This is a genomic window from Roseovarius sp. ZX-A-9 (assembly GCF_028369135.1).
In the GTDB taxonomy this organism is placed as follows: domain Bacteria; phylum Pseudomonadota; class Alphaproteobacteria; order Rhodobacterales; family Rhodobacteraceae; genus Roseovarius.
This window is the reverse complement of record NZ_JAPWHW010000011.1, coordinates 114,498-165,086: the sequence shown is the minus strand read 5'-3', so window position 1 is coordinate 165,086 and position 50,589 is coordinate 114,498. Positions and strand designations below refer to the sequence as shown.

40 protein-coding genes and 5 pseudogenes (1 of these 45 cut by a window edge) are annotated in these 50,589 nt (G+C 58.6%); 28 read left to right on the top strand and 17 right to left on the bottom strand.

Annotated elements, in window-relative coordinates; all coding sequences use genetic code 11:
* From O3306_RS12775 to istB (O3306_RS12760), 4 genes and pseudogenes are all read left to right on the top strand, one after another.
* Positions 1 to 369: pseudogene (locus O3306_RS12775) on the top strand (IS21 family transposase); the annotation flags it as partial.
* Positions 302 to 1,030: an IS21-like element helper ATPase IstB gene (gene istB, locus O3306_RS12770; protein WP_272007889.1), complete on the top strand. Its 729-nt coding sequence runs from the start codon at positions 302 to 304 to the stop codon at positions 1,028 to 1,030. The pseudogene O3306_RS12775 and the gene istB (O3306_RS12770), both read left to right, overlap by 68 nt.
* A gap of 139 nt (positions 1,031 to 1,169) precedes the next feature.
* Positions 1,170 to 2,252 (top strand): IS21 family transposase, encoded by a 1,083-nt coding sequence (istA, locus tag O3306_RS12765; protein ID WP_272007902.1) that lies wholly within the window; start codon positions 1,170 to 1,172, stop codon positions 2,250 to 2,252.
* 39 nt (positions 2,253 to 2,291) lie between these two features.
* Positions 2,292 to 3,031: pseudogene (gene istB, locus O3306_RS12760) on the top strand (IS21-like element helper ATPase IstB).
* Between the two features lie 359 nt (positions 3,032 to 3,390).
* Here the strand turns inward: istB (O3306_RS12760) and O3306_RS12755 are convergent.
* Both O3306_RS12755 and O3306_RS12750 read right to left on the bottom strand, forming a co-directional pair.
* On the bottom strand, positions 3,391 to 3,891 hold the full coding sequence (locus O3306_RS12755; RefSeq protein WP_272007887.1) for a hypothetical protein: 501 nt from the start codon (positions 3,889 to 3,891) through the stop codon (positions 3,391 to 3,393).
* Positions 3,884 to 4,672, bottom strand: coding sequence for a helix-turn-helix transcriptional regulator (locus tag O3306_RS12750; protein ID WP_272007885.1), 789 nt, complete (start codon positions 4,670 to 4,672; stop codon positions 3,884 to 3,886). Before O3306_RS12750 ends, O3306_RS12755 begins: the two co-directional genes overlap by 8 nt.
* Before the next feature lie 792 nt (positions 4,673 to 5,464).
* Between O3306_RS12750 and O3306_RS12745 the strand changes: the two genes are divergently transcribed.
* From O3306_RS12745 to O3306_RS12730, 4 genes are all read left to right on the top strand, one after another.
* On the top strand, positions 5,465 to 8,482 hold the full coding sequence (locus O3306_RS12745; RefSeq protein ID WP_272007882.1) for a beta strand repeat-containing protein: 3,018 nt from the start codon (positions 5,465 to 5,467) through the stop codon (positions 8,480 to 8,482).
* 118 nt (positions 8,483 to 8,600) lie between these two features.
* A complete protein-coding gene (locus O3306_RS12740) occupies positions 8,601 to 10,721 on the top strand; it encodes a hypothetical protein (RefSeq protein WP_272007880.1) in 2,121 nt (706 codons plus the stop codon).
* Between the two features lie 33 nt (positions 10,722 to 10,754).
* Positions 10,755 to 12,764 carry a type I secretion system permease/ATPase gene (locus O3306_RS12735; RefSeq protein WP_272007878.1) on the top strand — a complete coding sequence of 670 codons (2,010 nt, stop codon included), beginning with the start codon at positions 10,755 to 10,757 and terminating at the stop codon, positions 12,762 to 12,764.
* Positions 12,757 to 14,100: an HlyD family type I secretion periplasmic adaptor subunit gene (locus tag O3306_RS12730; protein ID WP_272007875.1), complete on the top strand. Its 1,344-nt coding sequence runs from the start codon at positions 12,757 to 12,759 to the stop codon at positions 14,098 to 14,100. Before O3306_RS12735 ends, O3306_RS12730 begins: the two co-directional genes overlap by 8 nt.
* A 23-nt stretch (positions 14,101 to 14,123) precedes the next feature.
* Here O3306_RS12730 and O3306_RS12725 read toward each other — a convergent pair whose 3' ends face one another.
* The 11 genes and pseudogenes from O3306_RS12725 to O3306_RS12675 form a co-directional block, all read right to left on the bottom strand.
* Positions 14,124 to 15,539, bottom strand: coding sequence for an efflux transporter outer membrane subunit (locus tag O3306_RS12725; RefSeq protein ID WP_272007873.1), 1,416 nt, complete (start codon positions 15,537 to 15,539; stop codon positions 14,124 to 14,126).
* Between the two features lie 296 nt (positions 15,540 to 15,835).
* Positions 15,836 to 16,010, bottom strand: a pseudogene (locus O3306_RS12720) (IS110 family transposase); the annotation flags it as partial.
* Positions 16,011 to 16,053: 43 nt separating this feature from the next.
* Entirely contained in the window at positions 16,054 to 17,046 is a 993-nt protein-coding gene (locus tag O3306_RS12715; protein WP_272007870.1) for an NAD(P)H-quinone oxidoreductase, read from the bottom strand.
* 15 nt (positions 17,047 to 17,061) lie between these two features.
* Positions 17,062 to 17,808, bottom strand: coding sequence for an SDR family oxidoreductase (locus O3306_RS12710; RefSeq protein ID WP_272007867.1), 747 nt, complete (start codon positions 17,806 to 17,808; stop codon positions 17,062 to 17,064).
* Complete coding sequence (locus tag O3306_RS12705) at positions 17,805 to 18,866, bottom strand: zinc-dependent alcohol dehydrogenase (RefSeq protein WP_272007864.1); 1,062 nt, start codon at positions 18,864 to 18,866, stop codon at positions 17,805 to 17,807. Before O3306_RS12705 ends, O3306_RS12710 begins: the two co-directional genes overlap by 4 nt.
* A 64-nt stretch (positions 18,867 to 18,930) precedes the next feature.
* On the bottom strand, positions 18,931 to 20,208 hold the full coding sequence (locus O3306_RS12700) for an ABC transporter substrate-binding protein (RefSeq protein ID WP_272007861.1): 1,278 nt from the start codon (positions 20,206 to 20,208) through the stop codon (positions 18,931 to 18,933).
* Positions 20,208 to 20,933 carry an ABC transporter ATP-binding protein gene (locus O3306_RS12695; RefSeq protein WP_272007859.1) on the bottom strand — a complete coding sequence of 242 codons (726 nt, stop codon included), beginning with the start codon at positions 20,931 to 20,933 and terminating at the stop codon, positions 20,208 to 20,210. Before O3306_RS12695 ends, O3306_RS12700 begins: the two co-directional genes overlap by 1 nt.
* The gene (locus O3306_RS12690; RefSeq protein WP_272007856.1) at positions 20,926 to 21,672 is read right to left on the bottom strand and encodes an ABC transporter ATP-binding protein; all 747 of its coding nucleotides are present in this window, start codon (positions 21,670 to 21,672) and stop codon (positions 20,926 to 20,928) included. The genes O3306_RS12695 and O3306_RS12690 overlap by 8 nt, the downstream gene beginning before the upstream one ends.
* Positions 21,672 to 22,700, bottom strand: a complete 1,029-nt coding sequence (locus O3306_RS12685) for a branched-chain amino acid ABC transporter permease (RefSeq protein ID WP_272007853.1) — start codon at positions 22,698 to 22,700, stop codon at positions 21,672 to 21,674. Before O3306_RS12685 ends, O3306_RS12690 begins: the two co-directional genes overlap by 1 nt.
* Positions 22,697 to 23,581: a branched-chain amino acid ABC transporter permease gene (locus O3306_RS12680; protein ID WP_272007852.1), complete on the bottom strand. Its 885-nt coding sequence runs from the start codon at positions 23,579 to 23,581 to the stop codon at positions 22,697 to 22,699. Before O3306_RS12680 ends, O3306_RS12685 begins: the two co-directional genes overlap by 4 nt.
* Positions 23,582 to 23,593: 12 nt before the next feature.
* Positions 23,594 to 25,306: an acetolactate synthase catalytic subunit gene (locus O3306_RS12675; RefSeq protein WP_272007850.1), complete on the bottom strand. Its 1,713-nt coding sequence runs from the start codon at positions 25,304 to 25,306 to the stop codon at positions 23,594 to 23,596.
* 187 nt (positions 25,307 to 25,493) lie between these two features.
* Between O3306_RS12675 and O3306_RS12670 the strand changes: the two genes are divergently transcribed.
* The 10 genes and pseudogenes from O3306_RS12670 to O3306_RS12625 all read left to right on the top strand — a co-directional run.
* Complete coding sequence (locus tag O3306_RS12670; RefSeq protein WP_272007847.1) at positions 25,494 to 26,195, top strand: GntR family transcriptional regulator; 702 nt, start codon at positions 25,494 to 25,496, stop codon at positions 26,193 to 26,195.
* Positions 26,192 to 27,913, top strand: a complete 1,722-nt coding sequence (locus O3306_RS12665) for a thiamine pyrophosphate-binding protein (RefSeq protein ID WP_272007844.1) — start codon at positions 26,192 to 26,194, stop codon at positions 27,911 to 27,913. Before O3306_RS12670 ends, O3306_RS12665 begins: the two co-directional genes overlap by 4 nt.
* Positions 27,914 to 27,941: 28 nt before the next feature.
* Positions 27,942 to 28,874, top strand: coding sequence for an SMP-30/gluconolactonase/LRE family protein (locus O3306_RS12660; protein ID WP_272007842.1), 933 nt, complete (start codon positions 27,942 to 27,944; stop codon positions 28,872 to 28,874).
* 562 nt (positions 28,875 to 29,436) lie between these two features.
* Positions 29,437 to 30,630 carry a tyrosine-type recombinase/integrase gene (locus tag O3306_RS12655; RefSeq protein WP_272007839.1) on the top strand — a complete coding sequence of 398 codons (1,194 nt, stop codon included), beginning with the start codon at positions 29,437 to 29,439 and terminating at the stop codon, positions 30,628 to 30,630.
* Positions 30,627 to 31,397, top strand: a complete 771-nt coding sequence (locus O3306_RS12650) for a hypothetical protein (RefSeq protein WP_272007837.1) — start codon at positions 30,627 to 30,629, stop codon at positions 31,395 to 31,397. The genes O3306_RS12655 and O3306_RS12650 overlap by 4 nt, the downstream gene beginning before the upstream one ends.
* A gap of 72 nt (positions 31,398 to 31,469) precedes the next feature.
* Entirely contained in the window at positions 31,470 to 31,652 is a 183-nt protein-coding gene (locus tag O3306_RS12645; RefSeq protein WP_272007834.1) for a helix-turn-helix transcriptional regulator, read from the top strand.
* A 158-nt stretch (positions 31,653 to 31,810) separates the two neighbouring features.
* Positions 31,811 to 32,734 carry a DUF7146 domain-containing protein gene (locus O3306_RS12640; RefSeq protein ID WP_272007831.1) on the top strand — a complete coding sequence of 308 codons (924 nt, stop codon included), beginning with the start codon at positions 31,811 to 31,813 and terminating at the stop codon, positions 32,732 to 32,734.
* Entirely contained in the window at positions 32,721 to 34,196 is a 1,476-nt protein-coding gene (locus O3306_RS12635; protein WP_272007829.1) for a YfjI family protein, read from the top strand. Before O3306_RS12640 ends, O3306_RS12635 begins: the two co-directional genes overlap by 14 nt.
* Complete coding sequence (locus O3306_RS12630) at positions 34,193 to 34,492, top strand: hypothetical protein (protein ID WP_272007826.1); 300 nt, start codon at positions 34,193 to 34,195, stop codon at positions 34,490 to 34,492. The genes O3306_RS12635 and O3306_RS12630 overlap by 4 nt, the downstream gene beginning before the upstream one ends.
* A 670-nt stretch (positions 34,493 to 35,162) precedes the next feature.
* Positions 35,163 to 35,625: pseudogene (locus O3306_RS12625) on the top strand (transposase); the annotation flags it as partial.
* Here the strand turns inward: O3306_RS12625 and O3306_RS12620 are convergent.
* Positions 35,605 to 35,775, bottom strand: a pseudogene (locus O3306_RS12620) (transposase); the annotation flags it as partial. The pseudogenes O3306_RS12625 and O3306_RS12620 overlap by 21 nt on opposite strands.
* Positions 35,776 to 35,938: 163 nt before the next feature.
* Between O3306_RS12620 and O3306_RS12615 the strand changes: the two are divergent.
* From O3306_RS12615 to O3306_RS12595, 5 genes are all read left to right on the top strand, one after another.
* A complete protein-coding gene (locus tag O3306_RS12615; protein WP_272007823.1) occupies positions 35,939 to 36,208 on the top strand; it encodes a hypothetical protein in 270 nt (89 codons plus the stop codon).
* A 110-nt stretch (positions 36,209 to 36,318) separates the two neighbouring features.
* On the top strand, positions 36,319 to 37,020 hold the full coding sequence (locus O3306_RS12610) for a hypothetical protein (protein ID WP_272007821.1): 702 nt from the start codon (positions 36,319 to 36,321) through the stop codon (positions 37,018 to 37,020).
* On the top strand, positions 37,017 to 37,928 hold the full coding sequence (locus O3306_RS12605; RefSeq protein ID WP_272007819.1) for a hypothetical protein: 912 nt from the start codon (positions 37,017 to 37,019) through the stop codon (positions 37,926 to 37,928). The genes O3306_RS12610 and O3306_RS12605 overlap by 4 nt, the downstream gene beginning before the upstream one ends.
* Before the next feature lie 175 nt (positions 37,929 to 38,103).
* Positions 38,104 to 38,373, top strand: coding sequence for a hypothetical protein (locus tag O3306_RS12600; RefSeq protein ID WP_272007818.1), 270 nt, complete (start codon positions 38,104 to 38,106; stop codon positions 38,371 to 38,373).
* Between the two features lie 283 nt (positions 38,374 to 38,656).
* A complete protein-coding gene (locus O3306_RS12595) occupies positions 38,657 to 39,196 on the top strand; it encodes a hypothetical protein (protein ID WP_272007817.1) in 540 nt (179 codons plus the stop codon).
* A gap of 253 nt (positions 39,197 to 39,449) precedes the next feature.
* Here the strand turns inward: O3306_RS12595 and O3306_RS12590 are convergent, their stop codons facing one another.
* The 3 genes from O3306_RS12590 to O3306_RS12580 form a co-directional block, all read right to left on the bottom strand.
* Positions 39,450 to 41,378 (bottom strand): DUF7017 domain-containing protein, encoded by a 1,929-nt coding sequence (locus tag O3306_RS12590; protein ID WP_272007814.1) that lies wholly within the window; start codon positions 41,376 to 41,378, stop codon positions 39,450 to 39,452.
* Positions 41,375 to 43,615 (bottom strand): ATP-dependent DNA helicase, encoded by a 2,241-nt coding sequence (locus O3306_RS12585; protein WP_272007813.1) that lies wholly within the window; start codon positions 43,613 to 43,615, stop codon positions 41,375 to 41,377. The genes O3306_RS12590 and O3306_RS12585 overlap by 4 nt, the downstream gene beginning before the upstream one ends.
* A gap of 359 nt (positions 43,616 to 43,974) precedes the next feature.
* Positions 43,975 to 44,469 carry a hypothetical protein gene (locus O3306_RS12580; protein ID WP_272007810.1) on the bottom strand — a complete coding sequence of 165 codons (495 nt, stop codon included), beginning with the start codon at positions 44,467 to 44,469 and terminating at the stop codon, positions 43,975 to 43,977.
* 155 nt (positions 44,470 to 44,624) lie between these two features.
* On the opposite strand from O3306_RS12580, the gene O3306_RS12575 reads away from it, so the two are divergent.
* The 5 genes from O3306_RS12575 to O3306_RS12555 all read left to right on the top strand — a co-directional run.
* The gene (locus O3306_RS12575) at positions 44,625 to 44,789 is read left to right on the top strand and encodes a hypothetical protein (RefSeq protein WP_272007807.1); all 165 of its coding nucleotides are present in this window, start codon (positions 44,625 to 44,627) and stop codon (positions 44,787 to 44,789) included.
* Between the two features lie 40 nt (positions 44,790 to 44,829).
* Positions 44,830 to 46,215 carry an IS1182 family transposase gene (locus tag O3306_RS12570; protein ID WP_272007804.1) on the top strand — a complete coding sequence of 462 codons (1,386 nt, stop codon included), beginning with the start codon at positions 44,830 to 44,832 and terminating at the stop codon, positions 46,213 to 46,215.
* Between the two features lie 299 nt (positions 46,216 to 46,514).
* Positions 46,515 to 46,991, top strand: a complete 477-nt coding sequence (locus O3306_RS12565; protein WP_272007801.1) for a hypothetical protein — start codon at positions 46,515 to 46,517, stop codon at positions 46,989 to 46,991.
* Entirely contained in the window at positions 46,976 to 47,620 is a 645-nt protein-coding gene (locus tag O3306_RS12560) for a hypothetical protein (protein ID WP_272007798.1), read from the top strand. The genes O3306_RS12565 and O3306_RS12560 overlap by 16 nt, the downstream gene beginning before the upstream one ends.
* A 514-nt stretch (positions 47,621 to 48,134) precedes the next feature.
* Positions 48,135 to 50,589: the 5' portion of a TrlF family AAA-like ATPase gene (locus tag O3306_RS12555; protein WP_272007795.1), read on the top strand. The gene runs 191 nt beyond the window's last position; the window shows 2,455 of its 2,646 coding nt (coding positions 1–2,455); the start codon lies at positions 48,135 to 48,137; its stop codon lies beyond the right edge, outside the window.

Here is a 50,589-nt window from a genome sequence, read left to right as displayed (position 1 = left end):
GGATGGGACTTGCCGCTCCCGATCCGTCGCGTGTGGCGCAAACTGGAACGTCAGCCGGGCGGCGACCGGCAGATGGTCGATATCCTCGCCGCCGTGCTGACCGATGGGCTGGATGCGGTTGAAGCGGCCTGTGCCGAGGCTCTGTCGCACAACGTCCATTCGGCAGGCGTCGTGCTGAACATCCTGGCCCGTCACCGCGAGCCACCACCGCCCCTGACAATCACCACCCCGGATGCCCTGCGGCTGGCCTGTGAGCCCATTGCCGACTGCAACCGATATGACAGCCTGAGGAGAACACAGAATGGAACGCTCGGACGTGATCAACGCGATGGGGAAGCTGCGGCTCTACGGAATGAAGGCCGCCTATGACGAGGTGCTGACTACCGCCGTTAAGCGCCAGCACGAGCCCCAGCAGATCATCGGCGATCTGCTCACCGCCGAGATCCGAGAGAAGCAAGCCCGGTCAGTCAAATACCAGATGACCATCGCCAAGCTGCCGCTCGCCAAGGAACTGGAAGAGTTCGACTTCGAGGCGGCGCAAGTCAACGAGACGCTGATCCGCGACCTGGCCACGGGCGATTTCCTGGATCACCAACGCAACCTTGTCCTGATCGGAGGCACAGGCACCGGCAAGACCCATCTCGCCGTCAGCATCGCCCGCGCGTGCATCCGGGCCGGGCGCCGAGGCCGGTTCTTCAATGTCGTCGACTTGGTGAACAAGCTGGACGCAGAAGCCCGCGCAGAACGCCAAGGCCGAACCGCCGATCTCATCTCCCGCCTCGACTTCCTGATCCTCGATGAACTGGGTTATCTGCCCTTCGCCCAAACCGGCGGACAGCTCCTGTTCCACCTGATCAGCAAACTCTACGAACGCACATCCATCATCGTCACAACCAACCTGGCCTTCGGCGAATGGCCCAGCGTCTTCGGCGATGCCAAAATGACAACCGCGTTGCTCGACCGGCTTACGCACCACTGCGAGATCGTCGAAACCGGAAACGAAAGCTGGCGCTTCAAGAACCGCGCATAGCGCAATCCCGAAACCCCGCAGGCCCGCCGCCGCTGCGCTATGTGAGGGCTACGCAGCGCCGGGCCTGCTCAGCACAAGGGGGGCAATATTGGACGCCGATAAGGGGTCAAAGTTCAATGCCGATTGACAGCGCGTTGTCCTGGGCGGTGTCGAGCAGAAGGTTAAGGTTGCCCACTTCCGCCTGTGCCACAGTCGCAAGCCCTTTGTCGTCGCCTATCCCGGCGAGAGCCAGGAGATGGTGCTGGATGCTTTTGTGCGGGCGCTGTCCTGCTACGGCGGGGTTCCGCGACGGGTGATCATCGACAATCCCAAAACGATGGTGACCTATGTCTCCCGCTCGAAGGACCGGGTGTTCCATCCGCGGTTCCTGGCGTTGATGAACCACTATGTCATGGAGCCGGTGGCCTGCACCCCCGCGTCGGGTTGGGAGAAGGGGCAGGTCGAGGACCAGGTCCAGTTTTTACGAGGCCGATTGTTTGTTCCCATGCCAGCCTTCGATGATCTGGACGGGCTGAACGACTGGTTGCGCCTGCGCTGCGAGGAATTGGCAAGTCGCGCTCACCCTGAACAATCGGCTCGCACGATTGCGGAGGTTTTTGAAGATGAGCGGGCCGAGCTGCGCCCCCTGGGGCGGGCTTTTGACGGCTACGTGGAGAAGACGGTGCGTGTCCGCTCCACCTGCCTGGTTCAATATGCCAGCAATCGCTACAGCGTGCCTTCCCGTTTTGCCGGCCAGCATGTCTCCCTGCGCGCCTATGCGGGCCGGATCGTGCTGGTGTCAGGCCAGGATGTCATTGCCGAGCACAAGCGCCGCTTCACCCGCAACGTCAGCTACTTTGAACCGTGGCATTACGTTCCTCTGCTGGACCGCAAACCCGGCGCCTTGCGCAACGGGGCACCCTTCGTGGACTGGCAACTGCCCGATGCCATGCATCGGATCAGAGAACATTACATGGCCGGCAAAGGAGGGGATCGGGAGTTTGTCGACCTGCTCCTGCTGGCTCAGGATCACGGGACCGAGGTCGTCGAGATTGCGTGTGATCTGGCGGTGGAGCAAAATACCCTGCGCCTGCCGGCCATCGTCAATCTGATCAACCAGCTGGTCGAGCCGGTCATCACCCCCTTGGGCGAACCATACACCTATCCGCAGCTGACCCTGCGCCCGGAAGCCGATTGCAAGCGCTATGAGGCATTGTACTCCGCCGAGGAGGCCGCCGCATGAACGCCCTCATCCATTGCCCGGCAGGCGCATTGCACTGCGATGCTGCCGAGAGGGGACCAACTGACCGCCCTGAGACTGCATGGAATGGCAGCTTGCGCACATGATTTGCTGTCCGCGCGCAAGCCGCCAAGTCTGACCGCGCTGCGCTGGCGATAAAACACCTGATCGACGCGGAGACTGTAGAGCGCCGGGTGCGCTCCATCCAGTATCAAATGCGGATCGCGAAGTTCCCGCATCACAAGGACTTCGCTACCTTCGATTACGGCGCAGCAGCCGTCACCAAAACCCAGATCGAGCCCTTCTGCTCGGGCCAGTTCACCGAAGAGGCACATAACCTCATCCTGGTGGGCGGAACCGGGACAGGCAAAACCCATATCGCCATCGCGCTTGGAACCGCCCTGATCAACAATGGCAAGAAGGCCCGCTTCTTCAACGCGGTCGATCTGATCAATGCCCTGATCAAGGAACAGGCCGACGGCAACGCCGGGAAGATCATCCGGCAATTGTCATCCCTGGATTGCGTCATCATCGACGAGTTGGGCTATATCCCGTTCCCGAAATCCGGCGGCGCATTGCTGTTCCACCTGATCAGCAAGCTCTACGAGAAAACCAGCGTCATCATCACCACCAACCTGGAGTTCGGGGAATGGGTCGCTGTCTTCGGCGATGCCAAGATGACAACCGCGCTTTTGGATCGCGTCACGCACCACTGCGCCATAATCGAGACTGGCAACAGGTCATACCGCTTCGCGCAGAGCAAACGCCGCACAGAAAAATAACCGCGACGCAGACAAAGCCCCCAGACGGACTCGCTATATGAGGGCGGCCCGCCTAGGGGCTTTGCCATCCGATAGGCGGGTCAAAATCAAACGCTCAAACCGGGTCAGTTTTGAACGCTCATTGACATGCCAGTCAGAACCGGCATCTCCTAGGCCAGTCGCTTTTCCAGCCCTGCGTTCTCATCCAGACGTGCCCCCATCTAGTCCCTCATTCATGACGAGAGTCTGCGGGTTTGATTTTGGTAGTCGTCGGTGCCGCGCTTGCTTTGGCGTTCTGTTCCTCAGCGAAAAGGCCGGCCTGATTTTGACAATCAAATAGCTGACGTCAAACATGCGACATCCCCGGACAGAGTGACGTCTCAGGTGGGATAACCGTACTCTCGGATCGCATCCCAGAACCGGTGGTTCAAACGGCCCAAGTCAGTGATCGCAGTTTCCAATTCAGCCAGTGCACCTGCGTCTATCGCTGTGGCCTGTCCCATTTTGATTTCCTGTTTTCGGTCCGCAATCCGCATCAGGATGGTGCGTGCCATCCCGCTCTGCGGATCGAATGCGTAGATCGAGTGATTGTAGTGGTTACGCAACCGGGACAATTTGAGGATGTCCTGGGTCAGTTTCAGAATACAGTCCCTCTCGTCCTCCGAGACCCGTTCCATCTTTGCAAGCCGCTCCACCAGATCCACTCGCGCCCGCATTGTGTTGAGCGTCAGGAAGATGATGACGGCAGTTTCCTTGTCGGTGCGCGACAGTCCCGCAATCAGGTGGATCAACAGGCTTTCGGTGTTGGTCCATGAATAGTTGAGCTTGCCAATCAGCAGCAAAAGCGCGTCGAACTGGGTTGGATTTGCGTCTTCAGCCATTCAGGACCTGTGGGCCCGCGTCGTCAGAAAGGAACCGCTCGTGATACCAGGCCGAAGCCGCCGTCCTGTTGTTGACTCCAAGCTTGTGGATGACGTGATGGATATGCAGCTTGACCGTATGTACAGAGAGGCCAAGATCGCCCGCAATGATCTTGTTCTGTTTGCCCAGAGCAACCATCGACAATATCTGGGCCTCACGTTCCGTCAGCGGTTTCAATGCCGACGGGCGATCTTCTGAAACTTCGGATTTCAAACCACAAGTCTGGTCCGGAATTTCTGGCGGCGCCACGTCTTCTTCGGGAATGTCGATGGCTTCGAATACCTCCGGCGGCAGGTAGCTTTCACCTCTGAGCAGGAGGCCGGAAATTGCCAACCACGTATCAAGGTTCCGCTCCATGGGCAGGAAGCAGACAGGCTTCAGTTCCGGAGCAGCCCGCCTCGCCTTCAATACCCGCAATGCGATCCGTGGGTCACTATAGGCCAGGACCATACGGACCCTACCGCATATCCGTCCAAGACTGTCGGCACCGTCGATGAATTGCCTGAAGAAGGATTGCTCGAAAACGACCATGGCCGGATCGCCTCGCGTTTGTATCAGCAGGTGCAAATCCGCCTGAGTTGACACCCGCAGCGCCCGGATGGACGGGAAGGCATCACTGAATATGCGTATCGTCAAATCGGAAAAGCTGAACGCCCCTCCTACGAACACGACGGCGGATTCACTTTGTTCTGTTTTTTCCGGTCCGGTCTCACAAGAGACTGGTTCAATACTCTTGATCATGACTAACCCTTTTTTCCAAGAGATTTTACCAACAAGCGAAGCTGCGGCACTCGACAATAAACTGTCTGGCAGAAAATTTCTTTCGCACAGATATGGTACCCGCAATATTGGCGTGTACATAGTAATAAAATGGGTATCACGTGAGACGATGTGACTAGCTACGGCGCCAAAAGCGCTAAAAGTATTATTAATCAAAATAATGGGAAGCTAATCGTTTGAGCATAGCAATACACGCTCTGATTGCGCTCCAAGACAAAATACTCGCATTACGGCATAATGCGGGACAAGTTCAGGCAATCATTATGACCGATTCGGTCATTTTCATGTCCTGAGCATGGCGAAAACTTATGCCCGAGACGCCGAAAAAGTTTCATTAACCCCTTGAGTTTCTGGGGCGGAGCGCCTTCTACGCCCTATTACCGGCTATTCCAATTCCGCCTTGCCTGCCACGCTCCCAGCATTGGCCCGCGTTTTTACGGGCTGATCGGTGACCTTCTGTTCGGTCACCGCGTGTAACTAATATTTCTTGCAGATCAGCTGGTTTCTGAATTTTCAAACCAGACGGTGGGGTCGGCTATTTTCTGATAAAACTCCGCACGCGATCTGCAACCGGGAGGGAGGTGTAGATACGCACAGAGCTTGAGCTGATGCGTGGTCTGTTTCGGCCGAGTTTTCGCCGACACACCCACATCACTGAAAACAATCCAAACCAGTCCAAACACGCGCCCTGCGCAGTGCCCGCTTTGTAGATGAGCAGCGGGATGTGGTCGGCGCCACAACGGGGATAAAATAATGTCACAACGAAACAACAGCGGGATCATCAATAACGGGATGGTCACCCTCGGTGATAACGCGGCCTTCACCATCGGCGATGACGACGATGCTGTAGCAACAGCCGATGCAATCGCTGACGCGGCTTCGTCGTCTGACAATGCAAATGAAAACGGTAATGACAACGCCAATGCCAGCGACAATACGAATGGCAATGACAACGCCAATGCCAGCGACAATACGAATGGTAATGACAACGCCAATGCCAGTGATAACACGAATGGCAATGACAACGCGAATGGCAACGACAACGCAAATGCCAGCGACAATACGAATGGCAACGACAACGCGAATGCCAGCGATAACACGAATGGCAATGATAACGCGAATGGCAACGATAACTCGAACGTAAGCGAGAACGACAACGACAACGACAATGAGAACTCCAACACTTCGGACACGACCGTAGATGTCAGCAGCGATACCGACGTGGACGTCGACATTGATGTCGAGCTTGATCTCGATGGCTTCGATCCAACGGATGACGACTTCGCTGATTTCGATCTGGATGGGTCCACGACCGGCGATATCTTCACCGCCGATGGCAACATCAACCATGATCCGGGCAATGACATCGACCTGGGTGAAGTGCTGAACGGTTCGCTGACAGGCGCAGGTAATGATGCCGGGTTTGTCAATGTACAGACCAATCACCTCAACGATGCCGACACTCTGGAAGAAGCGCATGTCAGCAACGACGGCACGTTTGACCAGTCCGGCAACGCGTCGGGCGGACACGCACGTGCAGAGGAAGGCATCAGTACCAGTTCCGACGGTGCAAAAGGTGGCAGCGATGCCTATGCCGATGGCGGCGCGTCGCTTGGCGGGATCGCAGCTGGAGGATTCTCCGGCGCAACCGGCGGTACGAGCGGCGATTCAGGTGATACCGATGCCACTGGCGGCGACGCTGGCGACAGCGGCGACACGGATGCGACCGGTCATGATGCAGAAGGCGGCGACGTAGACGCAGCTGCGGACGGTAACGGTGGTGCAGGCGGCGAAAATGACGACGCCCAGACCAGCGGTGGCAACAGCGATGTTTCTGCCGATACCGATGCCGATGGCGAAGGTGGCGCAGGTGGTGCCGCAGATGGCGACAACATCTCTGCAGGCCTGGGCCTTGCCGGTGCAAGCTCCGACGATGACGGTGGTGACTCCGGCGATGCCGAGAGCGACGCCGAGCAAGACAGCGACTCTGATGCCGATGCCGACAGCGATGCTGATGGCGGAGATTCAGGTGACGCGCTTGCTCTTGGGCTGGGTATTGGTGCCGGTTCGACCGACAGCGACAGCGAAGGTGACGGCGGAGACTCCGGCGACATAGACAGTGACGCAGCAGGTCTGGGCGTAGCCCTGTCAGGCAGCGACGCCAACGGTGACGGCGGCGATACAGGCGAAGTCGATCAGGACGCCGATGCTGAGTCTGACGGCGACGCTGAATCCGAGAGCGAGACCGACGGTGGCGACGGCGGCAACGCCTTCGGACTGGGCCTTGGCGCCGGGATTGGTGCCGCAGGCACGGATTCAGACGCTGACGGCGGCGATGCTGGCGACGCCGGTGACGCTGGTGACGCTGGTGATGCCGGTGACGCCGGTGATACCGGTGACGCTGGTGATACCGGAAACGCTGGTGACAGCGGAAACGCTGGTGATACCGGAAATGCTGGTGATACCGGCAACGCTGGTGATACCGGCAACGCTGGTAACGGCGGCGACGGCGGCGATGGTGGTGCCGGCAGCAACGCAGGCGCTGCAGCAGCCGGTCTGGGTCTGTTGGGCGGCATTGGTGTCGCTGGTGCAGCCGCTGGCGACACTGGTGACGGCGGCAACGGCAATGCCGGTGGTGACAGCGGTGCGGCTGGCGACAGCGGTGCCGGTGGCAACAGCGGTGCTGGTGGCAACAGCGGTGCGGCTGGTGACAGCGGTGCCGGTGGCAACAGTGGTGCCGGTGGCGACAGCGGTAACGGTGGTGCCGGTGGCGACAGTGGGAATGGCGGGGCCGGCGACGGCGACGCGATGACCGATGACGACGCCACGGGAACCGGAGCCGGTACTGGCCGCAGCGATAACACTGCGGGCAACGGTGGCAACGGTACGTCCACTGCCGGAATGGCCGACAACGACATCGGCAGCGATGCTGCCAACACTGGTACATCCGGTGATGCCGGTAACGGCGATGCGATGTCCGCAAGCGACGCGATGGCAGACGGTGCCGGGTCTACCGACTCGGACTCGGGTGCTGGCGGCGCAGGCGACGCTATGTCCGATGACGATGCCAATGGCACCGGCAACGGCGACGCGATGGCCGACAGCGGTGCTGGCGGAATGGGCGACGCTGCGGCTGATGCTGCTGCGGATGCCGATGGCAGCGCCGACTCAGCTGCCGACAGCGGAGCGGGTGGCAATACCAACTCCGATACCGACGCCACTGGTGAAGGTATGGCAGACGGCTACACCGACAATGACGGTGGCTACGGCGGTCTGTCCGATATCGCGGCCGAGGCACTTGCCGAGTCGATGAACGGCAACAGCACTGATGTCGTTACCGGCGACGGTGGTGCTGCTGGCAACAGCGCCGATGCGTCCAACTCGAACGATGCGAGTGGCGACGTGATGGGAACCAGTGGTGACAGCGGTGCCGGTGGCATTGCGAACGCCGCAGGCGGCGGAACCGGCGACGCGGCGGGTGGCATGTCCACCGGTGGTGCCGCGATGGGTGGTGCCGCAGCAGGCGGTGCCGGTGGCAGCGCAACGACCGGAGACGGTGGTATGGGCGGCAATGCCGGTACCTGGGGTTCCAGCAACGGGGACGATGGTTTCGTCACCGGTGAATCCTACGCCTCGGCGGCGGCTCAGGTTGATGTAGCGGCATTCAACCAGTCCATCGTGATGGGTGCCAATGTGCTGGGCAACACCGTTGACATGAACGTCGTCGGCGGCTCGTTCAGCTCCAGCTACGTTGGTGACGACGACTCCTAAGTCACAAAAAAACAAAGCCAGGGCCGGCACAAGCCGGCCCTGGCCCCCCGGAACTACCGTTACGATTTCTTCAAGGCCGATTCTGAAACTTTAACCAGTGGAAACGGACCGATGCCAAATGGCAATTGATGCAACAACTGAAACGATCGCCCACTTCATCGGGCATTTCCATATTTCCGTCGAAGAAATCCGCCTGCGCGATCAATATCTCGAATTTCAGGCCAACCGAAAAGCGCAAGACGCGCTGGATGTCCTCAACGCCGATCCTTTCCGTGTCAATTCCGCTTACCGACTTGAGGATTACGATCCCAAGCTCGATTATCGCGCCACTTCCAGTCAGGCCACGTCGGCGGTCGCCGCTCCACCGGCCAACGCGCCATCTTTGCCCTCGAAGGTATTCAATACTCCGACAGACAGTTTCCAATCCCAGGAGAATATCGGCAGCGGGCTAAGCGGAGGTTCGGCAAATGTCTCGCTCACCCTGCCCCTCCCAAGTTCGGTCGCTTCCATCACCGTCCAGCTCAATGATCTGAATGACGACGACGTCGTCGGAACCGGTGTCGAACAAACCCCGGCGATGGCCCGGTCGGTCGATACGGCACTCACGTCACTTGAGGATACGGCCGAAAGTCTGGCAGGGTTTGTCGTACCCGACACGCCTGCGGACGAAGACGGATGGCAGGATTTCGTGGCAGAGGCGATGTCCGCGATCCGTGCCGCAGAAGAAGGCGGAGAAACTCACCCCGCTACGGCCAGTGTCCACACGACCACCGGAGCCGCGGCCAGCGGTATCTTCATCGACGGTAACAGCGCCGTCGAGGTGCCAGAGCTCGAAGATCTCCTGCCAGCCTTCCTGCGTCCCGAGGAAGCCGTTAACGAAACCGACGAGACCCAATCCGGAACTTCCGGTCAGGCGACAGCCGGACAGTCCGTAGATGAAGAAATCGACGCCGGACCCGATGATGCAGGGCCTGATACAAACGCGACAGCACCCCAACACGACTTCGCCGAGGATTTCGGTGACAGTGTGACCGACCTTTGGGCTGTCGATCCCGGCCATGAGGTCGTGGCGGGCGCAAATACTCAACTCAACGAAATGCAGCTCAAAAGCAGCTGGCTGGATGCCGATGTGATCGCCGTCCAAAACGATGCCGTGCATCTGGACGCGATCAGCCAGGTGAATGTGATGGCAACACATGATGTCGTCTCGGGGCAGGTCGCTTCGGCAACTTCCAATGCGCTCAACGTGGCCGAGATCGTAACCTCATCCTCCGTCAAGGCGAAGCCGGACGTATCCCCCCTGAATGGCCTGCCTGCCAACTCCGTCACAGTTCGGCTCGAGACGAGCGTGACGCAAGTGAACTGGACGCAACAGTACAACTTCGGCACCGACAACGATACCGCAGAGATCACCATCTCCGGGTCGAACACATACTTCGGACTGGGCGAGAACACCGAGTACAACGAAGCGTTCCTGACCGAGACCGGATTCAACTACGATCTGATCATGGTGGGCGGAAATTTCATCGACGTCACCATGCTTACCCAGACCAACGTGCTTCTCGACGCCAACTGGATCGACGGCACCACGGACGTCAATCTTGGCGACAACCTGCAATATAACCTTGCCCGGATCGCGACCACCGGCGTCGATACCAAAGCCGAGATGACCGCGAACTTCAGTGACGCCCTCGATCAGTTCGCTCAAGGGGCCGAGGACGTGACGACGGCCGTGACGCATGACGCGCTCTTCGCCGGAACGGACCTGCTACGGGTGCTCTACATCGAAGATGATTTCGTGACAGTGACTATCGCCGAACAGACCAACGTCTTGGGCGATGTCGATCAGGTGAACATCGTGCAGATGGCGGTAGCCAATGCCGCAACAACGGCAGCCGCCGCATCAGGTGGCGCAGTGTCGGTCGTCGCCGGTTCGAACGCGCAGGTCAACATCGCGACAGTTCATGACTTCGGCATCGACTCGGTGGTGATGGCGGGCGGTGAAAATTACAGTGACGCACTGATCCATCAGGCCGGGTTCCTCGACCCGGACGGGATGCCCAATGGCGTCCAGATGGCGAGCGGCATCAGCGACCTTGTCAACGAGGCGGTCGCGTTCCTGTCCGACGACATGATGGGCACGCATATCACCGAGGCCACCCACGCAGCGATCACCTCAACCCAGATTGACACCGATACGGCAGGGCAATCCGATGTCATGCAGACAGTTCTGGCATAGACCCATGCGGCCCATTTCGATCGGAAATTTCACATGAAAGATTACGTAGCCCCCAAGCCATCCACGCAATCCGCTCCGGACAAGAGCGCCGCCAATCTTTTCAAGTCGCGTCGCGACGGGCTGGGACCATTGCAGCTGGAACACAAGCACCGCGTCTACGCGGATGCGCGCGGAAAGTCTCTGGAAGAGATCGGCAAAGGCCCAGTGATCGAGGGTGATACCGGCCCTATCAAATCATCCGACCGAGAAACGGGCGGCGGTGGCGGCGGCGCAAATTTTCACAAGCGCCTCGGCCCCGAAGACTTTGGCAAGAGCCTGCGGCAGGGCGTGGCGGCGGTGCGGCGCAATATGGTCATCGTCCTGCTGCTGACCTGCGCCACCAATATCCTGATCCTCGCAATCCCGATTTACCTTTTCCAGATATCGGACAGGGTGCTTACCAGCCGATCAGTCGACACACTGATCATGTTGACCATCGTGATCGTCGGGGCCGTGGTGATGCAGGCGGTTTTCGACGCCATAAGGCGATTTATCCTGATGCGAACTGCGGTAGAAGTGGCCGTGCGACTGGGCGCACCGACTCTGAGCGCTGCGGCACATGCGTCGCTCCACGGGACAGGGCGCGAATACCAGACGCTGGGCGACCTGCAGCAACTGCGCGGGTTCCTCACAAGCGGCACGCTGATCTCGTTTCTCGATGTTCCGTTCGCCCCGCTGTTCTTTTTCGCAATCTTTCTGGTGCATCCTCATCTGGGCATGATTGTCACCATTGCTTCGCTGCTCTTGCTCGTGATCGCCATCTGCAACCAGAAAATAACGGCCAAGCCTTTCGCCAGTGCCAACCGAGCCCAGTCCAAGGCGAACATGCATCTGGACTCGATGGCGCGTAACAGCCAGATCATCAACGCTCTTGCGATGATCCCTGAGGCGGTGATGATCTGGGGCCGCGACACGGCGACCTCGCTCACCGAGCAGGTCAGAGCGCAGGATCGCAACATCATGTCAGCGGCACTGTCACGCATGGTGCGCCTGCTCACCCAGATCGGCATGTTGGGATGGGGCGCGTGGCTGGCGCTTGCCGGGGAAATCACGGGTGGGATGGTCATCGCCGCCTCCATCATTGCGGGTCGTGCGCTCGCACCCGTGGAAGGTTCCATTGAGGGCTGGAATGGCTTCTTGCTGTCGCGAGCGGCCTATGATCGCGTCGCGGCACTGCTGCGCGGGTCCAAGGTCCAGTTCGAGCGTCTGCACCTGCCCCGTCCCGAAGGGCGGCTTGATGTCGAAAGGCTGCTATATGTGCCCGGCGGCACCAAGCAGGTTGTGCTCAATGGCATCAGCTTTTCACTTAACCCCGGTGAAACATTAGGTGTGATCGGCAATTCCGGGGCGGGCAAGACGACGTTGGGGCGGATGCTGGTAGGGTCGATCCTGCCGACATCCGGCAACGTGCGACTGGACCTGATGGATCTGCGCAACTGGGACCCGCGCCAGTTCGGCGAGAATATTGGCTACGTCCCGCAGGACGTGCAGCTTTTCCCCGGCACCATCAAGCAGAACATCGGCCGGATGCGGCCCGATGCCACGGATGAACAAATCCACACCGCAGCCACCCTTGCCGACGTCCACCAGATGATCGCCTCGCTGCCGCAGGGCTACGAGACGATGGTCGCCGCGGACGGATCGCCGCTGTCAGGCGGTCAGAAACAGCGCATCGCGCTGGCGCGTGCCTTTTTCGGCAATCCGCGTTTTGTCGTGCTGGATGAACCCAACTCGAACCTCGATACCAACGGCGACAAGGCCCTCGCCCGGGCAATCCAGCACGCCAAGGAAAACAAGATCACCGTTGTGGTGATCACCCAGAAGCCGTCGCTGCTGAGCGTCGTCGACAAAATCATGCTGCTCGCCGATGGCTCCATCAGCATGTTCGGGGAACGCATCGAAGTGCTGACGCGGCTGACAGGCAAGAAACCGCAGCCGAACAAGATGCCCCCGCAACAACAGGCTGGCAACCAGATATCAAAGGGGGCCACCAACAATGGCTGAAGACATCAACATCTCGGCCACAGAATCGATTTGGTACACTGACGTGCCCCGCTCGGTCATGAAATTCGGCATATTGGGCCTTGTACTGATGATCGTAACTTTCGGCGGGTTCGGGGCCTGGGCATTTCGTGCGCCCTTGGCAGCTGCGGTCATTGCACAGGGCAGTTTTGTTGCGACCGGGCGCAACAAGATCGTGCAACACCTCGAAGGTGGCATCATCAATGAAATTACCGTGCGCGAGGGGGATTTCGTCAGAAAGGGGCAGCTGTTGCTCCGTCTGGACAAAACGGCATCCTCCGCCAACGAGCGCGAGCTTGAACTGCGTCAGGTCAGGCTGGAGGCGACGGAGCAGCGCATCCTGGCCGAATACCGCCGCGATTCCGCGCTGGTATTCTCCGACGCTCTGAATGCGCGGCGCGATGATTATGAGATCGCGTCGATCCTAGACGGACAGGCTCTTGCCTTCAGGGTGTCGCAATCGTCCCTGCAAAACAACCTGACGCTGCTGGAACGCAATATCGAGGCGCTTGGGATCAGGCGGGTCGGCTATGCCACACAGCTCAAAGCCTATGAGATGCAGCGCGAATTGCTGACGGAGGATCTCGAGTCGAAAGAAGAGCTGTTCAAGGCGGGACTGGTGCGGAAATCGGAAGTGACGGCCCTGAAACGCGCCAAGATTGAAGCTGTGGGCCAGGTTGGACGGCTGCAGGCCGAGGTCGACGAGATCGAACAGATCAAACGGAAATACCAAATCCAGGTCGAGAAGGTTCTCGGCGATCACAGCCAAGCCACGCTCGATGAATTGCAGACTGTGCAATCCGAACTTGAATCGATCCGCGAAAAAGCCCGCAAGGCCCATAACGTGAGTCAGCGCTCCGATGTGGTCGCCCCTGTCTCCGGCACTGTCGTGCGGCTCTACTATCACACTGCGGGCGGCGTGGTGGAAAGCGGCAAGGCCATCGCCGAAATACTGCCCGCTGACCAGCCCTTGATTGTCGAGGTGCAGATCGCGCGGATGGACATCGACAACGTCAAGCGCGGCCAATCCGCGACGGTCAGGTTGACCGCGCTGAACCAACGCACGACGCCAATTCTGGACGGCAAGGTCATCTACGTCTCTGCCGATGCAGTGACGGATCAGAACAACGGGACCACCCGCGATGTCTATGTGACGCGGGTTTCCCTGTCACCCGAGCAATTGAGACGTGTCGGGGACTTCACCCCGACGCCCGGCATGCCCGCTCAGATCATGATACAGACCAAAACCCGCACCTTTGCCGAGTATCTGGCCAAACCCGTGGTGGACAGCATGTCGCGCGCGTTCCGAGAGCAATAGAACGAGCTGCGCCGCTGCCCGTTCTATTGGACCGTGGGGGCCGGCGTGACGCCGTCTTTCTTGACGATCTTGGCGGGTGCCTTGGAGCCGTCATGGGCGTACCACCCCCGACCGGTCGCGACCTGCAGCCGTGCCCAGCTCAAGGCATAGTCCCGCGCACCAGCCGCCACGGCGAGCTGGTTGCTGGCGTCATCCCGCTCGGAATCCAGCACATCAGTCAGAATGATCGCGCCACCCGCATAGCTTTGTTGGGACAGGGCAAGAACGCGCGAAGACTCCCGTGCTGCCACATCCAGAGATCCCATCTGGACGCGCCACCGCTTGGTCAGGCTCAGGCCGGACTGCACATCCTCGACGGCCACCAGCACCGCGTTGCGCCATGCCATCTGCGCCTGACGCGCCTGCGAAATGGCCAGGTTGCGACTTGCCTTCAATATTCCGCGGTTGAGCAGCGGCAGCGCCAGAGCGGTGCCAAAGCGCCAAGTGTCCAGCGTCCCTTCCGTGATCGAACCGTCCAGCGTCAGTGCAGGATAAAGCTGTGCCTCGGCGACCCCTATAGCAGCAGTCGCGGCTGCAAAATTGCGCTCGGCGTACCGCACGTCGGGCCTGTTCCGCAAAAGATCGGCGGGAACCCCTGCATTGCCGATCCACTGTGGTCGCGGTTGGCTTGCCCCGCTTTGCATCTTTACAAGGATCGGACCGGCTGGCTCTGCCAGCAGCGTGGCGATGTGATAAACGTTGCTCTCGAAACTCGCGACAAGATACGGCAGCGTTGCCTGTGCCGAACTCAGCAGCGATCTTGCCTGCGCCAGTTCCAGCGCCGTCGCCTCTCCCGCCTCCCGCCGGCGGTTGACAAGTGAGACTGTCCGACGACGGCTTTCTATGGTGTTCCGTGTGATCGACGCAGCGGCCTGAAAATAGCGCGCACGAATGTAGCTGTCGACGATATCGGCCAGGTAGGCCAGACGCACCGTGCCCACGTCGTATTGTGCGGCCTCATAGTTGGCCAGCGCCTGTTCGCGGCCGCGTCGCACACCACCGAACAAGTCGAACACATAGGCCGCATTGACGCTCAATCCACTATCGTTTCGTGATCCGTTGATACCGTTATCGAAGCGACTGCCCTGCGCCGCAGCATTCCCGGAGACCTGCGCATTTTGCCCGGTCCGCCCCAACAACGCCTGGGACGCCCTGATCCGTTCATAACCGGCCAGAAGATCCAGATTTTGGCTCAGGCCCCGCCCGACGAGATGGTTGAGCATGGGATCATTCAATCCCCTCCACCACTGCTCCTGCGCGGCTCTCGCCAACGCGGTCGACTCGCCGCCAACAAAATGCTGCTGAAGTGGCAAGGAGGGGGATTGATAGTCCGGCCCCACAGCCGAGCATCCGCCCAGTGCGAAAGCGCAGCCTAAAACAGTGCCCCTAAATCCATGCATGCAGTAAATTCCATTGAATTTTGATACGCTGCACATTGTAATTTACATGTTGAAAGGTGCATAAATGTGGCCGCAGAAGGCTCAGAAAGGAACATTTTGCGATCGTGTCGTAAATGCGACACGTGTTTCCGTGGCATTACAGCTTCTCAAGGCCTCGGCTGAGAATGGGTTTGTCGGGCGCAAAGGCCGCGACCGCCAGCGCTGTCATAGGTCCAACTCCCGGCATTGTCTGAAGACGACGTGCCGGATCGGCCGCAATTGCAAATTCCTTTACGGCCTTAATCTTCGCGTCGATCCTGCTGGTCTTCCGTCTTCGGGATGACGAACCGCATCTCGGGCTGGCGCGCGCGATCACAATCGCTTCGGCATCGGACGCATCGTTTTCTGTCGCTTCACGAAAGGCCGGACGTAGTGCGGCGTAATTAGTTTGGCTTGATGTCTCAGCTTCGCCATCTCGCGCGTCCAGTGGCTGGCATGGTCACGTGCATCGACACGCGACCATGCAAAGGTTCAATCACTCGCAGATCAGGACGATCTTGCCGACGACATCGTTGCTTTCAAGGCGGCGGTGCGCCTCTGCAGCGTCTGCCATCGGGAAAGTCTGCGCGATCTGGGGCTTGATCTTGCCCTGCTCGAACAGCGGCCAGACACGTTGATGCAATTCCTTCGCAATCGCGCCCTTGTCCTTAACCGGGCGGCCTCGAAGGGTCGATCCGGTGATGGTTGCGCGCTTGCGCATCATCAAGGATATATCAAGCCGCACCTCTCTCCCTGCCAATGACGCGATGGAGACCATACGCCCGTTCTGCGCCAACGCGCGCAGGTTTTCTGGAAAGAAATCCCCGCCGCGCATGTCAAGAATGACATCAGCGCCGCGTGCTTCGGTTACTTCCAGAACGCGATCCGCGAAGTTTTCCGTCGTATAATCAATTGCTGTTTCGGCGCCGATGGCACGGCAGGCATCCGCCTTTTCGGCGCTGCGCACCGTTGTGATGACGCGCGCGCCCAACGCATGTGCCAGCTGAATTGCCGTCGTGCCGATACCGGACGCGCCACCATGCACCAAAAGCGTCTCGCCTTCTTTTAGCGCGCCCAACTGGAACACGTTGGTCCAGACCGTAAAATATGTCTCGGCGATGGCGGCCGCGGTCACGTCGTCGAACCCCTTGGGGGTTGGCAGCACCTGAGGCACGGGAACCGCGACGTATTGCGCATATCCGCCGCCCGAGACCAACGCGCAAACCCGGTCGCCCACCGCAAATTCGGTGACACCCTTACCAAGCGCGGCCACCTCGCCCGCGACCTCCAGTCCTGGTATGTCGCTTGCGCCGGGAGGGGGCGGGTAATTGCCCAAACGCTGAATGACGTCCGGCCGGTTGACCCCCGCTGCGGTCACACGGATCAGCACCTCGCCCTCGGCAGCATCAGGACGCGGACCAGTCGCCAGCTTCAGCACGTCAGGTGCACCGAACCCATCTATTTTCACGTAGTTCATCGTATTTGTCATTGTGCTAGCTTCTCCTCAGGTCATGAAATGGCCGCCGTTAACGTCCATCACCGTCCCGGTGACGAAACCCGCCTCTTCGGAGGCGAAATAGGCAACGGCGTGGGCGACGTCGGCGGTCGTGCCGATACGGCCAACCGGAATTGTCTGAACGTAGGCGGCGTTTACGGCGTCCGAAACGCCGCTAGCCATCGGCGTGTCTATACGGCCCGGCGCGATGCAGTTCACGGTGATCCCATCCAGCCCCACCTCGCCCGCCAAAGTGCGCGAGAACCCGACCAAGCCTGCCTTGGACGCAGCATAATGTGATCCGGCAACGGTCGATCGTGTTCGCGCCGCTTGCGACGCCATATTGACGATCCGGCCCCATTTGCGCGCACGCATATCGGGCAATGCTGCCTTGCAGATCAGAAAGGCGGCGGTCAAATTGATGTCCAACACGGCCTGCCATTCAGCCAAGTCTGTGTCCTGTGCCGGCGCACGCTTGCCGTCATGCTTCGGAGATATGCCGGCATTGTTTACGATGATGTCAATCGGGCCATGCGTAGCGATCAAGCTCTGCACAAAAGGCTCGATCTGCGGCAACTGGGCCAGATCGAACGGCACCGCAACAGCTCCCAGGCCGATGTCCTGTGCGGTTTGCGTCACCTCTTCCAATACATCGGTCAGAATAACCCGATGGCCATCCCCAGCAAGACGTCGGGCTATGTCTGCCCCGATCCCTCTGGCTGCTCCCGTGACAAGTGCGGTGCGTGTTTGGTTCATTGTTCTGTCTCTGTGATTGGTTGAATTCCGGACGGGAAAATCATTACTTTCGACGCCGTCCGCTTGTGGGCGAGGTCGAACCCGTCGTCGATCTGTTCCAGCGGCAGACGATGTGTGATCATCGGGCGCAAGGCGGTCCCCTTGCGCTCCAGCATGTCGATCACGGCCTCCCAGTCCGCCGCCTGTGACCCGTGCGAGGCGCGGATCTGCGCCTTGCGGCGGACGAAATCGACCGGGTCGAACACGACCGGTTCGGCATGGATACCCGTCATGACCAAAACCCCTTCGGGGCGCAGCAGGGCCAGCCCATCGGTCACGCTGACGGCGCGGCCCGTTGCCTCGAACACGATGTCGGTGCCAGCGCAATCTTGCAGCAGCGTCGCATGTGCACCCTGCCCGGCCAGATCAATTGTCGTGTCAAATCCCAACCCCCGGCAAACCGCCAGCCGCGGTTCATCATCATAACCTGCAATCGTAACATGCGCCGCGCCGGCCTCGCGTGCGGACAATGCAATGGCCTGACCTATGGTACCGGGACCTAGCACGACCACTCGATCACCCGGCTTGACGCCTCCCACCATCACAGCGCGGTGGCCCACGCAAAGAGGTTCGGCCAAGGCGGCAATCTCAAAATCAAGCGTATCCGGCACGCGCAGCGCCCCTTGGGCGCGTACCAGAACCTGTGGCGCAAACGCGCCGTTAGAATAAAGGCCCAGCGTACGCTTATCACGACAGTTCTGCCGCCAGCCTGACATGCAGGCGGGGCAAATTCCGCAGGGGCTGGACGGCCAGACCGTCACCCGGTCACCCGGTTTTACATTGCTGACATCCGTCCCGACCGCCGCCACCGTGCCGGCAAATTCGTGGCCCAAGGTCAGCGGCAGATGCGGCACCATGAAATCATATCCGGCGCTCCAGTCCCGCACATGCAGGTCCGAACCGCAGATCCCCACCGCCTGCACATCGACCAGAACCTGCCCCTTCCCGGGTTCAGGTAAATCCGCAACTTCGGTCAATGAAAGGCCCGGCTGAGGGGCCAATTTTCTGTAGCTCAGCATCGTCGTGGTCCTGCTAGGTCTTGAACGATTGGGGGGCGCGGTGCCGCGCCCCCGTTCAGCGCGATCAGATGTCGCCGCGCGCGCCCCATGTGGGCATCGGCAGTGCCTTGATATCCGCAATCGCGAACTGCTCGGGGGCAACCGTCGCGATTTTTTTGGACTGCCACTGATCGTAGGTCGGGAAGGCGCGGGTGTTGTTCTGGGTTTCCGGGTCGAACTTTGTTCCCCAACCCACGATGCTGGACCCAATCGGCTTATCCAACGCCAACGCGGCCTGCCGGATGGCTTCGGCAGTCATGCCGCCCGCTTCGGGCAGAATGTCGTTCAGAACCGTCCACATCGCGTTGAACCCCATGCCGGTATGTGCTGAGGCCTGCCGCCCCTCGAACCGTACAGCATGCTGTTCATGGAACCGAGTAAAGGTCTGCGCGGCATCGTCTGTCAGGCCAGCCTTGTCGATATAAACCGACGTCCCGGCGTTCAGCACACCATTCACATCGTCACCCAACGCATCGGCAAATTCGCCGACGTTATGCGCGCCGCCATTGCCGACGATCGCCTTGACCTCTAGCCCTGCCTCGCGGGCCTGACGCCAGAACAGAATGCCGTCTGGCGTGTATTGGCACACGATCAGGATGTCGGGCTCTAGCTGCTTGTAGCGTTGCACCATCGGCGACAGATCGGTCGTTTTATAGCTATATGAGGTATCATCGACGATGTTCACGCCGTTGGCCGTCAGAACGTTGCGGGCCCCTTCGCCAACAGCAGTCCCGTAGAAGCTGTCTTCGTAGAGCAGCGCCACTTTCACGTCGCCCGCAGCCATCCCGATTTTCGGCAACACCTTTTCAAGGGTAAATGTTGCCGCACCGCCGCCCAGTTCGGACGCTGGATAGATAAAGCGGAAGAGGTGCTTGAACCCGCGGCTGGTGATATCATCCGCCACCGCGCCCTGCTCAAAATAGACAACCTTGTTGCGTTCGGCCACCTGGCTGGCCGCGAACGAGATCGACGAGGCATATGAGCCCAAGATCACGCCGACGTTTTCGCTGGTGATCAGACGGGTGGCTTGCGATGTCGCCTCGGTCGAGGACGGCACATCAACCGAGATCATCTCGGCCGGTTTCCCGAACACGCCGCCATCCTCGTTCACCATATCAATGGCCAACTGAAAGCCGCGATGTACATCATTGCCCAGCGACGCCAATGGCCCCGAAAGCGGCAGCAGCACACCCAGCCGTGCGGCATCTCCCGACGCATGTGCCGCGCGCAACCAAGGTGAGGCCAGCGTGGCGGCACCTGCAGCAAGGACTGTTTGCCCGAACTTTCTACGATTCATAGTCATTAGTTTTCCTCCTCTGATGGACCAAGACCCAGATAGACGCGGCGCACCTCCTTGTTGTCCTTCAGCTCCTTACCGGTGCCGGACAATACGACCTTGCCTTGCTGGACCACATAGGCACGGTCCGCTACGGACAATGCCTGACTTACGTTCTGTTCAACCAGGACCAGCGTGACGCCGGTATCCCGAATGGCGCGGATCGCGTCATAGACCCGTGACACCATCACCGGCGCCAATCCCAGGGACACCTCATCCAGCATCAGGATCTGCGGTGTTGCCACCAGCCCGCGCGCGATGGCGACCATCTGTTGCTGTCCGCCCGACAGCGTTCCACCCAACTGATCCGAGCGTTCCTGAAGGATCGGGAACAGCTCGTAAACCTCGCGCAGCCGTTGCTCGATGTGGGGGCGGGCACGTTTTGAATAGGCGGCGATTTCCAAGTTGCGACGCACGGACATGCGCGGAAACAGGCGCCGTCCTTCGGGGACCATGACGATCCCCTTTTCGACCAACGCATGAGTATGCATGCCGGCCACATCCTCGCCCAGAAGCCGCACGTTGCCCTGTGTCGGGGCGATGATCCCCGACAGCGCGCGCAGCAGCGTTGTCTTACCGGCCCCGTTCGAGCCGACGATCGCAACCGCCTCGCCCTTTTCGACCTTCAGGTCGATGCCGAAAAGGACTTCGGCATCCCCGTAACCGGCATGCAGATTCTCGACCTCAAGCATGATCGCCTCCTGCCTGGTTTTCACCGTCTTCGGCTGGTGCGCCCAGATACGCGGTAATCACCTCGCGGTTTTCCATCACCTCGGTGGGCAGCCCGTCTGCAATCTTGGCACCATGATCCAACACCGCGATCCGATCGCAGATCTGCATCACTGCCGACAGGTTGTGTTCGACAAACAGGACCGTCAGGCCGCCGTCGCGCAATGATGAAACCAGGTCCAGCATTAGCTGCACCTCGGTATGGTTCAATCCGGCCATGACCTCGTCCAGCAGGATCATGCCTGGATCGGTCGCCAGCGTGCGCGCAACCTCCAGGCGCTTGCGCTCGGCAGTGGTGAGAGAAGTTGTCGGCAGATCGAAACGATGGCCAAGGCCAACTGCCTCTGCGACCTCTTCGGCACGCCGCCGCGCCACACGGCGCGATCGGCTGCGCAGAAACGCACCCACCATGATGCTGTCACCCACCGTCATCGATCCGAAAACCTGCGGGATCTGGAACGTGCGCGCCAGCCCCAGCATACATGTTTCATCCGCCCGCTTGCCGTCGATGCGCTGGCCACGGAAATGGATGCTGCCTTGGGTTGCGGGAAAGGTGCCCGCGATCACGTTATAGAGCGTCGTCTTGCCTGCGCCATTCGGGCCGATCAAGCCGATGATCTCGCCCTCATTCACGGTCAACGATACCGCGTCCACGGCAACCAACCCGCCAAAGCGTTTTGTTACATTGTCGATCTGCAACATTATTTACGACCCCGCTTGTCAGTCGTCCGATTTCCGGATGTCTGGCCACGCTGCAGACGGCGCAGCAATGACTTGACGCCGCCGATCAACCCATCCGGCAGGATGATGACGATCACCATCAGCAACACACCATAGATAACCAGGTGCATCCCCGCCGCCGCACCACCGAACAATTCAAGCAGCACATCGCGCAAAGGCAGGGCAATGACGGCCCCGAGAATGGGCCCGGCCACGGTACCGATCCCGCCAATCAAGGACATCAGCGGCAAATCAATCGAATAGTTGATGCTGAACACGGATGTCGGTTCGATATAGAGGACGTATTGAGCCAGGATGGTGCCGCCCGCCGATGTGAAAAAGGCAGAAATCAGCAGCGCGATCATCTTGTATCGCCGCATGGGCACACCTGCGGCAACAGCGGCCTCCTCGCTGTCGCGGATAGCCCGTAGATAGGTGCCGATATAGCTTCGCGACAAACCGTAAGCGACCAGCGTGACGATCAACAGGAAACCCCCGGTCAAGAACGCATAGGAGGAACGTTCCTCGAAGATCATGCGGCTAAAGCCAGGCTCCCAGTTGATCGATAGGCCATAGGGCATATCCACGAACTTGCGTGAATAGATCAGCAGGATGCGGATCGCTTCGCCGAACGCAAGCGTTGCCATTGCAAAGAAGACACCGCGCATACGGAACGCCGGGTAGGCGATGATTACAGCAAAGAACATGCTGACGATGCCACCCGCAATCAGCCCCAGCCAAGGCGAAACGCCCAGATAGTTGTAAAGCAGCGTCGAGGTATATGCACCGGTACCAAAGAACGCCGTATGTCCTAGCGAAAACTGACCAGCCATGCCGCCCAAAATGTTCCACGCAGACGCCATGCCAGCATAGAGAAACACCAGAACCAGCACGTTCAGATAGTAGTTGTTCGAGATGAACAGTGGCAGCCCCAGCGTCATCGCCAGCAGCAAGACGGTCCAGATCGCATCGGTGCGCCGTATATCGAAATAGTCTGATAGCCAGTTCATTTGAGCGTCTCCTTTTCCGCACCCTTCACACCCAACAGGCCGTGGGGCCGGATGGATAGAAGCAGGATGAGCAGGATGAAGTGGGTCGCTTCCTTCAGGTCCGGGCTGAAGTAACCGACGTAGGACTCAATCAGCCCCAGCGCGATACCGCCCACTACCGTGCCGGTCACACTGCCCAGCCCGCCCAGAACTACGACGACAAAGGCGATCAGAACAAAGAATGTACCGACCGATGGAAAGGCGTAGAAGGACGGCACCAGCACCGCACCGGCAACACCTGTGATGCTGATCCCCAGACCAAAAGTGATCAAAAAGATCTTCTGCGTATCGATGCCCATCAGCCGGGCGGCCATCAGATCCTGCGAAACCGCCTCGATCGCGCGTCCGGTGAATGTGCGCTTCAGGAACAGGATAAGGCCGGCAAAAATCGCCATGGCAAAGAAGAAAGCGATCACACGGTCGGTGGACAGGTGAAAACCAAGAAATTGCAACGATGACATGCCATCCGGCATGGTCTGGATGGTCCGGTAATCAGCCGAGAACAGCACCAGCGCAAGGTTCTGAAGCGCGATCGACAGGCCAAGCGTCGTGAATACTTGGGTCAGTTCGGTCGAGTAGATCGTGAACCGCATGATGCCCCAATAAAAGGCCATACCCAGCACAAAGAACACGACTGCGATCAACGGCGATCCCCAATAGGGGTTGATGCCGGTCAGCACCATCAGCCAGAACCCGGCGTACATCCCCAACATCAGAAACTCGCCATGCGCGAAATTGACGATCTTGGCGACGCCGAAGATCATGTTCAGACCCAGCGCTGCCAGCGCATAGACCCCGCCCAGAAGGATTCCGGACATCAATAGCTGTAAAACAAGCTGCATGTCGCGCCCCTCTCAAAGGTGACCTTCGAACATCGTGATCGGCGGGTGCGCGTCGGCATCCGTGACCACATCCAGAACGACGACGCCTTTGGCGGTCATTGCATGGTCCAAAGCGGCCTTTAGCTGATCTATGGTTTCAATGCGGATCCCCTCGCACCCAACGGCGCGCGCAACGCCCGCGTGATCGACAGATCCCAGACCGATGGCCCCGGTGTGACCTCCGAACTTGATCAGCTCGGCATGTTTTTGAAAGCCAAGGATGCCGTTGCTCAACACGATAACAACCAGATCCAGCCCCATGCGGTGCGCTGTCTCCAGCTCTTGCCAGCTATGGGCGAAGCCCCCGTCACCGACCAGCGTGAACACCTTCTTTTCGGGCGCTGCAACCTTGGCCCCGATGGCCAGCGGTAGCCCCCACCCAAGGCCCGCCAAACCGCGCGGTGTCAGAAACCGCTGACCGGCGCGGCGCGCGGTGAGAAACCCAAGAACCCACAGTGACGAATAACTGGCATCGGCCGCGACGATGGTTTCGGCGTCAATGCGCGATCCAAGTTCGGCCATGATCCGCTCGGGGCGGATTGGCGTTTTGTCCGACGTCATTTGCGGCGCGGCTTCGCGTTGGCCTTGTTCGCGCATTTCGACGATACGTTTTTCCAAGGCGGGGCGCGCCGTGTGACGCGCGCCGAGATCCTCGGCCAGCAGCGCATCCTTTAGCGCTCGCAGCGCAAGGCGCGCGTCGCCCACCAGACGGTGCGCCTCGTAGTTGCGGCCAACTTCGGTGCCGTCAATGTCGATATGAATGAACGTGGCGCCTTGCGGGTATAGCTTCCAACTGTCCGTACCGTTCTGGTTGGTGCGCGTACCGATCAACAGGACCACGTCGGCCTCGTCCAGCAAGGGTTTCATCGGGCGCGTGGGCGCGCCGGTGGCCAGCGCATTGGCCAGCACGCCAAGCGACAAGGGATGCGTTTCGTCGACTGTACCCTTGCCCATGTTTGTGGTCCCAACCGGAAGGCTGGCGGACTCTTGCAGGTCGGTCAGCGCCTCGACGGCATCGGACAAATGAACACCACCGCCCGCGATGACCAAGGGCGACCGGGCGCCAGCAATCAGGCGCGCCGCCTCGCGGATACGGTCAGGGTCAGGCCCGACGCGATCCAAGGGAAAGTGGCCCATTTCAGACACGCGGGCCTTGGCCACACTGTGCACTTCGTTCAGCAAATCCGCCGGGCAAAGCAATGCAACGGGGCCAGGCCGCCCTGTCGTTGCCGCCGTCACGGCCATATCAACGTAATCCTCAACGCGGCTTGCCGTATCAATCCGGCGCACCCATTTGGTGCACGAGGCGAACAGGCTCATGTGGTCGAATTCCTGAAACGCATTACGGTCCGTGCTGGCGCGGTCGACCTCTTGCACGACGGCAAGGATCGGCACGGATGCCTTCAGGGCCTCGGCCATGGGCGGCACCAACAGCGTCGCCGCCGGACCATTCTGCGCCGTCACAACGCCGATCTTATTCGAGATCCGCGCATAGCCATCCGCCATGGTCCCACCGGCGTTTTCCGTCCGGTAATTGACCTGAAGCATGTTGAAATCTGGCGCGACCAGATGCAGCGCGCTTGGCAGGCTTTGCCCGAACAGCACGTCAATGCCATGCCGCTTGAGTGATGCGGCCAGCGTGACCGCTACGGTCGCCTGCCCCGATTGATTCGAATCTGCGCTCATCGTCGCTCCTCCCTCGTCCTGTTCCTCCCGAGAACAACGAGGGGTCTAGCAAATGATATTTGATATATCAATAGGAAATATGATATATCAAACTTGATCAAACAGCGCGCCTAATATAGAGTGCCCCTGCCCGCCATCTGCGATCTTGACGGCGGCCAACTGGAATCTCGTCACGAAGGGGCATCAGATGACCGCAGCCGAACCGCCAGAATTCAAAGTGCGCTCCTTGGCGCACGTGAACCTCACGACCGAGGCTTATAACGAGCTAAAGCGCAATCTTATGACCGGCGGGCTCAAACCCGGCGCCAAGCTGACCATTCGAAATCTGGCCGCTGGCCTCGGGATCAGCCCGACCCCCGTGCGCGAGGCCCTTGTGCAACTGGCCGCCGAGGGGGCACTGACGCAAACCGCCGGGCGCTCGTTTATCGTGGCCCAGCTGGACGTGACCGGCTACGAAGACCTACGCACATTGCGTGAACTTCTTGAGGGCGAGGGCGCATATCGCGCCGCAGAACGCATCAGCGCCGAAACCATCAACACGCTGGCGACCCTCCACACGCAGTTGATCGAAGCGAAGGAAAACGCCGATTTCGCCTCGGCTCTGGCCTATAACCAGCAGTTTCACCTTACGCTATGCGCGGCTGGTGGCTCTCAACGGTTGCTCAAGATCGTCGAAGGGCTTTGGCTTCAGATGGGGCCACTGCTGAATGCCCTTTATGAGCACCGCGAGGCCCCCAGCAATTTAAGCGAGCACCGCCATATCACCTTGATCAACGCGCTGCGTGAGGGGGACAAGGAAACGGCAAGGCGCGCCATTCAGCTGGATATCTCGGATGGAGCAACGCCGATTCTCGCTCATCTGGAAGCCCAGACCAAGAACCGCACATGACCTGGCAACAACTGTACGAAACTCCGGTTCCTGCGGCAGACGCGATCGTAGATGTGTTGGTTTCCGCCGGGATCAAATATGTCTTTGGCCTATCGGGCGGCCATACCGGGCGCATTTTCGGCGCGCTGGAAAAACGACAGGACCAAATCCGTACCATCCTCGTGCGCGAAGAAAGCCTGGGCGCTGTCATGGCGGAAACCGTAGGGCGCATTACCGGTGTGCCAGGGGCCCTGCTGGGACAGGGGCCATGGGTTTTGGGCAATGGTATGCTGGGAACTATAGAGGCGCATCTGTCCTCATCACCGATGCTGTTGCTGACGGATTTCTCCGACACACCCGGATATTCCCTGCACGCGCCCTACCAATCCGGCACAGGCGAGTATGGCAACTGGGACGCCCGGCAGGCATTCGCGGCCATCACCAAACAGGTGTTTACCGCTGACGCCCCGAATCCTGCGGTCATCGGAACGCAACTGGCCATCAAACATGCTCTGGCCGGAACGCCGGGGCCGGTGGCGATGATCTACGGATTGCACGCTCTAGATGGAAACGCAGGCGGTGAGAGCGTGCCACGCCTTTATCCGACCGCCCCATACATCAACGCCGCTAATTCCAGCCTGCCCGCTCTTGGGTCCACCCTGGACATGCTGGGCCACGCCGCGCGTCCGCTGATTATCGCCGGGAACGGTGTCCGCGTCGGAGGAGCCGAAGACGCACTGATGCGGTTCGCAGATAAATCCGGGATTCCTGTCGTGACCTCACCCGCCGGCAAAGGCGTCTTTAGCGACGATTCCCCGCAATCCTGCGGTGTCTATGGCGGCTATGGAAACCCGCTTGCCAACTGCGCGGTGGGCTGCGCCGACGTGATCTTTGCCATCGGCACAAAACTGTCGGCTTCCGACACGGTGCAGGCCGATCCCGATCTGATCGACCCGACACAACAGGCTCTGATTCAGGTCGATATCGAGCCGCGAAACGCGTCCTGGACCCTACCGGCAACACAGACGTTGATCGGCGACGCCGGCAGGACACTGGACGCCATGACCGCCGAATGGTCCGACAGGCCTGCCGTGGATAGCTGGCACCTCTCGTTGAACGCCCCGTTAACCGCCCCGTTACCGTCATCCGCGCCAGGCGCGAAGTCGCTTTTTCCTCACGAAATCATCCACGCGATGCAGGAAACCCTTCCGCCCCAAACCATCTATACCTGCGATGCCGGCGAAAACCGGATATTCATGCTGCATTGCCTGCGCACGCGCGGCTCTGGGAAATTCATCCAACCGGCAGGCGCCGGGCCGATGGGGTACGCTGTGCCCTCGGCCATGGCGCGTAAACTGCTCTCACCCGACAGTCCCGTTGTGGCCTTTTGCGGCGATGGCGGTTTCTCGATGACGATGAATGGCCTCATAACAGCGGTCGAGGCCGAGCTTCCCGTGATTTGTGTGGTGATGAACAACGACGCATTGGGCTGGTCGCAGCATTCGCGCGGACCGTTCGCCACTCAGTTCAGCCGTGTCGATTACGCCGCTATTGCCCGTGGCATGGGTTGCGACAGCTACAACGCGGCCGGGCTAGATGCGCTGAACGACGCCCTGATACGCGCGCTCGAAACGGTCCGCACCCACAAGCGACCAGCCGTGATAGATGTCCAAACCTCAATGGACGTCTCCTTTGCACGACTAGCCTATTCCGAAACGCGCGCGCTCAGCGTTGCCTGAATTGCCGAACCAGCCGGAGATCCCCATCATGACATCATCGCAAATCCGCACCATCACCAAAGGCCTCAGATTTCCCGAAGGCCCGATTGTCATGGAGGACGGCTCGGTCATTCTGGTCGAGATCGCGCGGGGCCAGGTCACGCGCGTGTCAGCCGATGGCACCCAGACCGTCATCGCCAAAACCGGCGGCGGCCCTAACGGAGCGGCAATCGGCCCCGATGGCGCGCTTTACATCTGCAACAACGGCGGCTTTGCGTGGAAGGAAAGCGCCGAAGAGGGTCTGTTGCCCGCAGGTCAGGCGCTGGATTATTCTGGCGGCAGGGTCGAACGCATAGATCTTGCGACTGGTCAGGTTAGCGTTCTCTACACCCATTCTGACAAGGCCCCTCTGAAGGGGCCAAATGACATCGTCTTTGACCAGAATGGTGGGTTCTGGATGACCGACCACGGTAAGGTCCGTGAACGTGAAATGGATCGTGGAGCGGTCTTGTACGGCCGGATCGACGGCAGCGCATTGCGCGAGGTCATTTTCCCCATTCACAGCCCCAATGGCGTAGGCCTGTCTCCCGATGGCAGCACGCTGTGGGTAACAGAAACATTTACCTGCCGCCTTTGGGCCTTCGATCTCGACGCAGCGGGGCAACCGGTTCTCAATCCTACGTTGGGCGCCGCGCATGGCGGTCGACTGGTGGCGTCACCTGACGGGAAACGAGGCTTTGATTCACTTGCAATCGACGCTGATGGCAACATCTGCATTGGCCAGATCTATCGCGGCGCCATCCTTGTGATTTCTCCCTCCGGAGACATCGTCGACGAGATCGCGATGCCCGATCCATTCTGCACCAATATCGCATTCGGTGGAGAGGACATGCGTGATGCCTATGTCACGCTGTCGACCACAGGAGAGCTCGGGCATTTGCGTTGGCCCAGACCGGGCCTCCGCCTTAACTTCAACGCCTAACTGGCCGCTTCTGTGGTTGTCGCCCGCAATGCAAGAAATCTCCAATACTTTTGACGTGTGATCGAGTGCGGTCTTTTGTCAGGCCTTGATGTGCGGCACATTCGGAAACCGCGGGCCGGTATGGAGATCAGCCGATCAGGTCAAAATCTGATGAACGAGTTTTATACTCGTAGCAGTCTACTGGTTTTCCTGAACCAGATCCGCTCGATCATTACGCCGATTCAGATTGTCGTCTTCTGAGGGGGCAAAGGTAACAAATCCACCCGAGTATTGAATCGAAACTAACTGGCAGGATGAACGCTGTGTCAGCGAGCCAAGTCGTACTTTTGATACCCCAGACGTTACCCTGACGCATTCAACTCACGCCCGCCACTTTCAAAACAGCTCTAAGAAATTGATTAATATGGTGCCCCCACACGGAACCAACGCCTTGTTTTTATTCGTTTTTACCTGCCTATTCCTGACTATATCCACCTAAAAATATGGCGATACCTGTCCAATACTGTCTTGTCCCGTTCGGCTCTATCCAATAGCTAAAGGTGGACAATTAGGTGGATAATTTATGCGTGCAACGAACAGGCTAACAGCGGGTTTTCTGAAGTCTCCCCCTGTGGGTCAGTATTGCGACGGGGCTGGGCTCTGGTTTATCAAACGCAAGGATGGTGGGGCGCAGTGGGTTTTGCGTGTGACCGTTCATGGCAGGCGACGGGAAATGGGCCTTGGCGGTTTTCCTGCGCTCGGACTGGCCGAAGCCCGGAAACAAGCGGCGCGCTGGAGGGCCGTTGCCGCGGAGAACCGCGATCCAATCAAAGAACGCGAAGCGGAAAGACGGGCCGCTCGGCGTGAAGATATATCCCTTGCGGTCATTACGACGGATGCGTTCGAAGCGCGCAAGGCCGAACTGAAGGGCGACGGCGCAGCGGGCAGGTGGCTGTCGCCTTTGAACATTCACGTCCTGCCAAAGCTGGGCAAAGTGCCGGTGACAGACCTCGATCAGCGGGACATTCGCGACACCTTGGCTCCGATCTGGCACACCAAGGCCGACACTGCGCGCAAGGCGCTCAATAGGTTGTCCATCGTGTTGAAACATGCGGCCGCTCTCGGCTTGAATGTGGACCTGCAGGCGACCGAAAAGGCAAAAGCGCTTCTGGGCAAGTCACGACATGTTCCAAAGAACATCCCCGCAATGGACTGGCGGGAAGTGCCAGACTTCTACGCCAGCCTTAATGACCCAACGTTGACGCACTTGGCGCTGCGCCTGTTGATTCTAACCGGTGTTCGCTCGGGTCCACTCCGTCATCTGCGCCTTGAACAGATTGATGGCGACATCTGGACCATCCCGGCGGAGGCCATGAAAGGTCGCAAAGGGGCAACGGCGGCTTTTCGCGTGCCGTTGTCTAGGGAAGCCAGGGCTGTAGTCGAGGGCGCAAAGCCGTTCGCCCGCAACGGTTACCTGTTTCCAAACACGCGCGGCGGCGTGATCAGCGATATGACCCTTTCGAGGCACATGGCACGGCAGGGGATGGAAGCACGTCCGCATGGTTTTCGCACCAGCCTGCGCACATGGCTGGCTGAAGCGACCGATGCCCCCCATGAGGTGGCCGAGGCCATGCTTGCGCATGTAACCGATGGCAGCGTTGTGCGAGCGTATCGGCGCACGGATTACCTCGAACCGCGCGCAAAGCTCGCAGAACGCTGGGCGGACCTAGTGACCGGTGGCGCGGGCCAAAAGGTGAAACTGGCGGGAACCGTATGACGTCGGGAAAGCAGCCATCGAAAGACATCGAGGAAACGCAACCGGCAAGAGAAGCCTGGGGTGAGGAACGCGAGGCGCTGCCTTCAGCAGTTTGGGACGTCGCGGCTGCTGTAAGGCTGGTTGAAGCTGTGCGCGAGGCCGGAGGCAGAATACCGGGGCGTTTTCAACATCCATCTGATGAGTCTGACCCGATCTCCATGAATCGTTGGCGAGCCGAGATGAGCGACCTTGCCGACTCGGTGTCGTTTGCATTCTCTTCGGAGGACGCGTGGCCTGATTTGACTATGGCAACTCGGCGCGAGCAGCGGCTGAATGCCCTTGCAGAACTCAGAAGGCAATTCGAAGCCACAAACAGGGTGCTTTCGGAGAAGCCTGTCGTTACCGAAATTCTCAATCTTGAGCTGCCACCGGATTTTCCAAGCGTCGATGAAGCTGTGCAGAAAATTCTTGAGGTAGTCACGGCAACGACGAAGTGGATGGAGAAGGAAGGCAAGCAAAGTGGCAACGCTGCGCCGTTACCCAAATCGTCTTACACTGCTCAGGGCATGTTTCTGCGATCGCTTGCCTCGACATATAGAGAATTCTTCTCGTCTGAGCCGCTAATCGATACGAAGAAAACTTGGGAAGCCTACCAAGGCCCTTTTGTGTCATTTGTGCGCACAGCTTATGCCATCTCAGGCCAAAACAAGACTGACGCGGCACTTACCAAAGCATTGCAAAGAGCATTCACTTCGAAGCAAGGGGACATCAACATCGAATCTGGCTGACGATGTCCCTTGGACCAAAACTACCGAAATCCGCCAGTTTTGGATCATCCGACACACAACAGGATGATCGCAATGCAAACTTATATGACGCTGAAAGAACTGAGTGCCAAGCTGGGAGGTCGCTCGCGCTCGGCCATCTATCTTGACCTTGAAGCGGGCCGACTGCCCAAGCCGATCAAACTCGGTGGCAAGCTCTACTGGCGGGAAAGCGACATCGACACGCACCTTGATGCCCTGCGTAAGGAGGGCAAGTAAGCCATGTCTAAGAGCAAGAACCCGGGCACGCGTGCAGGCGTGGCCCGGGTTGGGAGTGCCTACCAAGCGTTGGCAGCGGGATTTACCTTCATACCACCGATGGATCGAAAAGCACAGCAGGTTTGGCATCCTCACGACTTTCATGGGAGGTATGCGGAATGACCAGTGCACACGAAACAACCCTCATTCTGGGCGGTTCATGGCACGGACAATACGGCACCGCGCCCTGCCCTGTCTGCCAGCCTGAGCGTCGCAACAACCAAAATGCGTTGACCCTTGCCAATGGCGACGATGGCAAGCTGCTGCTGCATTGCAAGAAAGCGCAGTGCAGCTTCACCGATATTCTGGCCGCGTCAGGTGTCGCTCAGGGCAGCTATGACAAGCCTGATCTTGCCGCAACCGCCCGGCGTGCCTCCGAAGCGAAAGAGGCGGCGGCTCAGAAGGTGCGGCAGGCGCTACGCTGCTGGGAGGAAAGTCGGTCCATCAAGGGCAGCTTTGCGGGGTACTATCTGCGCGAGATACGCGGCATTGCATGCCGCCTGCCGGAAACCCTCCGCTTCAATCCATCCTGCTGGCATGGGCCCACCGGCAGGCGGTATCCGGCGTTGGTTGCCTCGGTGTGTGGCGGTGACGCCTTCGCAGTGCACAGGACCTATTTGCGCCCCGGTGGCACGGGCAAGGCTGGGCTGGCTGGGGGCGACAAGCTGATGCTGGGTCGCACCCGTGGCGGCGCCGTGCGCCTAACCGATGGGGCGGGGCCACTAGTGATTGGCGAGGGGATCGAAAGCACTCTTTCGGCATTCCTGCTTCATGGGGTCCCGACGGCACGTGCCTGGGCTGCGCTTTCCACAAGCGGCCTGCGCGGGTTGCGCCTGCCAACTGCGTCCCCGTCCGGATTGGCAGAGACGCACGGGCCGTCGCTGATCCTTGCGATTGATGGCGATGCCGCAGGTCGTGCTGCTGGGCGTGACCTCGCACAACGGGCCACAGGCCTCGGCTGGCACGTCGGCATCATGGACCCCGGCGACGGGATCGACTGGAACGATCGCTTGATGATGGAGGTCCGCCGTGAAAACGCCTGAGATCACGACCTTTGCAGCAGAGTCGCCGACGCCGCTCCTTCGAGAAATACCCGAGGCTGCCTCCTTTCCGGTTTCGGCCCTGGGGCCACTTTGCACACCGGTCGAAGCGATCGCATCTGCGACCGAGGCTCCCAAAGCTTTGTGCGCGGCATCGGTTCTCGCGGCGGCTGCCCTAGCAGCGCAGGGGCACCGGGAAGCTGAAACCCTGAACGGCACCGCGCCCGCAAGCCTGTTTTTACTGACCATCGCGGAATCGGGAGAGCGCAAGTCAACTGCAGACCGCCTCGCGATGCAGGGCGTGCGCGACTTCGAAGCCGAGCTGCGCACTGACTACGATAAGGAACAAGAGCTCTGGAGAGATGCACACGAACTGTGGAAGGCCGACCGCGCAAAGATATTCGCAGACAGGAAAGCCGACAACGCATCGAAGCGCGCCGATCTGCAAGCCCTCGGGCCGGAGTCGACCGCGCCGCTCAAACCGCATATCGTGGCATCCGCGCCCACCATTGAAGGGATCGTGAAGCACCTGCCCGAACTGCGCGCCAGTCTCGGCATAATGACCGAGGAAGGGGGCGCGCTGATCGGCGGGCATAGCATGAAAGCAGAGAACCGGCTCGCTACCTGCGCCAGTTTCAGCGCCATGTGGGATGGCCAACCGCTCGACAGGTGGCGTGCAGGCGATGGCGTCGCAGCCTACGTTGGGCGGCGCTTCTCAGCGCATATTCTGGTGCAGCCGGTTGCGGCGGAAGCGCTGCTTTCGGACCCGATGGCGAATGGGCAAGGACTTCTCGCGCGCTTTTTGGTTTGCCGCCCTGCCTCGCGCATCGGTATGCGTCTGCGTATGGAAAGAGATGCGCTGGCCGAAGCTGAGATTGCGCACTTTGCCATGCGCATTCGGTCGCTGCTCTCCCGCGACTTACCTCTTGCGGACAACAAGCGAAACGAACTCGCGCCACCTGTGCTGCACATGTCGCAAGACGCCCGCGCGGTATTGACCACATTTGCCCGCAAAGTGGAGACAGCGCAGGCTCCCGCTGGTCCCTTCGAGGGGGTGCGCGCCTTCGCCAGCAAGGCCCCAGAACATGCTGCACGCATCGCGGCGGTGCTGACGATCTATGCGGACCCGGAGGCGGAGGAGATGACAGGCGAGACAATGGCCGGGGCGATCGAGATCGCCACCTTCTACGCAAATGAAGCCGCGCGCCTTGCGGATTCGGCAATCGTGCCGCGAGAGGTAGCCGACGCAGAGCGGATGCGCAAATGGCTGCTGGAAAGATGGAAGGAGCCGTATATCTCAGCGGCCGTCGCAACGCAGCGCGGCCCCTTCAAGCTGACGGATCGCAGCCGCAAGGCGCTGCACATGCTGGAAACTCATGGCGCTCTGATCAAGGCGGACGACGCAGAAGTAGACGGCAAGCCACGCAATGAGGCATGGCTGATCGTCCGTGAGTGGCCGTCATGACGTCGTTTACCTTCGATGCAAAGGCCGCGCTGCACCGTACGCAAACGCGGTCACCTCATACTAATCCTCCTATTCTTCCTAATCGAAGCGATTCCGACGGGGCAGGATTTGAGGGATTAGGAAGATTAGGAACGGTGTATCTGCAAAGTCTTGAAATGACGCCCGAGGAGCTCGCGCGCGACTATTGTGAGGAACGTGCCGCAATCCGCGAATATGACGGTGGCCAGGATCGCGCAGAAGCCGAAGCCGCTGCATTGGCAGAAGCGCGCTGCACTTTCCCGGAGGTGGACCTATGAGCTCCGTCTTTCATGCATCGTACAGATTTTCGGTCATCTTCACAGTCAATCCGCGCTCGACTGGAACTGGCCGCAGACCGTAGCGAAAACCAAAGCGCAGAATCGCTTCGGTTGGCACAGCTTGGGTAGCCTGCAGACCGGACACCATCTCGGGTCTAAGCACGGACACAACGACCTAAGAAATGAAGCGGTCGACCTGCCCTTCGAAACGGAAACCACATTTTTGTCCGGGCCTAGAAAGCTAACTCTGGCGGAGGATCAGCCAAATACAACCATTCTATTGTCCGTGGATCCAAAGATCAGCACGCATCCGGACACAAGGAGCGTTTTCGGCGCGGACAAATAGCACAGCCAACTTGGCTCGAGGATGAAATGTAACAAGGCAATGGGGGACCAGAACGTATGTTTTCAGCCAGGCACACCCGCCGAACTAGGGTGCAAAAGCAGATATCGGCCCTACATGAATGCATGGCTCAATGGATGGCGCTACTAGGTCTTACAGTAGTTATTGAAAGCGGGATCGAGCCATAGGGTTTCTATTTAAAAATTGGACCAACTTAGAGAAGACAGTATCAGCCCGCATTCCCCAAGTAACGTAACGATTTCCGCGCTCTGATGCCCACTAACGTGTTATATTTCAGCCTGTTAACTGGGCGGAAGGCGGCGGATTATGGGACACCCGAAGGGTGCGGGCAATACGGATAATGTTCGGCTCGGTTTTGACCGTCGGGTGCGTCTGGAATTTCATGGCTCGAAGATCAGCTCGGATGGCGGATTGCTGCTTTTTCGGGAATCTGGATGAGGTGCTGGGCCTGCACGACATTGCTGACGGGTTGCTGAGAGATACGCGGACGGGTCACAATCGGTTGCACACACTGGTTGGTCTGTTGCGCCAGTCGGTCTTCGGGCGGCTGGCCGGATACGAGGATGTGAATGACGCGGATCGTCTGGCGCGCGATCCAGTGATGCGGCAGGTCGTTGGCGGACTAGCCGTTGAAACCAAGGCGGCGTCGGCGAGTCAGATGGGGCGGTTCAAGACCGAGGCTCTGGCCACAACCGACAATCGCAATGCACTGGCTGATCTGTCTGGACAGTGGATTGACCGGGTTGCCGCCCGAGAACACGTCCGCCATGCCCTCGATGGCCTGCCGTTTCCACGTGCTGACCTGGTTCGGATGCAGCTGATGCTTCGCTGCGATCTCCTGCACGGTCTTGTCGCCGCGCAATGCCTCCAACGCCACCTTGGCCTTAAACTGATCTGTAAAGTTCCGGCGCTTTGCCATGTTCGTATCCCTTCAAAGGTTTGGGATACACCTTAGCTGACTGTCCGATTTTCTGGGACCACTTCAAAGCGGATAGTTATTCAGCAATATTGCCTCGTAATTTTTTTGATTGACTCCATGTTGGTAATGCGGCAATATCACCATATTACCAAAGGAGAGCCCCATGCGGATGACACGCCATGCAACCGCCCGACAGACACAGCGCAACCTGCCGATGGATATTCTCCGGCTCATCCAGTCTTACGGAGAACCGGTTCATTCCCGAGGCGCGCTCTCATTGATGCTGGATGACACGACACTTGACCTGATCGCAGAAGGAGATCTGCGCCGCCGCCAGTCCCTCAGCCGTTACCGGGGAGTGTATCTTGTCGAATCCCACAACGGCACCGTCATCACTGCTGCTCGGCGCACCCGCCGCCAGCACCGCCGCTAATGCAACCTCTACGGAGCAACCAAACCTTGGAACAAAACCTTTCCCTCGCCACGACCCATCTCGGTCGTCTCACCACTGCGCCTGCCGCCGACCAGCTGGACAGCAGGGCCATGACCATCGCCCAGAACGGCGCCCTAAGGGTCGCATATGCGCCCTTCGATCATATTGCCCGGAAAGCCAAACTCGTGATCGTAGGTATAACGCCAGGCCGGGTGCAGGCGACAAATGCCCTGTCGGCTGCCCAAAGCGCCCTTGAAAGTGGTAGCTCTATTTCCGAAGCCCTCGCCGAGGCCAAATTGATCGGCAGCTTCAGCGGGCCACTCAGAGCAAACCTCGTAGCAATGCTGGATGCAATCGGCGTGGCCGAACATCTGGGCGTCCAGACCACCGCCGAAATCTTCCATCCCGGATCGCAGGACGTGCATTTTACATCGGCTCTGCGATATCCGGTTCTCGTCAACGGCAAGAACTACAACGGTGCGCCGGACATGCTGAAAACACCGCTTTTGCGCCGGATGGTCGAAACGCACCTCGCCGAAGAGGCCCGGATGCTGCCTGACGCCCTTTGGCTACCTCTCGGTCCGCGACCTGAAGCAGCGCTTGGGCACCTCGCCCGGCAAGGGCTGCTTGACCGAAAAAAAATCCTGCGCGGACTGCCGCATCCGAGCGGAGCGAACGCTGAGCGTATTGCAGTATTCCTCGGGCGGAAGCCACCTGAACTCGCTTCGCGACAAACGAACCCGGCTAAGCTCCTGAGCGCATTCAAGATGCTCATGGCACAAATGGCCTCTCTCAAGGGAGCTTCGGCATGAGTCAGGCAGCGAATATTCCGCACGACTGGCCCGAGATTGAGGCTCAGGTTCGCGACGCGATTATCGCGATGGCGTCGATACTTCAGAACTTCGGGCCCCAAGACAATGGCGCGACGGTCAACGCGTTTCTCGGCCAGCCGGTCGAGATTGCCAGTCGGGAATGGATGAACCCCGAAGAGATCGAGAGTATCGACATCACCCGGCATGCCCTTCATGGCCATGCGCGCGCAGCTTGGTGCTATGCCTACCAAGTCGACGGTTGGGAAAGTTTCACGCCCGAGCATTGGCATGAAATAGGCTGCGGATTGCTCAGCGGCGGATACGCGCTGAACGACAGTGAAGGCGAACCAACCGGCCTCAACCTCTGGAATGATTTGCCATTGCGGCGGGTCTTCGAAACGGCCTTCGCCCGCTGGAACTGGACCGAGCATGATAGCGATCTGACGGTCCGACAACTGTCGCTTCTTTCTAACATGGCGGAAGCGACCGTGCGCTCATCTCTCAGCAAAGAGGGTTTCAGGTTGGATCCGCCCAATACCGCGGACAAAGACAGGTCGTCTTATACCTTGTCGGCCAATGACGCCCTGCAATGGTTGAGTCGCCGTCGAGGTTTCATTGCGAATGCGACCGGCTCGGCGCCCGACCGCATTCGCATCGCAATACGCGATACGCTTGCCGATCTATCCATCCCATTTCCGACAGCCGTAAAGCGAATAACCGAGCTTGCCGGACTCTCAAGCATGACCGGATCAGTGATAGATCCGGAATGGTATGCCGGGCTGATTGAAGGGCGCGCAGTTGCCCCTGATGTGGATGCCCTAGTAATTCTGGCTGATGCGCTTGATGTTCCACGAGCAGACTTTGCAGCAAGAGGTGTGCGGCACCTTCTTGAACTGAAAAGCGACTGAATCGTCTAAGACCGGCGGAAATGAGGGGACATTCAGGCCCCCTCATTGCGTTTTCTCCGATGAGTTTTGTCTCTGATTTATGGTCATTTTCCCCATTCACAGCCCCAATGGCATAAACGCCCACAAGACGCGTCTGAATGATCTACGGGCCGGATACCTCGCAGAGCGCCGTTCTATGCTCACCTCGCAACAGATCGATCAGGAGCGGCTAAAAGCAGATTGGCGGGAACGCTCCAAGGATCGCGCGCAGGCATATGAAGAGCTCGCGAGACGCATCAAAGCCGCCGAGAGACTCAAAAATGACTACGGCGGTGCGGCCGGTCCAGAGGCATCACGCCGCGCCGTGATCATGGGGCGCTACGAGCGCGCTCTTGAGTTCAGGAAAGCCGCGACAACCCCCAAAAGGAACTCGCAATCTACTGTCCATGCCTTGGCTGACAATTGACCTTTTTCTTTGGAATCGGGCCGCGTATGTTCAGGGGGGGGGGAAGTCCTCTTCATCCATTCAGAAGTGGAAAATTCCAGGTCGCAATGGCCCGGCTCCAGGGGAGAAGGTCAGGTGAACGTGAAGAGGGTCGAACGAATCTGGCGGCCGGAGTGGTCCGGTCAATTTTTTTTGCATGTCTCTTTCTCGCTGTCTTTCACTCTTGTCGGGCGAAAGAAAGGAAAAGTGCCCTTGCAGAGCCTCACACGCAAAGTGCAACTCCGAAAAAACAGGAAGGTCTTTCATGAAATCGTTCTTCGAGGCCAGCGCGCGTGGTGCTCAGAAAATGGCGCAGGCCAGCGCAAAAATGGAGAAGTCGGCCTCTGATCTCAAGCGCAGAACATACGCCATGAAAATTAGAACCAAGGCGCGGCTCAACGAAGAGTGGTTCAGAATGTGCAGGCTCTCATTACGCGCGGCCTTGGATTACGTCGAACACGTAGTCCAGCTGGACGAAAAGCTGAACGCAGACCCTGAACTCAAAAAGATCTTCCTCGAGTTGGATCCAGACTACGGCAAGCAAATGCCCCGGGAACCAGAACCCGCTTGGGTTCGTGCAGGCCGACCCTCCGCACCTACGAGCGCCATGGAAAATCCAGGCGATCCCCTGGAAATGCAGCTGCGCCAGGAAGGATTCGACGAGGCGGTGGTCCAGCACGAAGAACTCATCCGCAGCATCAGGAGGGACCTCGCTCGCAAACCCGCTCTGCGAGAACCCTTCAAGAAAGAACTGGCTTGCAGAGGATTGGGCCAAGTTCTGCGCGAAGAATTTCCCGATTTTTAGAACTTGTTGCACGGATTTATCTGCGCCCTACAATATAGAAGGCTCTGACGACGCGGCGGCTTTTTTGCCTGCGCCCTGCAAAGAGGTGATCACTGAAGTAGGCTTTCGAGCAATATGGATTTCCTACCGTCTATGATCCGGGCTTCATGCGACCTTTCGGGCTGTTTGCAGCTGGCCGCATAGGCGCTCGGCGTCAAGTTCCGAGCGCCGAATCCGATCGTTCTTCGTTTTAGTCGAACCTCTATTGGCCACATTACGGGTTATGGACCACGCGTGTGTCCTCGGAGACGTCAACCGTCAGCGCCTTCCAGCCCCAGCTGCGTTTCTTCTTGTCGAAGTTGATGACGGCCCGGCCCGATACGAGCTCGTCCTCTTGCATGTCATGGGCGCGAACGATGTTAGGTGGAATGAATATTCCGTCATCTGTGAAACCCATGCCGTTGCTGATCCGCACGGTGGTCCGGAAACGTCGGCAGACGGTCTCGTCCACCTCCGCATCGGTGGGGGCGGCGGTTACCACGCGGGTCCGCACCCCTTTTCGCGTGCTGTAGCGGGCAACCCGCAAGGCGATGTGATCGCCTACCGAAGCGTTGACGTCCGAAAGGGGAATCACGCCGTCTATCTCGCGGCTTGCGATGACATGAAGAACCCCTTTCGAGAAATTCACGTGATCTACGACGCCTGTGATCTCATGGAGCGTATCGTAAACTACTCCATCATCGCGCAAAGCGGCGGTATACAGCTTCGTGCGGTCGCTGATGGAGGCACCGATATCTGCCTTGATCCGGATCGGCTGTCCTGACTTTAGATCTCTTAGCCTCAACGCGCGCTCGGGAACGGTAATCTCCCGTGCCATAGGCTTGCCTGAGATGTAGAGCCTGCGAAGGGTCTTGCGCTTTTCGCTCTCGATCGTGAAGCTCTCGCCGACGCATGCATTGATCCACTCGATATCCTCGAAAAGGATCTCCTCTGCGCGAGTGGCGAACTGGATGTAGAACTTCTTGCTCGGCGACACGGCCGTAGCTCGCGTAAACCACGACGCCGCCATGAGCTCCTCCGCTTCGCGAGGAATGCGGTATCCCGATTTCTCACGATGCGAGAGAACAGCCTCGATTTCGCCTCGCGCTTCGCTTGGATGCCCTTGGGTGCTCAGCTCGCGCGCGAGCTTGAGCCGCAGACGCCCCACGAAATCCTCCTCGGAGGGACACATCAGCCCCTTGCAGTAGCACGCAATCCGGAGGTCCGGCTCGACCTGGAGGTCGCCCAGCAAGTCCCAAGCCCAGAATTCCTGCGACTTCTCCCGGGCGAACAGGATCGCTTGTTCGCGCGCCTCTTCGTGGCGGCCAAGCGAGGCGAGGAATTTGACCAGGTTCTGACGGAACCAGACGTTGTCTGGATAGCGGGCCATCATCGCTTCGAGATGCGGCATGAGCACGGCGATGGCGCGCGTATTCCCCGCCGCGGCGGCATCCTTTGCGGCGCGCTGCACAACCTTCTCGGCAAGTGCCGGAAGCGTCTTGCCTTCGGTTGTCGTGAAGCGGTCGTAGTCGTCAGGGAGGAGATTCTCGAGGCCCCATAAACCGACAAAAGCCGGGAGGTTGAGATGATTGTCGGAGGCAAGCTGCCAGGCGATTTTCAGCATGCAGCTGTGGAGCGGTGATGGCCGATCGACGCTGAGCTTCATGTAGATGTTGAGGTTGCGACGGGCTTGCCCGATTGCAGCAGGTGCCGGGGTGTCGGATGCGGACAGGATGTCCTTCGTCCAGCGGTAGAGATCCCAGCCGTAGCCCAGATGATCGGCAGGGAAGAGCGCATCCCTCGCAAGAAGATCGTGGTAGATTCGGCAGGCTTTCGCGTAGTGTCCTGCCTTGCTGTGGTTCCGTGCGGAAAGGATCTCGTGTCGCCCTTTCTCCGCGAGAGAGAGCGCGAACCGACGTTGATTCTCGAGGATATCGTCCCCCTCTGGCAGGGGCAGGGCATCGAGCTCGCCGGCAAACGTTGAAAGGCGCGCCCTGTCGTTCTGGCGGGCGGCGCGCTTGAGAAGATCGACAAGACACCAGCTAAGGGCCCGGATATCCCAGTCATCGGTATCGGGACCCGCCATCGCCTCTTTTGCCAGCGTGTAGGCTTGGTCGATCTTTCCCACCTTCCGGAGGCGGAAGATCTCCTTCGTGTCGCTCATGCGCTCATCTCGACGGTCAGGATTTCGATCACGTCGCGCAGGAGCGCTGATGGCACTTGAACGTGTCCGACCGGCTGACACTTGGTGAAGACATGCCTGCCGTTGTAGTAGATGTCGACCGCAGCATGCTCTCCGAGGCGCTGGAAGCTGTAGCGCTGAAACCACTGTTTCTGCTCGAGCCCGGCGACATCAATCGCGTGAGCCTGCATTAGGGTCGAAAGCTTCTGGTGAAACTCTTCCAGGAACAGATGCGCGAAACTTGGTCCCTGAACGCCGCTGCCCGCAGCGGCCTCCGGCGTTGAGCGCGGAATAGCAGCGTAGCTTTCACCGACCATCCCGGAGAGTTCTGCCATCAACATGTCGGTCAGCTCGCCTGATTGCGCAGCGATGACGCGGGTGATTTTGAGCCTGCCGTTGTAGCAGATGTTGATCCTCGCCTGGCTTTCGCCACGGCGAAAGAAATACGCCTCCTGGTATTGGTTATGATCGATGCCTTCTATCTCGATGGCTGCTCCGGCCAAGAGGACCTCGACCCGTTGGCGGATGGCCTCGCGAAAATCAGCGGGCGTCGGCTGGCCTGAATCGCTTGATGCTGTGCTCGCGGGATCGGCCGCTGCGAGGAGCCTTGGCGCAGCGGTTGCCTCGAAATTGGACGGAGCAGTCGACGCGCTGAGAAGATCTGGAGCGAGACCCGCAGTCTTGATGCCAGAACCTATCTCGATCCTCGGCGGATCAAGAAGGAAGAGGTGCGATTTCGCACGCGTGCATGCCGTGTAGAGCCAGCGAAAATTGTCGGCCGCCAGCGGATTGCCTAACGAAGTGCAACTGACGATGGCGGTGTCCCACTCGCTGCCCTGCGCCTTGTGGCAGGTGATAGCGTAGCCGAACTTGACCCGCAGCGCATTGAAGAAAGGGTCGTCCATCAATGCCTGGCGGAACGCCTGTGGGTCCTTCCTGAGGTCGGCATACCTCTGGCAAAAGTCGACGTAGAGCGCCTTGTTTTCGTCCGAGCTGAGCTGAGGCCGGTCCTCGTAGAGGAGGTTCTCGAGGATGTTCGTGGTGACGAAGACCGCCGACCCATCGACCAAGCGCAATCCGAGTTCTGCCTCCCTGAACGACAGCTCAACGGGGATCTCTTCGACGGCCCCGGTTTCCTCGTTCTTTCGGCGAAGCGTGACCCGGCGGACCTTGCGGTCGTCCGAGATGGACCGGACAAACGCGAAGTCCCCGTTCGAGATGCGGATCCCTGAGACCTTGGTGTTCTTCACCACCATGAGCTTGTCGCCCGGGGCGGCTTCGGGCTGATCGAGAAACAGCCGTTCACGTATGGAGCGGTTGAACATGCCGGCCTCGGCGTTTGACCGGGTGATGACGACGGAAGAGTTGTTTACGCGGTTTCCGGATGCTTCGAGGAAGGTCGAGACTACCTGGTCTATGCCGATACGATCGACGTCCGCCGGCTTGGTGTCGAATGCCAGCTTGTTGTAGACACCGTTTCTCAGGCTTTCCCGCAGGGGTTGGACATTGCTGAGAATGCCGCTGTCGGCTTTCTGGCGAACGATATCGGATAGTTCGTAGTCGAACACCCGAACACCGAAATTCTTCACAAGGTAGTCGGTCGAGAGGGCCGGCGAGAACGACATGCCGACAGGCGGCAACTGGGCATCGTCACCAATGAGGATCAGCTTCTTTCGATGCTTGTTGTTGTCGAAGTTGACGAAATGCATCAGGTCGCGCAGCAAATACCCTGATCCGAATTGAAAGAATTCCGCTTCCGAGTATTGATCGGAGATCAGGGAGGCCTCGTCCGTGATGAAGACGGTGTCCGCTGGTGCGTCGTTCACCGACATGCTGACGATGAGCTTGTACGTCTCGGAGCCTTCCACACCCTCGGTCTTGTGCTCTTCGATCTTGTCGAAGTCGTAGATCATCCCGTGGATGGTTGAGGCGTCGGCTTGAGTTTTTTCCTGGATGACCTTGGCTGCTCGCCCCGTGGGAGCCGAGAGCGCGTATGTCCGGCGCTGAGCGCGAAGCAACTTGACGAGGGCATCGATCAGGAAGGTCTTGCCGGTGCCCGCATGCCCCTTGAGAAGGAACACATCGTGAGTGTCGCTGTCGAGGAAGTTGCCCAGATGGATAACGACCTCGGACTGCCCGGGCGTCAGATCGTAATCGCGGAGTAGGTAGAAGAGATATTCGGCTGAACTTGTCAGACCGTCCCGGGCAAGTAATCGCATGTCCAAATACGTTCGGGCAGCTGCCCCTCCTGATGCAATCAAAGCCTTTCCGAAAAGTAAGGCTTGGCGTTTAAGTTTTTCAATTATTAGCCAATCATGAAGTCCGCGGTACATCAACCCTACCTTGTTGCACACATCGGGTGACGGCGATGATTCCCTTTCCCGGGTAGACTTCTGCCATTGCCTCCGCCGCAGGTATGCCGAACGCGGTTTAGCAGTTCAGGACGGCGCTGCCGATGGAAATGCTGCGGTGCGCAGGAAGGACTGCTTCGGAAAATGGCACTGCGGCGATCATGGAGTTTTGAAAGGCTGGTTTGGGCCGAGAAATTTTCATTTCAATCAGTTTAGGAAAAAGCCGATCACGGCGTAATGATCCAGAGCGAGAGCTTGCCTTTCTTGCCCTGCCATTCGTCTCCGACCCTGTTGAACCCCGCGCGTGCGAGATTGTTGTGCATGGTGATGCTGTCGGTTGTGGCAAAGGTTGGCTCGTTGATCTTCTCGACAATAACGCTGACGAGCCTTCCTGAGAGCTTCTTGCCCTGCATATCAGGGTCAACCACGACATAACCGAGCTCTGGGGCGACCTCGAAGCCACTAATCTGCACGCCTGCCTTGGTGAAGTTATCGACGCGATAGATTGAGGCAGGCTGTTTCAATGCCGCCGCAGCGACGATGATATTTGTGTTCGTCTCGCGCAACACCGTGATGCACCGTGTCCGCTCGAGCCGCGCGAGGATCTGCTCAACGGTGCCAACGACTGCCTTCCCATTTTTGACAAGCTGCGCGACGGCATATTGATCGTCATAAGCGAGTTGGAGAAAGCTACCGGACCAAGAAACGACGTCATCATTCATGTATGTATATCTCCGGGGACAACGGTTTGAACTTGATGCCACCTGCTCGCTTATTCTTGGGTGTGGGTATTAGTTCGACCTTCATATTCTACCGTGTCTCTCTTGTTGCGACCACTATGGCGTGAGCGCGAATGGGCGCAAGGTTTGAAACGAGAATGCTGGGTGGACAGGAGGAAATGCTGCACACATTGTCGAGCGACCGCTTTGAGGACCACTGTTTGGCAGCAAAGTCGCATCTCGAAGGGCAGCTTTGGGTCGTTCGCGTCGATCGAAACAAGCGGCGTATTTTGTTGAAAAACTCCTCCTTGATTGCGGCCTGAACTACTGATTCAATTCCCGCATTGGGCGGGAGGATTTGCGATGATGGGACCAAGGCAGGCGGCGCAGCCGTCGCTGTTCTACGAGTTCTCGCTGGAAGATCATGTCCCTCAGGATCACCTTCTTCGGTCCATCGACCGCTTCGTCGATTTGACTGACGTCCGCGCGTATCTGGCGGATTTCTACAGCCACACGGGCCGTCCATCCGTCGATCCCGAGTTGCTGATCCGCATGCTCCTGGTCGGCTATTGCTTCGGCATCCGGTCGGAACGGCGGCTTTGCGAAGAGGTGCATCTGAACCTCGCCTATCGGTGGTTTTGTCGGCTTGATCTGAGCGACCGGGTTCCGGATCACTCAACCTTTTCCAAGAACCGCCACGGTCGGTTTCGAGAAAGCGAACTGCTGCGGCACCTGTTCGAGACGACTGTCGCTTGGTGTATCCAAGAAGGTCTGGTCAGCGGCCAGCGCATGGCGATTGATGCCAGCCTGATCGAAGCCGATGCGAACAAGCAGAACTCCACGCCGAAAGAGAACTGGGACGCGGGACAAATCGATCCCGCCGATGCGCCCCGCGCCGTGCGCGAGTATCTCGACACCCTGGACGAGGCCGCTTTTGGCGCCGCCAGCGAGGTGCAACCCAAGTTCACCTCGCGTTCTGATCCCGCAAGCCAATGGACAGCAGCCCGTAAAGGCCCTGCATTCTTCAGCTATTCCGACAATTATCTCATCGACGCGGATCATGGTGTCATCTTGGATGTGGAACCCACCCGCTCCATCCGGCAAGCCGAGGTCGGGTCGACAAAGACCATGTTGAAGCGGGTCAAGGAGAAGTTCGACCTGCATCCCGAACGCCTGATCGCTGACACGGCCAATGGCACCGGACCGATGCTGGGTTGGCTGGTTGAACGCAAGATTAACCCGCACATCCCCGTCTTCGACAAATCTGGCCGCAGCGACGGCACCTGGAGCCGGGCTGACTTCGAGTGGGATGCAGAGAACGACCAATACATCTGCCCCGAGGGCCAAGAGCTGAAGCAGTTCCGGCGAAACTATTCCGATCCGAACCGAGGGCCGACCGGACAGGGCAGAACCAAATACCGTGCCCTAAAACTGACCTGCCAGACTTGCCCGTCCAAGGCGAAATGCTGCCCGAATGCAGACGCCAGATCGATCACCCGCGAAGAACACGAAGACGCCCGCCAAATAGCCCGAGACATCGCTAAGACCAAGCAATACGATATCTCCATGAAGCTCCGGAAGAAGGTCGAGATGCTCTTCGCGCACCTCAAGCGCATCCTCGGCCTCGGAAAGCTCCGATTACGTGGCCCATGCGGTGCAAATGACGAATTCCTCCTCGCCGCAACCGCCCAAAACATCCGCAAATTGGCCAAGATCTTTCCTGCACCGCAGCAGACGCGCACAGCCTGATAGGAAAGGCGCTCGCGCCCAACTCAAGCAACGAAATTCTGCGCCCGCGAACGGGCGTTTTTCCACGGAATGGGCGGACAGCCGACCTTCGCCGCAGCAACGAGCCATCCAAGCTGTGAGATTAGAAGCCGACATTCAGGCCACCTCGAACGCGGGCTTGGCGCTGCACCGCCGCAAGGCGGCTTCGAGCCCGAACCTACCAAGCAACACCAACCACCTGCCGAAGCAATGAATTGCGCACATTCCTATTGATGCTTAAGCTAATCGGCATAAGCAGTTTGGATTAGTCGATGGTAAGCATGTATAAGTCATTGGCCATGGTTTTCTTCCTGGCCTTTGCAGCGGCCCCTTATGGGAATGCCGGCGGCTCACTAGACGGCAGGACTTTTTCAGGCATGATCGGCCCGGCAGAAAATCCTGACCTTCCGGATAATCTCTACTTCGACGATGGCCATTTTTGGTCTAAAATCTGTACCCGTTGTGGATTTGTACCTGGGGTATACCAAGCCGAGGAAACTGCAGAGGGCGTCCGTTTTACTGGCGCTCTAGAAAGCGAAAGCCGTGGACGCTTTGACTACGTGGGGGTTTTGAAGGACGATGGTTCCGTTGTCGTTTCGATCGTTTGGGAACGCCGCCGCTGGTATTGGATATCCACCCGCGAAATCGTGTTTGTCGGTGCGCTTTCGGAACCCGTGCAGCCCGTGTCGCTATCCGAAACCCGTCAGGACATGCAAACGATAGACCCTGACGGTAATCCCTTATGCGCCCGGTTTTAACGCGGTTTTGGGCAAAGCGGAAAGCTATTGTTCTTTATGGGTTACTCCTCCTCGGCGGATGGTTTCTGGGCGATGCACTGAAAGAAATGACCGTCCCCGAGATGCGCCCATTGAACGAGCCGATGATACACCGCATCGTCATGACAGCATTCTTCGCATTCATCGTTTTGGCAGCGCTGCCCTTTGTCCCCGGTGCGGAGATAGGTTTTGCGCTTTTGTTGCTGTTTGGCGGCCCAATTGCACCATTGGTCTATCTGGGAATGGTTGGGGCGCTGCTAGTCTCTTACACACTTGCAAGGCTGGTTCCACTCTCATTCATGGGCCGTGCATTGGAATGGCTTGGTCTAAGAAAGGCATCAAGATTTGTCGTAGATCTAGATTCCGTTGCGCCAGATAAGCGCTTAAACGCCTTGCCCTCAATCGTCCCATCAAAGGTCGGACAAAAACTGCTTAAACACAGATACGTGCTGTTGGCCGTTGCATTAAACACCCCTGGCAACTCGTTGCTAGGCGGCGGAGGGGGGCTAGCCTTCGTTGCTGGAGCATCTCGATTGTTTGGCTTTTGGCAATTCCTAGGGGTGGTGTTGTGCGCTGTTGCACCAATTCCGCTGTTCTTCCTTTTTGCATGAAAACCGTACCTGCTAAGGGCAGCTTCGTCCTACAGACTGTAAGTTCGCGGCGTCCTTGATTTTGCGTTGCGGCGAAAGTCCGGAATGGTGGGCTGCATCGCAGCGGAGGTAGGACTCGATCAATGGCTGGTATGGGCCGTTCTCGTCCATCAACACCAAGGGCGGATTCCGGACTTTCGCTGCCGTGCTAATGCAGTCGTGACAGAACAGGATAGCGGACATTGCGCAAATTGCATGTTGCCGAAACCGGCTCGGCCGACACAAAGGTCTGGAAGCCGACAAGCAGCGGTGCAGCGCAGCAGCCGCATTTTTCTCCCTCGTCTCGCGTACAGCGTGGACGCACTTTCGGTACAAATGTGCCCCGAGGTCGGCAGAACTGTGAATGTGCGCGGCCAACGGTCGCACCCCGCGCCGTCGAACTTCGAGGCGCCATTACAACAATCATCCAGTCTGTACAGTTGTATACGGCACGTGGTCTACTCAGAAAGAGGAACTTTTTCAGGGGACCCAGGCATTGAGCGAGGCACTACAAAAACTATTCGAACACGGGGCGCAATGGGTGAGGGCAGACTTTCACTTGCACACGCGGGCCGATAAGGAATTTCGCTATGATGGCGATGGAGATCGCTTCATCGCCAATTACATTGATGCGCTCGAAACCGTCGGGACACGGCTCGCTGTTGTCACCAACCATAACAAATTCGACCTTGATGAGTTCAAGGCCCTGCGCAAACGGGCACGCAAGTCCGCGATCGGCGTGCTTCCCGGCGTGGAACTATCGGTTAAGGATGGCGCGAACGGTGTACATACGCTTATCGTATTCTCCGATGCGTGGCTGGCCGATGGTCAGGATTACATCAACCAATTCTTGGGTGTTGCCTTTTCTGGCAGGGTTCCTGCGCAATACGAGAAGGAAAATGGTCGCAGCAACGATGATCTTGTTGAAACGTTGAAGAAACTTGAAGGCTATAATCGCGACTTCTTCATTATTTTCGCACATGTGGAGGCCAATAGCGGCCTATGGAAGGAAATAGGTGGGGGGCGGATGGGGGAGCTTGCTAAAGAGCCCTTGGTCCAACGGTACGCCCTTGGTTTTCAGAAGGTGCGGACGCACGATAAACCTGATGCCGTATGTCGCACCAAGGTAAAGGGCTGGTGGCGTGAGCACTATCCCGCAGAGGTCGAAGGTTCCGACGCAAAAGCAATCGAGGACATTGGCAAAGGCCAGAAAATCTATCTCAAAGTTGGCGATCTTAGTTTTGATGCCGTCAAATTCGCCCTGACCGATCATAGTTTCCGCGTCTCGGCAGAGGTGCCTCCGGTTACCCATTCTCATATCAATGCCATTCGCTTTGAGGGTGGTTTGCTAGATGGTAGGCGCGTTACCTTCTCCCCGCACTTGAATTGCCTGATAGGCATTCAGGGCAGCGGCAAATCATCGATCTTGGAGAGCGTGCGCTATGCGCTCGATATACCCTTCGGGGATAAGGCGCAGGACAAGGAGTACAAGAACAATCTCTTGCCCCACCTCCTCAAAAGCGGCGGCAAGGTGATTGTCGAGGCTACTGACCGGCATGGCGGACAGTTTGAGATCAGCCGTATCTGGGGACAGTCGCCTAACGTCTACGTCGATGGAAAGATGCGTCCCGGCGTCTCAATAAGGGAAACCATCGTCGCCAAGCCGCTATATTTTGGTCAAAAAGATCTGTCGGCCGCTGGAAAAGGCTTTGGGCACGACCTCGTCGAGAAGCTTATGGGCGATAGCCTGAAAACTGTCCGTCAACAAATTGCAGAACGCTCGGGAGAGCTGAAAGCGGCGATAGATATTTTCAATTCGGTCCGCAGCGATGTTGACGACAAACAGGCCTTGGAGGATGAACTCAGAGACGTAAAGTTCAATCTTGAGCATTTCGACAAGCACAACATCAAGGACAAGCTTGAGAAGCAACTGGCCTATAGCGAAGATCTGACTTACTGCGAGAGCGTCAACGAGGCGGCGCAAGGCTGGCATAAGGCAATTGATGATGCATCGATTCAGGCCGAGGAAGATTTCAAGCTGATCGAAGCCCATGATTCCGATCACAACGCCGACTTCTTCAAGCGCTATTCGACCAAGTTAGAGGAACTGAAAGAAACCGTTGTAGCGGCTAAGGCCCTTGCTGCCACGATCAAGTCGAAGTCTGGCGATTTGGATGAGCTGCGCCGAGAGCTTGAAGGCGTTCGCGATGGCCTGAAGGAAGAATTCGCAGAGATCGAGCGGAATTTGGTCAAGGCTCTCCACGAACAGGGCGTTACCTCAGTTCAGCCCGATGCCTACATCAAGCTCACGCAGCGCAAGCAGGACCTCGAGGCGCAGATCGACGAACTTGGCAAGCGCACCAGCAAGGAGAGGTCCAAGCTTGACACAGTTCTGACGGCCCTGTCTTCGCTGAACGACGCTTGGCATGATGAGTTCAAACTCACCGCGGCGGCGATGAAGACCATCAATGCATCGCAAGGGTCGCTTAGGGTGGAGGTGGAGTTTAAGGGGGACCGCAGCGCCTTCAAAAACCACATTGATGGTTTGCTTCGCGGCAACAACCTTCGCAAGGAATATTACGATTCCCTGGCGGGAGCTTACACAGATTTTGGAGAGATTTTCAAAGACCTCGACAAGGCCTCTGAGTTTGCGAAGTCAAAGTCGGAAGAATTCAAGAAGCTCTTCATGGCAAATCTGTACGCATTTACGGGTTATCAGGTGCCTAACAGCTACTCCGTGACGTACCACGGCAAAGCGCTATCATCACATTCTCTCGGCCAGCGCGCTTCTGCCATGATGCTCTTCCTGCTAAGCCAAGAGGGGAATGACCTCTTGCTTATCGACCAGCCGGAAGATGATCTCGATAGCCAGACCGTTTATGAAGAAGTGGTGAAGCTCCTTCGAAAGCTCAAGCCCAACCAGCAATTTATCTTCGCAACCCATAACGCGA

What these genes read in the sequence shown, in the direction of transcription:
- istB (WP_272007889.1), top strand. Translation starts at nt 302, where the DNA reads ATGGAACGCTCGGACGTGATCAACGCGATGGGGAAGCTGCGGCTCTAC.
- O3306_RS12755 (WP_272007887.1), bottom strand. Translation starts at nt 3,891, where the DNA reads ATGGCTGAAGACGCAAATCCAACCCAGTTCGACGCGCTTTTGCTGCTG.
- O3306_RS12750 (WP_272007885.1), bottom strand. Translation starts at nt 4,672, where the DNA reads ATGATCAAGAGTATTGAACCAGTCTCTTGTGAGACCGGACCGGAAAAA.
- O3306_RS12745 (WP_272007882.1), top strand. Translation starts at nt 5,465, where the DNA reads ATGTCACAACGAAACAACAGCGGGATCATCAATAACGGGATGGTCACC.
- O3306_RS12740 (WP_272007880.1), top strand. Translation starts at nt 8,601, where the DNA reads ATGGCAATTGATGCAACAACTGAAACGATCGCCCACTTCATCGGGCAT.
- O3306_RS12735 (WP_272007878.1), top strand. Translation starts at nt 10,755, where the DNA reads ATGAAAGATTACGTAGCCCCCAAGCCATCCACGCAATCCGCTCCGGAC.
- O3306_RS12730 (WP_272007875.1), top strand. Translation starts at nt 12,757, where the DNA reads ATGGCTGAAGACATCAACATCTCGGCCACAGAATCGATTTGGTACACT.
- O3306_RS12725 (WP_272007873.1), bottom strand. Translation starts at nt 15,539, where the DNA reads ATGCATGGATTTAGGGGCACTGTTTTAGGCTGCGCTTTCGCACTGGGC.
- O3306_RS12715 (WP_272007870.1), bottom strand. Translation starts at nt 17,046, where the DNA reads ATGACAAATACGATGAACTACGTGAAAATAGATGGGTTCGGTGCACCT.
- O3306_RS12710 (WP_272007867.1), bottom strand. Translation starts at nt 17,808, where the DNA reads ATGAACCAAACACGCACCGCACTTGTCACGGGAGCAGCCAGAGGGATC.
- O3306_RS12705 (WP_272007864.1), bottom strand. Translation starts at nt 18,866, where the DNA reads ATGCTGAGCTACAGAAAATTGGCCCCTCAGCCGGGCCTTTCATTGACC.
- O3306_RS12700 (WP_272007861.1), bottom strand. Translation starts at nt 20,208, where the DNA reads ATGACTATGAATCGTAGAAAGTTCGGGCAAACAGTCCTTGCTGCAGGT.
- O3306_RS12695 (WP_272007859.1), bottom strand. Translation starts at nt 20,933, where the DNA reads ATGCTTGAGGTCGAGAATCTGCATGCCGGTTACGGGGATGCCGAAGTC.
- O3306_RS12690 (WP_272007856.1), bottom strand. Translation starts at nt 21,672, where the DNA reads ATGTTGCAGATCGACAATGTAACAAAACGCTTTGGCGGGTTGGTTGCC.
- O3306_RS12685 (WP_272007853.1), bottom strand. Translation starts at nt 22,700, where the DNA reads ATGAACTGGCTATCAGACTATTTCGATATACGGCGCACCGATGCGATC.
- O3306_RS12680 (WP_272007852.1), bottom strand. Translation starts at nt 23,581, where the DNA reads ATGCAGCTTGTTTTACAGCTATTGATGTCCGGAATCCTTCTGGGCGGG.
- O3306_RS12675 (WP_272007850.1), bottom strand. Translation starts at nt 25,306, where the DNA reads ATGAGCGCAGATTCGAATCAATCGGGGCAGGCGACCGTAGCGGTCACG.
- O3306_RS12670 (WP_272007847.1), top strand. Translation starts at nt 25,494, where the DNA reads ATGACCGCAGCCGAACCGCCAGAATTCAAAGTGCGCTCCTTGGCGCAC.
- O3306_RS12665 (WP_272007844.1), top strand. Translation starts at nt 26,192, where the DNA reads ATGACCTGGCAACAACTGTACGAAACTCCGGTTCCTGCGGCAGACGCG.
- O3306_RS12660 (WP_272007842.1), top strand. Translation starts at nt 27,942, where the DNA reads ATGACATCATCGCAAATCCGCACCATCACCAAAGGCCTCAGATTTCCC.
- O3306_RS12655 (WP_272007839.1), top strand. Translation starts at nt 29,437, where the DNA reads ATGCGTGCAACGAACAGGCTAACAGCGGGTTTTCTGAAGTCTCCCCCT.
- O3306_RS12650 (WP_272007837.1), top strand. Translation starts at nt 30,627, where the DNA reads ATGACGTCGGGAAAGCAGCCATCGAAAGACATCGAGGAAACGCAACCG.
- O3306_RS12645 (WP_272007834.1), top strand. Translation starts at nt 31,470, where the DNA reads ATGCAAACTTATATGACGCTGAAAGAACTGAGTGCCAAGCTGGGAGGT.
- O3306_RS12640 (WP_272007831.1), top strand. Translation starts at nt 31,811, where the DNA reads ATGACCAGTGCACACGAAACAACCCTCATTCTGGGCGGTTCATGGCAC.
- O3306_RS12630 (WP_272007826.1), top strand. Translation starts at nt 34,193, where the DNA reads ATGACGTCGTTTACCTTCGATGCAAAGGCCGCGCTGCACCGTACGCAA.
- O3306_RS12615 (WP_272007823.1), top strand. Translation starts at nt 35,939, where the DNA reads ATGCGGATGACACGCCATGCAACCGCCCGACAGACACAGCGCAACCTG.
- O3306_RS12610 (WP_272007821.1), top strand. Translation starts at nt 36,319, where the DNA reads ATGACCATCGCCCAGAACGGCGCCCTAAGGGTCGCATATGCGCCCTTC.
- O3306_RS12605 (WP_272007819.1), top strand. Translation starts at nt 37,017, where the DNA reads ATGAGTCAGGCAGCGAATATTCCGCACGACTGGCCCGAGATTGAGGCT.
- O3306_RS12600 (WP_272007818.1), top strand. Translation starts at nt 38,104, where the DNA reads ATGCTCACCTCGCAACAGATCGATCAGGAGCGGCTAAAAGCAGATTGG.
- O3306_RS12595 (WP_272007817.1), top strand. Translation starts at nt 38,657, where the DNA reads ATGAAATCGTTCTTCGAGGCCAGCGCGCGTGGTGCTCAGAAAATGGCG.
- O3306_RS12590 (WP_272007814.1), bottom strand. Translation starts at nt 41,378, where the DNA reads ATGAGCGACACGAAGGAGATCTTCCGCCTCCGGAAGGTGGGAAAGATC.
- O3306_RS12585 (WP_272007813.1), bottom strand. Translation starts at nt 43,615, where the DNA reads ATGCGATTACTTGCCCGGGACGGTCTGACAAGTTCAGCCGAATATCTC.
- O3306_RS12580 (WP_272007810.1), bottom strand. Translation starts at nt 44,469, where the DNA reads ATGAATGATGACGTCGTTTCTTGGTCCGGTAGCTTTCTCCAACTCGCT.
- O3306_RS12575 (WP_272007807.1), top strand. Translation starts at nt 44,625, where the DNA reads ATGCTGGGTGGACAGGAGGAAATGCTGCACACATTGTCGAGCGACCGC.
- O3306_RS12570 (WP_272007804.1), top strand. Translation starts at nt 44,830, where the DNA reads ATGATGGGACCAAGGCAGGCGGCGCAGCCGTCGCTGTTCTACGAGTTC.
- O3306_RS12565 (WP_272007801.1), top strand. Translation starts at nt 46,515, where the DNA reads ATGTATAAGTCATTGGCCATGGTTTTCTTCCTGGCCTTTGCAGCGGCC.
- O3306_RS12560 (WP_272007798.1), top strand. Translation starts at nt 46,976, where the DNA reads ATGCGCCCGGTTTTAACGCGGTTTTGGGCAAAGCGGAAAGCTATTGTT.